The following is a 49,902-nucleotide window of genomic DNA, read 5'->3' as shown; positions in this document are numbered from 1 at the left end:
AGCTGCGCTACGGCGTGCCGATGAGCGTGCCGCTGGTCGGACGCATCGCGGTGTGGGTGATGCGCATCGTGGACGGCTGCGCGGCGCCGTCGCGCCGCCGGCTCGGCGCGATCGATCTCGGCACGCCCGCACCGATCGGCGCGCCGCGCAGCTGGGCCTGCGCGATCTACCTGGCACCCGATGCCGCAGGCAACCCGGTGCCGCGCTGGCCGGTGCGCGCGAGCGCGACGATCCGCATGCAAAGCCCGGCGCGGCAAAGTGCGATGACGCCATCGCGCGCCCGGGCGTTGCCCGGCACGGTATCGGGCAGCGGTGGCGGGCAGTGGGCAGACACCCCGAGCATGGCTGCCAGCAGTGAACGCGGCGAAGCTTTCCCCGGGGAACTGCGTGGCTCAACTGGCACCGCGTTGGTGCCCGGCATCGGTGCCGTCGCGGCGATGTCGTCGATCGACGGTTCCCTCGATCGCGCGACGACCGGGTGGCTGCGCATCGGTGGCGAGCGGGTCTTTTCGGCTCCAGGCGCGTGCACGCAGGAGTGACCGGAATCGAATTGAGCCGGCGTCGGTCTGCGACGGAGGTGTCCGCGCAAGAGGTTGTCATCCGATGGGGCGAGCATTCGCTGATTCGATGTGACTGCGAGATGTCGCCGCCTCTGGCATCAGTCGGCCAGTCGCCTGGCCAGCCATTCGATGAGCGGTCGCCAGTGCTCGGCTTGCGTGAAGCCGGGCTCGGCGCCGTGGATCTGGAGCCATCCGCGCGACTTGCGCAGTGCCTTGCGCCATCGTCGATCACCTTGTGCGAAGGCCACCACCGCATCGCTCGAGGAATCGTCACCTCGCGCAACGACGAGCATTCTCGCGCGTGCGGCGCGCACGGCATCCGGCAGCGCATGCCAGGATTGGCCCTCCCCGGGGAGGTCGATGCGCTCGCCTCCATCCAGGACAGGCTCCGACCGCTCGACGGCTTGCGCATGCTTTCCGAGCATTCTGCGCCACCAGGCCGGCCGAGCGGTCACTGCCTGCGGTGTGATCGAGGGATCGATCAGGCACAGAGCCGACAGCGGCACGCCGGCATCGACCAGTGCCTGCCACTCGCGAACGATCACTCCGGCGGCGCGTCCGACGGCCAGGACGGCAACGAAGGAGTCGGGATGAAGCCTGAGCAGCTGTCGTGCCGCCGCGATCAGGTCTTCCCTATAGGCGCTGCCGTCGCGCAACGTGGGCCGCGAGTCCCCGCCATCGGCCGGGTCGAAGCGCAGCGAGGGCAGGCCGGCGCGGGCAAGCTCGCGCGCAAGGCGGACGTAGAGCCGATCGGGTCCCGTGCGCGTCTCGCCCGGGGCCGGCACGATCAATACCGCCTTGTCGGCAATCCGGGTGGCGTTGGTCGCGATGCCGATCCGCATGCCGTCAGCGCCGACGATCGTGACTGGCGTTTCGATCACCGACATGGGGGCGTTCACTGTGCGTCCTCGAGAAACTCCTCGGTCGCGATACAGGCACCCATCAGCGATTCGCTGCGCAACAGCCACCGCTCTCCGTCCGTCGTGGCGTGCGCTGCCTGAAATGTCGGTTGTGCGGACGATCGCGGCACGGCCAGATAGCCTGCCTCGAGCCAGGCTTCCGCGAGATTGCAGGTCGGCACGGAAACCTCCTCGGTCATGGAGGACAGGCCAGACACTTCGAGAAAGAGCGCGGCCGGCGGCCTGCCGTGCTCGGCGATGGCGGGAGGTTCCATGCGAAGCTCGCGCAAGTCGGCCAGAAGGGATGGCGCCAGGCTGCCGCCCTCCGGGCGGATCGTCGCAATCGCATCGCCGCTCGCTGGCGCCTGCCAGAAGACGTACAGGTCGATCAACTGATCCAGCGCCATCGCGACATCGGCAACGAGCAACGCGCCGCTGCGCACCCCCCACAACACATTCGATCCCGAGTGCCGCCGGCGTGCCAGCATCGCGGCACGCAACAGGTCACTTCGCCAACCATCGAGTGTGGCTTCGGCGGGTTCGCCCGGCGAGTCGCCAAGGCCAAAGAGATCGATCAACAGGACTGCCCAACCCCGGGCGGCGAGCCGCCACGCCTGCGACGCGATCGCGTGCCGCGCCATCGAACGCTCCACGCCCAGCGGCTGCACGCAAAGTACCGCCCCACGGGGCTCGCCAGCGGGCAGCCACCAGATGCCCATCCGGTGACCAGCGTCGAAGCCTTCGCAGAGGGTCGCTTCGATGCGTACATCGGCATCTGGCCCCGGCAGCGCATCCAGTGTCATCGAGAGTCCGCCTGCCATTCAAGGGTCCAGTCCGCTGTCGATTCTATCGACGGCACACAGGTGCGAGGAGCGCCGCCGGTCGGCTTGCATGTCAGGTTGACGGCAGGAGGTCGGTCGACACGTTGTGCTAGCCTGCGCGGCGAGTTGTTTCCTGCATCGATTCCTGCATCGATTCTTCTGCATCGGATCCTGACATCTGATTGACATGATGACGCGGCAAGTGCCTGCTTTCGTTGCTGTTGCCACATCGGTTTCTGCGGCTCTGCACAAGTGCGCAGACCGCTGGTGACGCCTCAGGCTCCGTCCGTCATTGCGCATGCTTTCTGATGGCTTGACCCGGAAGAATTCCTTGACAATGGAGATGCCGGATCGGACTTCCCTTCAATCGACCGACCGCAAGGTGTTTCTCATTATGCAGCGCGCTACGTTCCGTCTGGTTTCCGCTGTCGGGTCCGGGTCGCCTCCCCGCCGAGGCCTGTTCGTCGCCGCTCTGGCGATTGTCCTTGGTGCCTGCGGAGGCGGCAACGGCAGTGTGGATTCCGCCAGTGGACCAGGCGTCGCGTCGGTCGGTTCGTCCAGTGCCAACCTGTGCGAGGGTCTGGTGACGGACAAGTTGGCGCATGCGATGACGGATGTTGCCAAGCCTGCGGTGGGTGGTTCGTTCGTGGATCCGCAGTTTGGCACGACGATTCGGCGCATCAGCGACGCTGCGGCGAAGGGGTTCGAGTTCATCAAGCCGATGTACTCGACGATCCAGGCCTGGAACGCCGACGAGACCCGGCTGATTCTGCTTCGACCGGGGGGTTGGCACGAGCTGTACGACGGCAAGACCTACCAGTACCTTCGCACGCTCGATGACATCAGTCCGGCCGATGACGAGCAGGTTTACTGGGACACGACCGACCCGCAGGTTCTTTATTACGCGAACATCGTCGAGCGTCGGCTGTACCGATACAACGTGGAGACGCGCGCGAAGACGATGCTGCGCGATTTTTCGACGCCTCCGACCTCATGCGGCAGCGGTGTCGACCTGACCGGCGGGACCGATCCGATGTACATGTCGTGGCAGGGTCGCAAGATCGGCCTGACGTGCGGAGGCAAGATCTTCAGCTACGACATCGATGCCGGCGTCGTGGGCACCGTGCTCACGAAGACGACGGGCGAGGGCGGGGCGCAGAACGCACCGCAGGCTGCGCCCAGCGGTACGCGCTACTTCCTGAACGACAGCGATCGGATCGGGACTGTTCGCGATGCGAACATGAACGAGTTGCTGACGCTGGACGTGATCAACTCGGGCGAGCACGGGTCGCTTGGCCGCCTTGCGAGCGGGCACGACATCTTCTACAGCGTGCAGTTCGATTCCGGTCCGGTTGCCGCGCGGGCTGGAAAGGACAACTCCGGGACGCTGGTGGCGCACGACATGTGGGACGGATCGTGGCGCGTGATCATTGGCCAGAGCCAGGGGTATCCGTATCCGCCGTCCGGGACGCACATTTCGGCGGTGGCGCACAAGAATCCGGGTTGGGTGGCCGTGTCGGTGATCGGTGATCTCTCCGGAGGGAAGCTGGGTCAGGGCGTTCTCGAGAGCGAGATCATCCTGGCCGATACGAACCCGGGCGGGGCGGTGTGTCGCGTGGCGCATCACCGTTCCTGCGGCGGCAATTGTGGAACGATCGGTTACTTCGCCGAGCCGCACGTGGTCATCAGCCCGAGCGGGACGCGGATGATCTTCGGGAGTGACTGGGGTGGCGGGAAGACCGCGGACACCTATGTGGTGGAGCTTCCAGCCTATCGGCCATAGGCAGTGAGACAGGCCATTGCCTGCATGCCGACGGGGCGACGCGGATATTCGGACGAACTTCATGAGCAGGGCTGCAATGAAATCCATGCTTCTTGTCTTGCAGGACAAACCCCGGTCTGGACGATTCGCCTGGGCGGTGTCGGCCTGCGTGAGTCTCGCGTTGCTGAGCGGGTGCGGGAATGCCGCCGACAACGGCGCCGATTCGAGCGCTGCGCCGAGCCTGGCGTCCGTGGATGCGCCAGCCACGAATGTGACCCCAAAACCCACGCCGACACCCGCGCCTGAGCCGACGCCCGCACCCACACCCGCACCCACACCCGTACCCACACCCGTACCCACACCCACACCCACACCCACACCCACACCCACACCCGCACCCACACCGGCACCCACACCCGCGCCGACCGCAAGCTACACGCTGTCGGTCGGGGTGACGGGTTCGGGCACGGTGACGTCGTCGCCGCTCGGGATCAGTTGCGGGGCGGACTGCAGCGAGAACTATGCGTCGGGCACCAGTGTGAGCCTGATGGCTGCGGCGGCGAGCGGTTACAGCTTTGCCGGATGGAGCGGCGCGTGCTCGGGCACCGCGGGCTGCACGGTGAGCATGACGGCGGCGCGCTCGGTGAGTGCGCGCTTCACCGCGAACCAGGCAAGTGCCAGTGCCAACCTGTGCGAGGGTCTGGTGACGGACAAGGTCAGCCACGCCATGGGCTCGCTGGCCAGGCCGGGCGTGGGCCAGGCGGTGACCGATCCGGCGTTCGGGACGACGGTTCGCCGCCTCACCGATGCCGGCGGCACCAACGTGATCAAGCCGGCCTACTCGACGATTCCGGCCTGGAATGCGGACGAGAGCTATCTGATCCTGTACCACACGGGGGGTTCGGTGCGGGGCGGCGCCGGGCACCACCTGTACAACGGCAAGACCTACCAGTACATCCGTGCGCTGGACATCGATCCGCCCGATCTCGAGCAGTTCTACTGGCACGGGACCAACCCGAACCTGCTGCTGTACATCGATTCGGGCACTCGTCTGGTTCAGTACAACGTCGTCACCGGCACAAAGACGACGTTGAAGACCTTTTCGTGCAGCGTCTCCGGCGGCGCCGATCCGATGTACACCTCATGGGACTCGGACCTGATCGGCTTGCGCTGCGGGAGCCAGATGTTCACCTACCGGGTGAGCACCAACACCGAGTACCGGCGCGTGAGCGAATCCAATGGGCTGGCGCCGATCGCTGCTCCGAGCGGCACCCTCGCGTTCTACGCGGCCGCCAATGCCCAGGTGAGGGATCTGGACCTGAACATCCTGCGCACGCTGGCGGTCGTGGGCGAGGAGCACGCATCGCTTGGCCGGCTGGCGAGCGGCGTCGACACCCACAATACGGTTTCGTTCGACGGGAGCTACGTCGGTTCGCTCGTGACCAGCGACATGACCGGTGCGTCGGCGCCGCGCGTGATCGTGGGGCCGTCGACCGGGTATCCATACCCGCCGGGCAGCACGCACGTGTCGGCCGTTTCGCTGAAGAATCCCGGCTGGGTCGCGGTGTCGATCGTGGGCAACACCGACGGCAAGGCGACGCTGAACCAGGAGATCGTGCTGGCGAACACCAACCCCGGCGGGCAGGTATGCCGGGTTGCGCACCATCGGTCGTATGGCAAGGCAGGGCCGCGCGGCTATTGGGCGGAACCGCACGTCGTGATCAGCCCGAGCGGCACCCGCCTGCTGTTCGGAAGCGACTGGGGCGGCGGCAGTTCGGTCGATGCCTACGTGGTCGAACTGCCGAGCTATCAGCCGTAGCGCGGTACTCCGGGGGCGTGCCGCATTCCGGCCGTTCCCCCGTCCCGGCGGTTTGCGTGAGCCGCCACGGCAGCCCTGACTGGATCACGTCCTCGATCGAGAGTATTTTTCGGGACATCGACCGCTCTCTGACGGCCGCAGGCGCATCGGCCGGTCTCCGCGGAGTTCGACCCATGGGTGCCTTTCCGTGCAGTCTGGTGGCGTCCATTCAGTGCAGACAGTGCGGCGGCGCGCTCGCTATCGCCGTGGGCGCCGAGTTGACCGCCAACGAGCTCGGGGTGCGGCGAGGAAGACTCTGCTGCACGTCGTGCGGGGATTCGACCAACGTGTCGGCAGGCATCGTGCTGTCCGGCGCGGGAGAGGGGGACCTTGCGCTGCACGACGAGAGCAGGCACGAACAGCAACTGCGTGACGCGCGAGCCCGTTCGACGACTGGAGACGCAGACGACCCCCGCTGGAACTCCGAGTACCAGTTGATGGAGATTCTGTCTGCGCTCGCAGCACTCGACATCCATCCCGGCGACGCCATTCTGGAACTCGGGTGCGGCGACGGTCGCTACACGACCCGACTCGCGCCGCGATGCGCATCGCTCCTGGCGATCGACCTGTCGCTGGAATCGCTGGCCGTGCTCGATCGCCGACTCCGCGGAGCGGGCAACGTCGGACTCGTGCATGCCGACGTGACGACACTGCGCGTGCCGAGTCGCCGCTTCGACGTCGTCTACTCGACCCTGACCTCGAACCTGCCCACCAGGGAGCATCGCCAGGCGATGTACCGAGTCGCTGCCGACGCGCTTCGCAGCGATGGTCGCTTCGTGTTCAGCGCTCATCACCAGGGCATCATGCAGTGGCTTTCCGGCGAGTCGAAGTCCGGCCGCTATGCCCAGGGTCACATCTACCGCTACAACTTCGCGCTGCGCGAGTGCGTGAACGAGGTGCGACCGTACTTCGCGTCGGTGCGGGCGTGGCCCATCCAGATCAGGGTACCTTTCGCGAAACGGATCGGCCTGCCGACCGTCGAACTCTCCCGTCGCCTCGAGCGCGTGCCGGTGGTGAACCGCCTCGGAGACCTGATCCTCTGCGTGGCGCAGGCGCCACTCGCCGCCGGATAAGCCGCTGAGAGCGTGCATCCTCGCTGACCGAACCGAGGTCGCGCGAGTCCTCCGTTCGATCGATCCTGCGCCTGCGATACGGCAAGAGGGGCGACGCGCAGGCCTGCGAGGCGACCGGACGAAGGCACGGCGGGTCCCGCTGGATCGTCCCGATCGACCGTCGGTCTGCGGCCAGCAGCCGAAGACAACGGAATGCGGATAAATCGCTTGAAGCGCACGCCGAACCGTGCCTTCGCCTCGCCATGCGACCGCCAGAGCGCGCTCGAGGGTGTCGAGGAACACTAAGTCGACAAGGAAGTCGTTGCTGAAGCCGTCTACAGGAATCGATCCGTGGTCTGCCCGGTATCGACATTACGCTCGGCAACACATGCGGGTGAGCTGCTGGTTCTCTCTGCCCGCCAGGCAGTCGACGCTGGCCGTCAGCGACGCTGCTCATCCGCCACCCTTCGAGGATCGAACATGACACAGCACCGACTCGTCCGGCTCTCATTGGCCGCAGGCTTCTTCGTTTCGTTGGCGCTTGCGCTCCCGGGAGCGCATGCCGCCAGCGATGCGACGACCAAGGGGACGCGATACCGGCTCACGGTGACGAACTCCGGCGGCGGCAAGGTGACCAGCGGGAACAAGATCGATTGCGGGACCGACTGCAAGGCACGCTACCTGGCAGGAAGGACGCTCACCCTCTCGGCGACGGCTGCGCAGGACCACGTCTTCGCCGGCTGGGGCGGCGCCTGCTACGGAACCGCCACGACCTGCAATGTCACGATGAACTCGGACGCGATGGTGAGCGCAACCTTCGTGCCAGCGAAGTCGGCCACCTCGCCCGCACCGGCGCCCGCCCCCGCCCCCGCCCCGGCACCGGTGACCTACCTGTTGCAGGTCAATCGGACGGGTTCCGGGGCCGTCTCATCCTCGCCGGCAGGGATCAGCTGCGGAAGCGACTGCAGCGAGTCGTATGCTTCCGGCACGAGCGTGACGCTGTCGGCGACCCCGGCGGACGGCTATCAGTTCTCGGGCTGGAGCGGTGCCTGCAGCGGCACCAGTACCTGTGCGCTGAGCATGACAGCGGCCCGGACGGTGGGAGCGACGTTCACGCAGACCGTGGCCGCTGCTCCGTCGACGGACCTCTGCGCGGGGCTCGTCACCGACAAGGCGAATCGCCCCAAAGGCGCGCTGGCCAAGCCCGCGGTCGGGCAGGCCGTCGTCGATCCCCAGTTCGGCACGACCATCCGCCGCATTTCGGATGCAGGCAGCACGAACGTGGTCAAGCCGGCGTACTCGACGGTGCCCGCCTGGAACGCCGACGAGAGCTATCTCGTCCTGTATCACACCGGCGGCAGCGTGAAGGGCGGAGCCGGCCACCATCTCTACGACGGCAAGACGTATCAGTACATCCGTGCGCTCGATATCGATCCGCCCGACCTGGAGCAGTTCTACTGGCACGCCACCGACCCGGACTCGCTGCTGTACGTGGACGGGAACGATCGACTGATCCGCTACAAGGTTTCCAGCGGAACCAAGACTGCCCTGAAGACGTTCTCGTGCAGCGGCAGCGTGACGGGTGGCGTCGACCCGATGTACACATCATGGGACTCGGACCTGATCGGCCTGCGCTGCGACGGGCAGATCTTCACCTACCGGATCAGCACCGGCGCCGAGAGCCGGCGCGTGAGCGAAGCAGGAGACCTTGCGCCGATCGCGTCACCGACCGGCAAGCTGGCCTTCCTCGGCGGCGGCGCCGCGGCGGTGCGTGACACCGACCTGAACTTCCTGCGTAACCTGCCGGTCAACGGCGAGGAGCATGCTTCGCTGGGCAGGCTGGCGGGTGGCGCAGACACGCACAACACCGTATCGTTCGACGGCAGCTACGTCGGCTCGCTGGTGACCAGCGACATGACCGGCGCGAGCGCTCCGCGCGTCATTGTCGGACCGGCGACGGGCTATCCGTACCCGCCTGGCGGCACGCACGTGTCCGCGGTGGCTCTGAAGAACCCCGGATGGGTGGCGCTGTCGATCGTCGGCAATACGTCCGGCAGCACGGTGCTGAACCAGGAACTCGTGCTGGCCAACACCAATCCGGGGGGCAAGGCGTGCCGGGTGGGGCACCACCGCTCGTTCGGCAAGTCGGGCCCGCGCGGCTACTGGGCCGAGCCGCACGTGGTGATCAGCCCGCGCGGCACACGCCTGCTCTTCGGCAGCGACTGGGGCGGCGGGAGCTCGGTGGATGCCTACGTGGTCGAGTTGCCTGCCTACCGGCCTTGAACGATGCGGGCTTCGGCGTGCGGAGAAGCGGGCCCGCCGTCGAGGCTCATATCCAGCGCTTGTCGTAGCGATGAATGCCTGAGCTGCTGGCCAGCAACAACGAGCCGATCGCCCACGCGTGACGCCTTCCGAGCTTGCGGTATCCGGCCCGAAGGTGAACGAGCGCCGATCGGCGGTTGTTGATGTCGACCAGCCCATAGATATGCCGGTAACCCTCGGTACGCAACGCCGCGTGCATTTTGACCAGGACTGCGACAGGCAGGTTCTGGCCTCTGTACGAGCGTCCCACGAAGAGGTCGAAGGCCAGAACGTCGCCGGAGCCGAGATCCAGGTCGAAGACGCTGACCTGGGGGTGCGGCATCTCCGCCGTGCAGATCCAGCCGTAGGCGAGGATGTCTTCGTGATTCTGCGCCAGATAGCCGAGGTATCCCCTTGCCCAGGCGTCGTCCAGGCGGTTCAGGGTCGATGCGGCGTCGCTGTTCTCTCTCAGGATCATCTCGCGAAGCCGGGGTCGATCGCTGTCGACGATGCGGCGAACCTGCAGCCCGGCCCAACGTTCCGGTACGTCGCGCGGTAACCCATCGAGGACGAAAAGGTCGTTGTCGATCTTCTCGACGAGCAGGCGCGCTGCCTGCTCGAGGCGCCGTGCAATGCGTGCCGACAGGGAGCGGGCTGCGGAACGGCTCATGGGGTCCCGCTCCATGCCAACGGCGTGCCGCGGATTGCCCGCCGGGCTGCAACGGCGCAGGCAATCGGTGCGACGCGTGATCGTAGATTGAACAGGGTGACCCGACGGGTGATGCGGGTCGTCGTGGACCATTCCTCCACTTGCAGGCGTTTCGGGTGGCCGACCGCAAGGCCCATCAGGTCGAGCGTGGTTCGTCCCGATCCGAAATGCTGCCGAATCACCTCCGCACCGAGTACCGAGCCGACCGAGTCCGCGTCGTACTGCCTGGCGTGGGCAATGTGCCGGTCCAGGACGGTGTCGCGCCAGATCATCTGGATCGAGCCCGCCATGTCGGTCGACCCGCTGGTCAGGATCGATATCCGTGCCTCTCCCCGGGTGGCCAGCAGGCCCAACAGGTCGCGGTAGAACGAGGCATGCCGGGCATCCTTGGCGACGCCGACCGGACTCGACGCCTTCCAGCTCTGTTGCTCGATCGCGATGTAGCGATTCAAGGCGCGTTCGACTGCGGCAGGCTCGGTGGCCGTCTCGATCCGCCATTCGGGGTGCCGTCGGTCGAGTTGGGCCAGCTTTCTCCGGTAGTTCTTTCGCGTGTTGCGCGAGCGCGATGCGAGGTAGTCTGCCCAGGCGCTACGAAGGTCGATACTGGCGACGGAAGTGTCGGCTTCGACGCGCCCGAAGATGCCGCGCCCGAATCCGCCCAGGTTGGTGACCGGCCAGTCGTCCTGGTCGAGTTCGGCCAGTTGCAGCAGGTCCCAATGCGCCCGGTGGGCGAGGAGCGCCTCGAACGCAGCGAGCCAGATCGACGCAGGCTCGCCGGCGCTCACGATTCCGGGGCGGTCGCCTTCCTGCTGCGCGATGAAGCGCATCACGCGCACCTTCATTCCCCACCGTCGAGACGGACAGATCGCGAGGGGCACGACGCCGACCGGCGCGGTGCCGTCGGATACCACGATCACGAACAGGCGGTCGTCGGCTGAGTGCAGATGCCGCCACGCGAGCAAGACGTAGTCGTAGGTCGCGAAAAGGCTGCAATGCGTCGTGTCCGTCCGCGCGAGCGCCTGCCACTGGGGTGCGAACGCCGCGAGCTGGTCGACGGTGGTGAGCACCGTACAGTGCAGCCGGGGACTCGCGCGCGGCCGCGCGATGCGCGCCAGGCCGTTCACGCGTCGGGCCCCTCACGGTCGACTGCGCCAGGCGCCGTTTCGTCGGATCCGGATGCGGCAGCGCGCGAGGAGGCGGTCGGCCGCCGGCGAAATCGCCGCCATAGTCCACGCAAGCGCATCCAGAAGGGGATCAGGATCCTCGCCAACCGGCTCGTGGCGTAGAACCCCGTAGTGATCGGCGTCTTGTCGGCCCAGAGCATCTCGATGAACGAGCCTTCGTCCGTGCCGCTGTCGATGTAGGACAGCGAACCCAGGCGCTCACGGGCGTGTCGAACGAGCAGGTACTCGTTGAGGACTCCGGGAGCGTACTTCGCGAAGTCCGGATCCCAGCCGAGCTTGAACGCGAAGGCGGCCGCGCCCGACAGGAAATTGCTCGTCGATGCGATCGCGCGCCCGTCCACGCGAAGCTCCGTGAACAGTGCCCGGCCATCCTGTGCAAACCCGGTGCACATTTCCGTGAAGAACGCCTCGTGGGCGGGGCGGCAGCGCAGCGAACTGCCATTCTCCTTCTTCCATCCGCTGTTCTCCAGCTCGAGGAAAGTCTCGACTGTTTCGGCGGACACCTCGCGGCCATCGATCACGTGCCAGCTCACTGCCCCGGTTTCCGCCAGCTGCCGGTACGCACGCTGCAGCTTCTTCTGGCGCTTGCGGCTCATGACGCGATCGAGATACTGGTCGTCGATCCGTGCCGGATAGAGGATCGCCTGCGAGAAAGTCTCCAGCCCGACCCATGTGATGCCGCGACGACTTGCAGCGGCGTCGAGTGCTGCGGCAAGCGGTCCTTCCGCATTGCGGTTGTCGAAGACCAGGCCATGCCAGGGTGAACCCGGCTTGTCGACGAAATCGAACAAGGCGTCGACCGCGGATTCGGCGGCCTCGGGATCGATGAGCGGGCCGGTGACGTACGAATGCACGCACCGGTAGCTTCGAAGGTGCGGAAGCGGGAAACGGCGGGTGGGGCCCTCGGCAGTGAAGATCCCGAGACCGAGCAAGCGTGTGCCCGTGCCTGGATTGCCGTAGATCGCGACGAAGATCGGCAAGGTGGCGGGTCGAAGGTGCCTCAGAGCCGGAAGCACGAAGTGCGGCGACATGTAGGCGTTCGGCTCGATCGCCCGGGCTTCCAGTGCAAGCCACTCGCTCACGAAGGGCTGATCGATCTCCGCCATCGAGAGCCTGCGCACTTCGATCCCCGGTCGTTGCGGGTGGTTCATCGAGGCGAGACTCCAAGCGAGTACGCGAGCAATCCAGCGATTTCATGAATCGCACGGGTGCTCTTTTCGAGTGCGCTCACCTGGGGGATGAAGGCCTCGTGGGGTGCCGGACGGACCCATCTGAAGTCGACGGGATGCGCGCACACCTGGATGCCGGCCGCGCGGAATGCGCCCACGGCCCGCGGCATGTGCATGGCGGAGGTGACGAGGAAAGGCTGCCCGCGGATCCAGAGCTCGCTGCGGCGAGCGAGAATTTCCGCGCTCTCGAGGGTTGACGTGGAATTCCGCTCGACCTCGATCCGGGCCGGAGCGATGCCAAGCCGGGTCGCCAGGGCACGCATCAGATCCGCCTCGCGCACGGTGTCTCCGGCGCCTCCGGACATGACGATCGTGGATCCAGGATGCTTCTCGGCGAGCGCGACCGCCTCGAAGGTCCGCCGCGCGCTCGCCTCCTTGAGGCTCCAGAATTCCTGTTCGCTGCGCGGCGCGCCGGTGATTCCACCGGCGAGCACGATGAAGACCGCGTCAGGCCCCGGGGCGAGGCAGTCGGCGGCCGGCGCGGCGCGAGACTCGAGCCAGGCGACGGCCAGATTGGCACCGAACGGTGCGGCTACGAGGAAGTAGCCAACGGTCAGCGCCATCAGCAGCCACCGCGTGCGCCCGGCGGCCTGCAGGCCGACCCAACGCACGCAAAGCAGCAACAGCGCCCAGCCTGTGAGGGCGACCGGAGCCGTCAGGATCTCCAGCCAGGTCGTCACGGCTTCCTGATGGCGGAACTGGTGCCTTGCCCTCGGGATCGCGGAAGCGTCACGAGGAAGCTGCTGGGGTCGATAGCACCATTCCAGTTGCTGGCAAAGATGATTCGTGTGCCCGTCGCATTCGTGACCGCGTGCTGCTCGGAAAAATAGCCGCCTTTCTCGCGACTGCTGTGATGATGCGCCACGCGCCGAACCTGTCCAGACCCGTCCAGCTTGATCCAGAAGATCTCGAAGTCGTGATTCGGGTACTTGCGGTCAGGCCCCTGCGTCGAAATCAGCGCCCACCCGGGCATTGCCAGGTTGCGGCACGACACGTGCGGGGTCGTGCCCCAGCCGATGCGTGTCAGCACGCTGATGCGGCCGGTCTGCAGATCGGCCATGTTGATGTTCCGGTTGTTGTCGAGTTGGTGATCTGCGCCGTCGAACACCATGACCTCGGTGCCGTCGGCCCGCAGGCACAGGTCGGCGTGCCCGAAGGTGCCGAGGGGCAGGTCGCGGAGGTGGTTCATGTCGAGATCGAAGACGCGCGAACGGTCCTTTCCCATCATCACGACATGGCGCCCGCTCGGCGTGACGCTGATCCAGTCGGCGACCATTGCACCGGTCACGGGCAGCCTGCGCCGGATCGTGTCGTTCTGCAGGTCGTAGACGAACGCTTCGAGGTTCGCCCCCTTCTTGCCGACCATCGCGTAATAGCGCCCCTCGCGGTCGAGGTTGCCCTCGAGTTTGCCGCGGACCGTCTCGTACTCGCTGAAATCACGCAACAGCGTCTTTTTTCCGGATTTCGTGTCGTAGCGGTACATGGCCCGCACATTCGGCGAATTGCCCGCGAAGTCGAGGAAATAGAAGACGCCGGGATCCTTCGGATGCCACTGGATTTCCGGGTCGGAACTGACGATGTCGAGTTCCCTGATTGGCTTCCATGTAGCGGCGTCGTACAGGATCAGGCTGCCGTCGCCGCCGAAGAAGATTGCGAGCGAGTCGTTGGCGTTGAGCGGGTTGGCCTTCGAGTAGTAGTGCCGGATGCGCCGCTTGCCGGGCACCTGGGACGGGTCGGTGATCCGCATCACCGTCGTGCCGAACGTCGGATCGACGAACGGTTCGTGCAGTCCCGGAGGCGCACTGGACGGGGCAGGACGTACCGCGTGTCCGTCGAGCAAGCCTTCCAGGACAGGTTGCGCGCCTGCAAGCGTCGCGGCGCTCGACAGCGCGGACACGGCGATGAACCACGCCGACCATGCGAAGAACCTGTGCGTTGTCGTCATCGATGTCCTCCGGTATCAGCGCCCGCTCCGGTTCCGTGCCATTGCAGGTAGATTCTCTCGTCGCCGTCGATCCAGGAACGGCGCGAGAACAAGCTTTCGACGCGCTCGCGCGCGGCACGGCCGAATGCCAGATGGGTGTCGCTCTGGATGATCCGTTCCATCCGCTCCGCCAGCTCCGGAACGTTGGCCGCTTCGAACAACAGCCCGGTAACGCCTTCCTCGACGACCTCGGGGCATCCGCCGATTCGCGGCAGGATGACCGCCTTGCCGGCCGCCATGGCTTCGCGTGCTGCCAGTGGAAACGACTCGCGGACCGACGAGAGAACGAAGACGTCGATGAGGGCCAGGTGAGCGGGAATGTCTCGTTGCAGACCAGTGAAGATGACCCGATCCGCGATGCCGAGCCTGACGGCGTCGGCCTGCGTCGGCGCGAGAAGGGGGCCTTCGCCGACGATCATCAGGCGCGCGTCGGGCATGCGCGCCGCAACGCGAGCGAAAGCCTGCAGCAGGTAGCGGTGCCCCTTTTCCTCGGACAGGCGCGCCACGATTCCAAACACCTTGTGACGCGCCGGATCGATTCCGTATCGGGCCGCGAGCTCGGGATCTCGCTCCCTCGGCACGAAGCGCAGGGTGTCGATGCCGCTGTGGATGACCGTCGACTTCGCCTCGGCAAGGCCGCTGGCGAGAAGCCGGTCGCGTTCGTAGTGCGATTCGAAGATCACGAAATCGGCACATCGTTGCAGGATGCTTCCGCCATAGCGGAAATGTCGCGGATTGTGAATGTTGTGGATCGTCGTGACGATGGGCACGCGCCTGCCGGTCGCGGCGACCCGATAGCCGTACGGAGCCAGACGCAGGCTGGCGTAGGCGACCAGCGTGGAACGCACCGACTGCGGCGCGACGAGTTCGATGTGGTGCTCGCGCACGGCGGCACGCAGGGCTCGGGCGGCGCGCGCGAAGCCGCCGGCGTGCCGGAAGTGGAAGTCGATATCGAGGTGCCGTGCTCCCTTTCCGGTCAGCTCCGGGAGCAGGACCCCCGACGTCGTGGCGACAAAGACGACGTGTCCGCGCGCAGAGAGGTCCTCGGTCAGGGTCAGGATGTCGGACTGCACGCCGCCGACGCCGAAAGGTTCTGTCATGAGGTACAGCAGGCGCATTCACTACCCTCGTTGCATGTTGGGGTCGCGCGCGGCGGCGGCGAAGGCGCGGCGGCGCTTCCAGTGCAGCACCGCGTGGATCGGATCGAAGGCACCGGCAAGCTTCATCGACAACTCGCGCGGCTCGTCGCGATCGGTGATTTCGGTGCGGCGCAAGGCCCAGAGATCGGAACCCGGGCGGTTCGCGCCGGGGGCGACGGTCACCGCTGCCCGGTAGCCGGCTTCGCGCGCCAGGCGACTCTCGCGCGCGGTCACGTCTCCCGACGGATAGCAGAAGAAGTCGGTCGCGATGCCGAGTTCGTCCTGGATCCTGCTGCGGCTGTCGGCGATCTCGTGCCGTGCCTCGTCGTCGCCCAGGCGCTGCAGGAACGGATGCGAGATCGTGTGCGAGCCGATGGTGATGCCCGGCTCGCGAGCGAGGGCCCGCACCTCGCGCCAGTCGAGGTGCAAGCGCTCCGATTGCGCCGGATAGCGCGGGTGGGAGCGCGTCTGGTCGCAAAACTCGGTGGTCACGAAGATCGTCGCCGGGATGCCGTGCCGGCGCAGGACGGGCAGCGCGTAGACGAGGTTGTCGAGGTAGCCGTCGTCGAACGTCACCGCGACCGATTCGGGCTGCACGCTTGCCGCAGTCAGCGCCGCGACCGCGTCGGCCAGGGACACAACCTTCCGCGTGCCGGCGAGGTGAGCGATCTGCCGCTCGAAGCGCTCGGGGCTGACCGAGAGCTGATCGTGCCCCGCGGACGGCCGGACCCGGTGGTACATCAGGATGCGGATGCCGGGGCGCAGTCGTGACGCGAGTCGTGTCGCCGGCAGGCACGACAGCGCAACGGCACGACGAACTGCGGCTCCCATCGGCTCGTCTCCTAGCCTTGGGCGTCCGTTGCCGGGGCCGTGTCGCCATTGCCGACCCCGAGGGCCTGCGCGTACATCGACTCGTAGGCCTGCGTAGTGCGCGAGACGTCGTAGCGGGCCAGCACCGACTGCCTGGCGTGCTGGCCGAGCGAGCGTCGCAGCGTCGGATCATCCATCAGTCGCACCATGCCCCGCGCCAGCGCATCGATGTTGCCCGAATCGACCAGCAGGCCGTCGACCTGGTCGCGCACGACGTCGGGAATCCCGCCGACGCGCGTCGCGATCACGGCCTTCTCGCAGGCCATTGCCTCGAGCAGTGCCATTGGCAGTCCCTCCCAACGCGAGGGCATCACGACGAACTCCAGAGCGGCCAGCAGGCGCGGGACATCGGCCCGCAGGCCCAGCCATCGCAGCTGCTCCCCGATGCCGAGCTCGTGCGCCGCCGCCTCGAGCCCGGCGCGCAACTCACCGTCGCCGACCAGCAGGCACACGAACCTGGTTCGGTCGGCAGCGCGCAGTCGCGCGATGGCCTCGAACAGATCGGCATGACCCTTGGCTGGATGCAGGCGCCCGATCACGCCGCATATGAGGACGTCAGTCGGGATGCCCAGCTCGTCGCGGACTCCGCTGCCCGAAGCGTGCTCGAAACGCCTGAGATCGATGCCGTTGGGCACCACGGTCACGCGCGCCGCGGGCAGGTGATCGCGATGCCGCAGCACCTGGCCTACCTCGTCGGTGCAGGCGATGACCTGCGTCGAGATGCGGGCGAGGAGCGAATCGATGCTGCGGTGAAGGCTGCTTTTCCAGGCGTTGACGCTGTGAACGGTGCTGAACACCGCGCGCACGCCAGCGAGCCGCGCCGCAACACGTCCGTAGGCGTCGGCAGCGAAAAGGTGCGTGTGAACGACCGCGACATGTTCCCGGCGCAGCCAGTGCACGAGCCTGAACAGAAGCGCGAAGTCGAACCCGCCCCGGCTGCCGAGCACGACGACGGGAACGCCGATCTCCTGCAGCTCGCGCTCGAGGAGCCCTCCGCGCACGAGGCACACCACCACGTAGCGAAATCGCGCCGACCGCCGGCGCAGCACGTCGACGATCAGCCGCTCGGCGCCGTCGGGCGGGAGTTCGTCGATGACGTGAGCCACCAGTGGACGCTCGTCGCGGCTGCCGGCGGTCATGCAGTCGGTCCCGTCGGCTGCGTTTTCGGCGCCTGCGCTTCGGCATAGAGATGCGAGACGACCGCGATGTGGAACCACACGTAGGCCATCGTCGCCATGTCGGTCATGCGCGAACCGAACATGTTCACCGCGATCGCTCCGGCGACCATCGCTGCGGCGCCCATGCCGATCGAGCGGCCGAAGACGTCGGGCGCGCTTCGATAGACGTGCGTGCCCATCCGGAACGCTCGATAGAAGACCAGCAGGAACGCGACGAGCGCCGGAATTCCCATCTGCGAGCTGATGTACAGGAACATGTTGTGATTGTCGGACTCCTCGACGTCGTATTCGGTGTACCGGGCCTTGAGAAACGGAAAGGTCTTGAAGCCCTTGCCGAACAGCGGACTCTCCTTGGTCATCTCGATCGCGGCTTGCCACAGGACGAGCCGCGTCTGCGAACTCGTGTCGAGCGATTCCTCCACCGCCAGTTGTTGGGAGGTCGCCAGCCCCAGGCGGTCGCGCATGGAGTCTGGCAGGAGCTCCGGGTACACGAACAGGACGGTGACCGCCATGCCTCCCATGACGGCGAGAAACAGTTTCCCGCGCACGAAGGCGGCGGCCACGCCGGCGACGCCCATGCCGATGTAGGCGCCGCGCGAGAAGGTCGCCAGCAAGATGCGCGCCAGCAGCAGGAAGTACGGGACGAGCAGCCAGGATCTGAGGCGGGTGAGGTTGCCGGCGAACAGGGCAATGGCGGTTCCAGAGGAATAGACGAGGAACGCCCCGAAGTCGTTGGGCTGCATCTGCGGTCCGAGAAGGCGTGCCCGCTCGATGGTTTCCAGGTAGCGCTTCTCGGTCCATTCCTGGAAGCCGAGCGCCAGGACGACGACCGCACCGAGCATCATGTAGACCATCACGCGGCGTGCCATGGCACCGTCGCGGATCAGGTTGAGCACGGCAAAGAACAGGATGAACTGGTCGATCCAGAGCTTGATCTCCTGCAGCCCGTCGACGATCCGGAAGAACCCGAGCGTGAATCCGGCGGTGACGATCGACAGGATGCTGAGGGCGGCCCACCAGCGCACCGGGCCCGCCCCCGGCATTTGCCGGAAATATGGCCTGCGCTCCGCGATCACGCGTGCGGTCCAGGCGATCAGCAGCAGCACGATCAGGATGTTGGTGCCGTTCAGTCCGGGAGCGACCTTGGCGACGTAGACACGGCTCAGAGGAAGATACAGCACGACGATCGCCAGCAGCCACTCCGGATCGCGCAGGCTGTGCACCAGCAGCACCGTGCCGTAGATCGCCGCGAACCCGTGAAGTGCCCATGGCTCGAGCCGCCAGCCGAACAGGTTCATCGCCACGACCAGGAGTGCCGGCACTGCGAGGAAACGGAGCGTCGAGCGCAGTGGTGGGCCACCCCAGGGTGCTGCCACCGCGGCCGGCGCGTCTCCCGAGGCGGCGGGTGCAGGCCCGGCATTCATGGGTTCAGCCGGCGAGCTTTTCATACAATGCGTGATAAATCCGGTTGCCTGCCGTTCGGCGCACGAGCGTCTTCGCATTGGCGGACAGGCGCGCGCGAAACAGCCAGAGCGGTGCTGCAGAGATCATGTCGCGATAGCGACGCTCGTTGGTCGCCTGTCTCACCGCGATCCGCGGCAGTACCGTGCCCGCGGCAACCGGTTCCGGTCGATGAACGCCGACGTTCGAGCCGTGAAAGATGCGAAAACCGGCTTCCTGGCCGAAACGCAGTTGGCGGCGACGGAAACGTCCGCCTGGAAACGACATCTGACGGACTTCCGCCCCGAGTGCATCCTCGATCGCACTGCGCGACGCGGCGAACTCGGCGCGTGACGCCGCGTCGTCGAGATCATCGAAGAAACGGTGCGTGCGGCCGTGCGCGCCGATCGTCATCCCGCATCGATGCATGTCGACCAGTTGCCCCCAGGTGGAGAAACCGGGTCGCCGGCCGACGAAGTCGGTCGTCACGAAGAACGCGCCCCGGTACCCGCGCCGAACAAGTCGGTCGAGTGCATGGATGCGGTTGCTTGCGTGCCCGTCGTCGAAGGTCAGGACGACACCGCCGCTGGTCGGCGCGTCGCGGTCGAGCGTTCGCGGGTCGATGACGGGGATGCCTGCTTCCCCGATCAGTTCGAGTTGACGCTCGAAGTTGGACACCGATACCGCATACGGGCGGTCGGGCGGATCGATGTCGGCGAGCTCGCGTTCGTCCGCGTAGAGCGCGTGGTACATCAGGAGCACCAGCGGTTTCATGTCTTTTCCCATTTCGCATCGGAACGCGACGACACGAAGCCGGCCAGGGCCATCACGGCGGCCCAGTTGAGTTCGACGAACACGGTCACGAAGCTGACGACGCGGTTGCTTCGCAAACCGGGCACCCTGGCGCCGAGCAGCGCCGTGGCGTAGAACGCGAATTGCGCCACCGCGGCGGCTGCATAGAACGCGCCGTCGGCCAGGAGCGAGGCAAGCAGCATGGCGAGCATTGCATAGGGTACGAGCAGGCGAAGTACCTTGTGGGAAACGAATTGCACGAACAGCGGATTGCGCCATGGAACGAACATCCAGGGATTGCGGGCGAACGACTGGAAGTTGCCGGTCAGGGTGCGTATCTTGCGCTTGCGCTCGCCGGCGATGTCCGGCTGGAGTTCGTCGTAGAGCACTGCGCGCGGCTCGAACAGCGTTCGCAGTCCGCGACGCACGACCTGCATCGGAATCTCGAAGTCGTCGAGCAGGGTGTCGTCGCGCAACGGCGTGAAATCACGGCTGCGGATCGCGTATAGCGCACCGGTGGCGCCGACGGTCGATGCGAAGCGGCTCTCGGACCTCCGGATCCATTTCTCATAGCGCCAGTAGAGGCTGATCTGGGCCGCGGTCTGTGTGCCGGGCGCGACGTGAACCAGTGCGCCGCTCACCGCTCCGACCCCTGGCTGCAGGAGCCGGGCGACCAGGTGGCGAATGGCCTGAGGCTCGATCATCTGGCGAACGTCACTGAACACCACGATCGGCGTCTCGACCCGCTGCATCGCAAGGTTGAGCGCATGCGGCTTGCCGCGACGAACCGGGTAGCAGATCGACTCGACGTCGGTGATCGATGCCAGTGCGGTGTCGGTACCGTCGGTGGAACCGTCGGAGACGAAAAGCAGGCGCAGACGACCAGCCGGGTAGTCCAGGTTGCGCAGGTTCGCGACCTTGGCGTCGATCCGGGCCGCCTCGTTGTGCGCTGCCACCACGAGGGTGACCGCTGGCCAATCGGCCACCGCGTCGGGTGCCTGCTCCTTGCGGGTGCGGGCGGCCAGCCAGATGCCGATCGGGTATCCGATGTAGGTATACGCGACGAGGCCGAATGCGAGCCAGAAGGCCAGGGTAGCGCCGTTCATTCCGCTAGCGTCCCGCAACGATGAACGCGAAATCGCCGAGCGTTCGGCTGCCGGTTGGTTGGCGCACGATCGCCAACGGATCCATGCCCCGCCGGTGGATGCCTTCCACCGTGGAAAAGCCCAGCTCGAACCCGTGCTTGCGCAGCAGCGTCTTCGTTTCGTCGTTGAAATCCTGGGCGCGGCCGTTCGGGTAGGCGAAGTAGCGTGGAGCAACGCCGGTTTCCCGCTCGATGCGCTCGCGGCACAGGCGGATCTCGTCCTCCATGCGCTGACTGTCCAGCTGGGACAGAATCGGGTGCGTGTGGGTGTGGCCGCCGTAGCGGGTCAAGTCCGCGGTCTTGCGGACTTCGTTCCAGTCGAGCATCTGCCTGCCCGGCGCGCTGGCTCGCGGTTCCACGCCGAGTGCCGTGTAGAGCTCGCGCTCCCAACGCATGCGCTCGATGTCCGGAACGCCCTTGAGGAAGTGCTTGCAGCGCAACTCCGACCGCTCGAGCGTCGACGCGTCGTCGATCGCGAGGACCACGTCGGGCTCCCAGGGGACGACGAACTCGGTGCAGGCCGTGGTGCGAAATGCCCAGGTGACCGCGTCGGTCCAGATCAGGCCGCCGTCGTCGATGAACGACGTCGCCAGGAACACTACGCTCGGGATATCCAGTTCGCGCAGGATCGGGTAGGCGTTGTCATGATAGTCGCGGTAGCCGTCGTCGAAGGTGACCAGCACGGGCGGCTTCGCCCAGCTCGAGACCAGCAGGGACTCTTCGAAGTGCTCGGGCGCGATCGGCTCGCAGTGCCTGCGTAGCCACTGCATCTGGGCGCGGAACTGCCCGACGGGGGTACCCGGGAATGCGTCGCCGGGCGCCACGATGCGATGGTACATCAGCACCGTGAGGCCTTGCGGCCGCAGTGCGCCCGCGAACAGCCGCCAGAAAGGCGTCGTGGTGCAGAGCTGCTTGATGAACCGCTTGCTCATCGATTGCCGGGGCCTTGCTGCCGATTCGCTCGTCGAGCCCTGATCGCGGCGAGCACGCGCCGCGGCAGCAGCAGCTTGACGAGGATCTTGATCATGGCGAGGTCCGGCGCCTGGTCGCGCAGGCTGCGGACGAGATGGCGCAACGCCCCGGGCTTGTCGGTGTCGACCAGGGCGTCGGCCGCACCCCGGTATGCCGCGCCGACGCGCCGGCGCAGCGCCGCCTCGTTGGTGCGGTAGAACCCGGGGTCGATGCGCGCGATGCTCTGCATGATGTCGACGGTGTCGAGCTTGATCGCAGCGGTGTTGCGGTCGCCGGACATCTGGCCCGGCGAAACCCGGTAGCGAATGAGCGGCCGATCGATGAATCCGATGCGGCTCACCCGGCTGACCCGCAGCAGCCACTCATAGTCGCAAAGATTGCGCAGATCGAGCGAGAAATTGCCGACACGCGCGAGCAGTTCGCTGCGAAACATGATCGTAGGCGGGTGAACGTAGTTTCCCCAGACCAGCCTGTCGTGGATCCAGCCGCTCATCGTGCGAACCTTGGTCGGCATCGGGGTGCCTGCGGGCCCGGGCAGGTCCAGTTCGCCCACCCGGTCGTACATCGCGACGATTCCTCCGTCACGCTCGACTCGCCCGTAGTATTGCGAAAGAAAGGTCGGCGCGATCTCGCCGGATTCGTCGAAAGCCGAGAATTCGCTGCTGCACAAGCCGACGTCGGGGTTCTCGAGCAGGTAGGCAACCTGCGTCGCAAGCCGTTCCGGCATGCATACGTCGTCTGCGTCGAACAGTGCGATGAACGCGCCCGAGGCCACTGCGAGTCCGGCATTGCGCGCGCTGGCCAGTCCTGCGTTCGCCTGGCTGACGCAGCGAATCCGTTCGCCATACCCCCGAATGATCTTCCCGGTCGCGTCGGTCGAACCGTCGTCGACCACCACGAGCTCGACGCGTGGATACGACTGGGCGAGCACGCTCTCGATCGCTTCGGCGAGCCAGGCTTCGGCGTTGAACGCCGGCACCACGACACTGACCAGAGGTTCGCTCAAGTGCATTGAGATCTTCCCGGTTCCTTTGCGAGTCGATTCCGCATGGCCGTCAGCTGCGGACGTTTCGCGCGAGGCGACCGACGCGTTCGACAACGACCAGCGTCGCGTCTCGACCGCGTTGGTCGAAGGCCAGCACCAGGGCCGAATAGACCGCCACGCCGGTCAAGACCTTGACGAACAGGCTGAGCAGGGGTTCGCCCGTGTCCACCGACGATACCGAGACGAACATCACGAGGCCCAGCGCCAGGAATTTCAGCAGCGCGCGCCACGGAAAGGCGATGCGCAGCCTCGACCGGCCGATGACCAGCATTGCCACGGTCAACACGACATAGCTTGCAAGTGTCGCGATCGCCGCACCGAGTATGCCGAAGTGCGGTATCAGGACGACGTTCAGCACCACGTTGAGAACCGCGCAGGAAACGACGATGAACATGAGTATGCGGGTCTGCTTGCGGATGAACAGGCCGGCGCCCAGGAGCGTCGCACCGCCGTCTATGACCGTCGCAGCGATGATCCAGGGGATGACGACCGCGCCGGCGCGGTATTTCTCCGAAGCGAGCAGGACGAGGACGTCCTCTCCGACTGCGGCCAGGCCGAAGACCACGGCGACTCCGATCATGCAATAGAAGTGCAGTGCCCGCTCGATGAAGGAGCGGGTTGCCGCTTCTCCTTTCTCCTCCCAGAGCTTCGTGAACATCGGGACCACGGCCTGTCCGAACGACGCCACGATGATCATCTGGACGTATTCCGCAAGGTTGTAGCTCGCAGAGTAGTGGCCGAGCGCCGTGCCTCCGAGCATTGCCTGGATCACGTACCTGTCCCCGAAATTGAGCAGCAAGGCTCCCAGCTCGTAAGCGACCATCGGAATGCCGAATACCAGCATTCCGCGATACAGTTCGGGCGAAAATTCGCGGCGCGAGATTGGCTGGCGGCGCAGCATCAACCAGCCCAGGACAACGACCGCGAGGGTTTCCGCCAGGATCGTGCCGGCGTAGAAACCGTCGAGACCGGGCAGCACGTAGAAGACGGTTGCAAGAATGATTCCAAGGCCGCCGTACTTCCTCAGGACGTTGTAGAGCGTGAGCCACCCGCTGCGCTCCATCGCGCGCAAGATGTTGCTCATGCCGCTATCGAGGACGCGGACGGGTATGAGCACTGCCGTGAGCAACAGCAGGTGCGGAATACGCTCGTCGCCCCACAAGTGGGCGGGGATCAGCTGGCTGATGCCCGCCCAGCACAGCATCACCAGAGCCCCGGCGGCCCCCATTCCGAGCACCACGGTGGAGAAATACTGGCTGGGCGTGAAGTTCCCCGACGGTGCGCCGGCTTCGGCGTAGAAGCGGATCACCGAATGCTGCAGGCCGAGCTTGGCGACTCCGATCAGGATCAGGAGAGTCGAAGAGACCAGGTTCAGGACGCCATATTCCGCGACGCTGAAGATGCGGGTGAAGATCGGGAACGAGATCAGGCCCGCAAGGGTGACGAGCAGGCTTCCGATCGAGTAGGTCGACGCGTGTACGAGCAGGCGACGCAGCATGTCAATGGCTCGTCATGGCCTGCCGCGCACCGAATCGCGCGGCAAGACCGCGCTTGAGCGCAGGCAGGTGCTCGGTGCGCAGACGATGCGCCAGGCCTCCAAGGGTGTTGCGGTGCGCCTCGAACTGCATGGTCTGGCGGGCGGATTTCGCCCATTGGGTCTTGTACTCGTATTCGCCGCGCAGCATGTCGAAGACTGTGGCCCCCTCGCCGATGGCGTGCTCGATCGCATAGCCCATCAGCACGAGGCCCGGGCGCAGATTCGAGAACGACGGATCGAATCCACCCTGGAAATAGTAGACGGCATCTCGATGGCGATAGCAGTAGTACATCGCGATGATCTGTCCGTCGAGCTCCATGCAGTGCAGCCGCAGCCAGTTGCGCTCGTGGAACGCGTGCATGACCTCGCGGTGGAATGCGACATACTGCTCGGTCGAGAAGGCGTGCGCCTCGCCCCGGTTCTGCCAACGCGCCCGATGCAGGTGAACGAGGCGGTCAACGGCCTCGTCGAGGCGTTCGCGGTCTTCCCACACATAGAAGCGCGCGCCCGGCAGGGCTTCGAAGTTGCGGCGCGTCTTGCGAATGGTGTACCGGCGATCGCCGCCGAGGCTCGTCAGGTACTCGTCCCAGGTGGCCGGAAGCGCGATGTACGAGATACGGGCGGCCGGCGAGCATTGCTGGTGCAGCGCGCGACCCGAGGCCGCCTGCGCCAATGCAGCAAGGAAGTCCGGGGAATCGCCCATGTCCGAGATCCGCACGAGGTCCCAGTCGTTCAGGCCGAGGGCCGCGTTCGCCAGCGCACGCGGCGCCTCGGTGGCATAGTCGGGATCGACCAGCGGGTCGAGGTCGTCTGGCGAGGTATCACCCCCGGTTCCAACGTTGCGCAGCATGCGTACGCGGATCGCACCCAGTACACGACGCGGCTGAACGTACAGGGGCAGGATGCCGATCGTCCTTTCTCCGTCGCGCGCTGCGAGGATGCGCAGGGGGTGGCCGGCTCCATAGTGTTTCCACCAGAGCGATTGCCACTCCCAGGAGTTGAACGGGCTGGCGCGCAGGGCACGCCGGGAGAGCTGTTGCCACGCTTCGCGCAGCGACTCGATTCCCTCGGCGCTCGTGATCACGTCGACGTGCATGCGATCACCCGGAGGTGGACGGGCGCCGTCCGAGAAGAGCCGGAACGTCGCGAGTGCGGGCGAACTCGATCCCCAGCTCGCGGCACCATCGCAACACCTGCATCATGTCGTCGATGAAGCGCCGGACGTCGTCTTCGGACTGGGGGTAGGGGCTGGCCTTGGGGATGACTTCCATTGAATGAAACATCATGTTGAGCACGACCGTGCGCTGCCGTGCATGGCGTCTCAACTGGTATCCGATGATGGATCTCATCTGGTCGGCGCTCGAGAACCATGGGCGCAGCCATCGCGGCGCACGCAGCCACCTCGGTTGCATGGTGACGGGAATCTCCAGCACCGACCCGACTCCGTCCGTGGCGGGACGGGCAAGGTCGCTGGTGCAGGGCACGTAGGGCTGTTCCGGCGCGCGCCGGTAATCGACGGCACCGTCCGGATGCGGCCAGCGGAGGTAGGGCGTGACGCTCGTATCCACGAGATAGCCGAGCCGTGCCAGCGACTCGATGGTCTTCGGCCCGGCGCCGTAGCGTCCGGCCCGGAAGCTTCCTGGCGCGTAGCCGAAACGTTGCTCGAAGAGAGCGGTCAGGTTGGCCAGTTTCGCGTGCTCGATCTCCGGCGGCAGGTGGCACTGGAAATCCGGACTGGCGATGCCTGCGTAGTCGTAGTGCTTCTTCGACGGCTCGACGAACGCTGCGTGCAGGTGGGTTCCGAATTCGTAGCTGCCTTCGAGCGCGCGCAGCGCCGCCACCGACGCCGGGTCCTCCATGACCTCGACCGTCAGCAGGTAGGTCGGTATCGCCCCGACCGACTCGAAGGCCGGTTGCAGCCGGTTCGGCAGTCCGTCCGTGATCGAGTGAAACGTCAGCGGACTGGAGCGACGCCAGTCCGGATCGTGATCGCATTCGGTGTCGATCGTGATCAGGAAGAGTACGCGCTCGGTGCGATCCCGCATCATCGTCTGGCGACCTTTTCGTATGATTCCAGGAGTTCGGCGACCACGGCAGGCACGGAGTAGCGAGCGACGACGAAGTCGCGCGATGCTTCACCCATGCTTCGGGCGAGCTCGCGATTGCCGAGCACACGCTCGATGGCCGCGGCGAGGGCGTCGGGGTCGCCGGCCGGCACGAGCAGGCCGTTGTGCTCGTGCACGACGAGATCCTCGTTGCCGCTGACCCGGCTTGCGACGATCGGCAGCCCGCAGGCCATTGCCTCGAGCACCGAGTTCGGCATGCCTTCCTGATACGAGGGCTGCACGTATACGGAGGCCTCACGCAGCACGCCCGGCACGTCGGAGACCTCGCCGAGGAAGCGGACCCGATCGGCGACGCCCAGGGCCTGCGACTGCGCCTGGAGGCTTGCCCGCTCCGGGCCGTCGCCCGCGATCTCGAGGATGGCGTCGGGAGACAGTCGGGCCCGGGCCCAGGCCTGCAGCAGAATCGGCAGGGCCTTCACGGGTACCAGTCTGCCGACGAAGACCGCCTTGCACTTGCGCTGCCCGATGGGCGTCGGAACGAAGCGCTCGAGGTCGACCGCATTGGGGATCATCCTCAGGCGGTCTTCCGGATATCCGGCATCGAGGAGCCGGCGGCGCGTGTATTCGCTGACGCACTGGATGTTGTCCGCGCGCTTCACGCAAGCGTTGATCAGTCGATACAGCGGTCGGGTGCGCCGCTCGGGGTCGAGGATGCCGCCGTCGAACTCCCAGGCGCCGGAGATCTTCACGGCAAGGGTGGACGGCAGCAGCGGCCGAATGAGCCCGGCCGCAGCAGCGAGGTTCTTCGCCATGTGAACGTGGATGGCGTCGTAGCGCCGCCGGCGCGCGATCAGCCTGGCCATGAACCGGATGTCGAGGACAAGTGCGCCCAGGATGCGGATCCTGGGGTAGGGAATCCGCTCGACCGGCACGTCGTCGACGGTGTCGCGCAACGGGAGAGACTTGTCGAGATGGGGCGCCAGGATCGTGACCTCGTGTCCGTGCGCACGAAATGCACGGGCGAGCAGCCCGACCTGCATCTCGGAGCCTCCGGTGCTCGGATAGAAGCCGTCGACCACCAGGAGGATCCGCTTCGGTGTCACTCCCGCGCGCGGCTGCCGGTCGGCAGCGCCCGCGGTGGACACGCCGGGAGCCCGCCTCGCCTGTGGCGTCAGTCCCGCCGCGTCCTCCATCATCGCAGGCCGGGCTGCCACGGGAAATCGCGAGGCGAGCCATTGTTCGATGTGCGACATCGCCAGCGCCTGGGAACGCGTCTGCTGCAACTCGTGATTGCCCTCTGGAATCACCCTGATGGAATAATCTTCGCACTCCGTTCGCGCGCGCAGGTGGGTCTTGAGTACGTACTCGTCGAACTCGACCCAGCGGTTATCGCTGGCGCCGAAGACCATGAGGTGCGGGATGCCGGCCGCGCGAATCGATTCGAACGATTGCAGGTAGAGGGCGTTGAAATTCGCGGGGACGTCGGCTCCGTCGGTCCGGTTCTTCCTCGGGCTCAGCGCAACGCGCACCGTGGCGGCAATGCCTCTCAGGTCACTCTCCCGGCGTAACAGTCGCGACCACGCTTCCAGGGACACGAGCTTTTTCAGGTAGCTGTGCAGAATTCGCCGGGCGAGTTTCTCGCCGATCGATCGGGATTCCTGGTCGGTGGATGAGGTGGTCACGGGCGAAGCAATGGAGATCACGCCGTTGATGGAATCGGGGGCGGATGCAGCCGCGATCTGTGCCGTGATGGCGCCTCCGCACAGGCCGCAGGCGACGATCGACGAGACGCCGAAGCGTTCGCGCAACACCCGACTGGCCAGCAGAGCGTCGTCTGAAAAAAGTCCGTGCTCGACGCCGGACCAGAGCGCCCGGACTGGCGCCGGACCCAGCGAACCGTCGCTTTCGCCGATGCCCGCAGGGTCGAACCGCAGGACCACGTACCCCATCCCGACCAGTCGTCGTGCCAGAAGGACGTTCAGGCGATGGGGACCGGCATGATACTTCAGCCCCGCCGGCAGCAGTACGACGCCGGTACGCGCAGCGTCGGTCGGCTTCGAGACGATACCGCGGCGCACCAGTCCATCGGGGCCGGCGAAATCGATGCACTGCTCGATCATCGGATGGAACCCGCCTCGTTCGGATGCGATCGAGCGAGCGCCGTGATCAGGTCGAACAGCGCCGCCGGAGCCGCATCGTATTCCCTCGATTCGCCCCAGAAAGGCGGCGCCACGCATTGATGGAGCGACAGCCGCGGGATGCTGGCCAGGTCCGCCGGAAGTGCCGGGGGCGTCACGCCAGACCTGGGAAGGACCTGGATCATGTCGACACCGATACCGGCGCGACCGACGAGGTCCGCCAGTCGCAGCGACGCAATCGAGTCGGCAAGTGCCCGTTCGACTTCGAAGCCTCCGAGGCTGATCGTCCCCCCTTCGCGCAGGCGAGCGAGAAGCTGTTCGCGCGCGTCGATCACCTTTCCGTAGACCGCAAGTTGCGTCGTGACGTTCGCCCGCAGCAGCTCCTGCAGATACCTCTTTCCGTCGACTACGGGTTCCACGAGAACGAGGCGGCTTGCCCGAAGTCCGGGCGCGGCCGCCGCAGCGAGCAGGCAGCCCGCGCGCAGGCCCAGCAACCCGATCCGCTGCGCGCCGGTCTTCGCGAGCAGGTGCTCGGCCATGCAGGCGATGTCGTCGATCCAGTCGCCGGTTGCGAGGGCGCGCAGGTCGCCTTCGCTGTCGCCATCGCCCTCGTAGTCGAAGCGAAGCACGCTGTGCCCGGCGTGCGCAAGCTGGCGCGCGAGCCTGACGTATGCGCTGTGACTGAACACCTTGTCTTCGAACATGGGGTTGCAGAACAGCCACGCCGTCGTGGCGCCCGGTGCCTCGTGCAGGCAATGGAACAGCGCCTGCCGGCGCTTGTTGGGCCGGAAGCCGCGGTGCTCGATCAATGCGCCGGCGGGGCGCCGCTCGACCGGATCAGGTTCGACCGTCGGGGGCGCGAAGTGCATCAGGCGATCCCGAATTCGCCGAGTTCGGCAATGCTCTCGCACAGCACCGGGCGCGCATGCAGGTAGGCGGTCGTGCGGCGCTTGTTGTCGATGTCGCGCAACGCATCGGCTGCTCGTTCCTCGCTCGTTCCGAGTGCGCGTGCGAGTTCGGTGGCGGACACTCCGTGATTGCGGGCCCACAGGGCGAGATCCATCTGCTCGTACGGCAGGCCGAAGTAGAACTCGTCCTGGCCCTGCGGCAGGCTGTAGGTGTCGGTGGTCGGTCGGGCGTCGCAGATCTCGGGCGGCAACCCGAGGTGGCGTGCGAGCGCGTAGACCTGCGTCTTGTAGAGATGCGCGATCGGCTTGACGTCGGCCGACCCGTCCCCGTTCTTGACGAAGAAGCCCTGGTCATATTCGAGCCGGTTGGGCGTGCCGACCACGGCATAGTGCAGTCGATCGGCATGGAAGTACTCGAGCGTCTTGCGGATTCGCTGCTTGTGGTTCGTTGCCGCGACGATCTGCAGGTATGCCTTGGCCGGGAGCCGGATGTCGCGTGTGCTGCCAGCCGGATCCTGGGCGATCAGCCGGAAATGGTTCGGCACCCCCGCAGTGCCACCCGCGATGACGATCTTGTTCTTCCATCCTGGCCCGTATTCCGGGACGACGGAGCGGATTGCGTCGTCGCGCCACTGGTAGCAGCCGATCGCCTCGAGCGTGGGCGCGATGTCCTGGCAGACTGCCTCGATCCCGAGATGATCGGCCAGGCGCCTGCCCAGCTGGCTGCTCAGCGACGACGAGTCACGCTCCGGAAGCAGAAGCCCGAGCACGCGTCCCGGACCGAAGGCACGGACCGCGAGCGCGGCGCACACCGAGCTGTCGATTCCGCCGGACATGGCCACGACGACTCCCCGGCGACGCAGCCGCTTGCCCACCACATCGAGAAACCAGGCCGCGATCCTGCGCACCTCGGCGTCCAGGTCGAGTTCGAGGACATGCGGGCCGAACGGGCGTGGCGTCGGGGCGGTCGTCAGGTCGGTGATTCGCGTCATGGTGGTCTTCCCGGATCCGGTGCGCGCCTTCAGGCGACAACTCCCTTGCGCGAGAGGAACCGGGCGAGGTTGTCGAGGCTGTCCAGGTTTTCGGGTGTCAGTTCGTTGTCGCCGACTTCGACGCCGAACTCCTTTTCGAGGAACGACACCAGTTCGAGGAATCCGGTGGAATCGAGCACGTGCGAACGAGTGAACGAGTCGGAGTCCGAAAGCGAGGCCGGGTCGTCGCCGATCATGAAGTTGTCGACCACGAAGGTTCTGATTTGCTGTTTGATGTCGCTCAATGTATTTCTCCTGTTGACCGGAATGTGGCTCGTCTCCGTGCTCACGAAAGGTCGATCTTCCTGATCTTGCCGCTGTCGGTCTTGGGCAGATCGGGTACGAATTCCACGTGTTTGGGCACCATGTAGGCTTCCAGTCGCCCGAGGCAGTGCCTGACGACGGACCGCTTCTCGTACGCGCACCCCTGTTTCAGAACGACGAAGGCCTTCACGGCCTGGCCGAGGATGGGATCCGGAACCCCGATCACGGCGGCTTCCAGGACACCGTCGAGCTCGTGAAGGGCGTCCTCGACCTCGCGCGGGCTCACTTTCTCGCCCCGGGTCATGATGATGTCGTCCTTGCGGGCGACGAAGTAGAGATAGCCGTCCGCGTCCTGGCGAAAGAGGTCGCCCGTGTGCAGCACCGACTGGCCCGGGAGCATGCCGGGCCGGAGCCTCTGCGCAGTCTGGAGCGGCTTCTTCCAGTAGCCGAGCATCACATGGCTGCCGCGCACGACCAGTTCTCCGACTGCGGGTCCGGCCAGGCGGCAGCCTTGGTCGTCGACGAGCCAGTGGTCCTGGTTCGGCATCCCCTTTCCGACGCTCGCAGGTCGCACGTCGATGTCCTCCGGCGGAAGGAACGAGATGCGTTTGCATTCTGTCATGCCGTACATCGAGAATATCCTGGCGTTGGGAAACGCGCGCCGCAGTCTCGCAATGGTCTCCACGGGGAGTGCGGCGGCCGCACTGGTCAGGATGCGAACCGTCCCCAGCGCATGATCCTGCAGGGAGTGCAGTCCGGTCAGGATCGCGAAGATGGACGGCACCCCGGGGAAGACGGTTGCGCGCTCGCCAATCATCAGGGCGAGCGCCTGTGCCGGAAATGCGAACGAGCGCTCGAGCACCAGGCGGCAGCCGACCGTGAGGCACAGGATCGCCTGGTAGAGCCCGTAGCTGAACGCCATCGGCAGGACGCTGAAGACGACGTCGGCCTCCTGCAAAGGCAGGTAGCCAAGAACCGAACGGACGGCGGCAACCATGTTGGCGTGCGTGAGCATCACGCCCTTGGGTTCCCCCGTCGATCCGGACGTGTAGATGAGGCTCGCCAGGTCCTGGTCGATCGAGTGCGCCGGCAGCGGAGCCCGACCTTCCGGATCTGTTTCGTCCGGGAACGGGAGATAGAGGGGAGCGGCGGACAGGCCTTCCGACCCGCCAACCACCACGCACAGTCGCAAGGCTGCGCTGCGGGCGAGCGCCGGCTCGAAGCACTCCGCCAGGGATCGCTGGGTGATCAGCGCCACTGCCTCGGCATCCTGCAGGAGGTAGGCGAGCTTCGCCGGCCGGGTCAGGGGATTGACCGGCATCAGCACTCCACCGGCCTTGAGGATGCCGATCAGGCTGACCACGAACTCGGCCGAGTTCTCCAGCATGACCGCGACTCGATCTCCGCGGCGCAGCCCGTTGCGCTGCAGCAGCACGGCCAGCGCATCGGAGAGACGGTGCAACTGCCTGTAGCTGAGGCGGCGCCCCTCGAAGACCAGCGCGCACTTCTCGGGGGTTCGGGCGAGGGCATCGTCGAACAACTGGTGCACAAGCATGAGACTCGACCCTTCTCAGTGCGCCAGCGTTTCCGCAGTCCGCGCCGGTGCGCTGTCGGGGGTTGGCAGGGTGCGTACCAGCGATTCGTGCAGCAGCATGGTCGACAGGACACCGACGAAAGCCATGTTGTCCGCGAAGCCGATCGCGTTCCCCTTGCGACACTTCTCGAAGAGCTGGGCGACGGCGCGGGGAGCGAAGTAACCCGCTTCCCGGATGCGCGCTTCGCTGAACAGGTCGGCCACGTAGTCGCACGGCTTGCCGTCGCTGAAGAAGCTGGCGCTGTCCGGCGCGCGGTAGGGCTGCTTGGTGCGGCGCCGGATCGCTTCGGGCACCATGTCGCGGAACGCGTCCTTGAGGATCGCCTTCTCGGCCAGGCCCCTGAGCTTGAATCCGGGGGGGAGCGTGCTTGCGAACTCGATCAGGCGATGGTCGAGAAACGGGTAACGAGCCTCGATCGAGTTGGCCATCGCGACTCGGTCGCCCTGGGCGCTCAACAGGTACCCCGACAGCAGAGTGTGGGCCTCGACGTACTGGTCGCGGGCGAGCGGGGCCCATCGCCCGATCGACGAGGGCAGTGTCCGTTCGAATGCGGCTACCGGATCGTAGGCCCCGATGCGGGAGCGCATGTCGGGTGCCAGATAGCGCAGGATGCGCTGGGTCGTCGTCCAGCGCGGGCGGTGGCCAAAGCACGGCTCTCCCGCGCCTTCCATCCCCTGCCCGAAGAAGCTCCGCGTAAAGGCGCCGCCCGCGGAAGGCGAGTGCCGCAGGTAGGGGTAGAGCCGCTCGAACAGCCGGGGACGGATCGACGAGGCAGGTTGCCTGGCCCAGAAACGCCGGATCTTCGCTTCCTTGAAGATGTCGTAGCCTGCGAACACCTCATCGGCGCCTTCGCCGGTCAGGACCACCTTGTAGCCGCTCGCGCGGACCAGCCCGGAAAGCATCATGAGCGGCGCGGGCGCGGTGCGCAGGATGGGCGTCTCGACGTGCCACACGAGCCGCGGGAACATCTCGGCGATGTCCGAGCGCCTGCACATGACCTCCGTATGCGAAGTACCGAGGCGCTGGCTCAGGGCGCGCTGGTAGGGAGCTTCGTCGAACTCCGCATCCTCGAAGGTCACGGAGAACGTCCGCAACGGGGTTTGCGTGCAGTTCCGGATCACCGTCGTGATGATCGACGAGTCCAGGCCCCCGCTCAGGTAGGCGCCGACGGGTACGTCTGCCCGGAGTTGCAGCCGGACGGCGTCGATCAGGATCGCGCGCAGCTCCTCGGCCGCGTCGTCCGGCGTGCGTGCACGACCGGGCGTTTCATCGGGAAACGTCCAGTCCCAGTACCGGCAGAGGCGGGTCCGGCCTGCCTCTGCGGTCAGCGTGTGCCCGGGCGGCAATGAGTGGATGCCCTCGAACGCTGACTGTGATTCGAGCGGTGCCCAGAACGTGAAGGTTTGCGCCAAGGCGACAGGATCGAGGCGCCGGGGGATCTCCGGGTTCAGCAGCAGTGCCTTGACCTCGGAGGCGAAGTACAGTCTATCGCCCGACTGCGCGTAGAAGAGCGGCCGCATCCCGGTGCGATCCCGCGCAAGGATCAGACGCTTCCTCGTGGCGTCCCAGAGCGCGATCGCGAACTGCCCGTTCAGGAAGTCGACGAAGCGGTCCCCATGACGCTCGTAGAGGTGCACGATCACCTCGGTGTCCGACTGCGTGTAGAAGCCGTGTCCTTCGGACATGAGGCTGTCGCGCAACTCGACGTAGTTGAATATCTCGCCATTGAGAACCACCCAGACGGTGCGATCTTCGTTGTGGATCGGCTGGTCGCCGCTCTCCATGTCGATGATGCTCAGGCGCGCATGGCCGAGGCCCACGGGGCCATCCAGATGGAACCCCGAGCCGTCCGGACCGCGATGGCCAAGCACTGCAACCATCGAATGCAGCTCGGCGCGATCCGGGCGCGCCCTGTTCATGCTGCTCAGTATTCCGGCGATGCCGCACATCGATCGGACCTTCCTGCGTCAGTCGGAGTGATGGGCCTGGACGACAAGATCTCCGTGACGCAAGCACGAACGCGCCACTGGAGCGGAAGTCTGGCGCAAAGCGCGCTACCGGGACAGGAAGTATTGCCGCACGCTGCCGCCGATATGGTAACGGCACGCCACAGCCGGTAATACCCCGCCATCCCCGGCAAGCGGGAAGCCTTCGACCTTGCCCTGGGCGTCAGGGTCCGGTCGAATCTTCGCCAGGTGTCGCACCCCGGTCTCCGACCAGCCTCTTCAGGGTCTGATAGGCGACCGCGATCGTACTCTCCAGCAGCGAAAGGCGCTCTTCGACGGACTTCAGACGCTCGGTCAACGACGCGTCAGCCAAGGGCATTCTCGCGTCCTCGACCGGCGCCAGGGAAGTGGAAGACGCGTTCGCTCGTTGCTCGTCGCCGGCGTGCCGCATGAACCCGGCGCGTGGGCCGACTTCCAGCGCGAGTTCGTCAGCCACTTCGTCGACCATCTCGACGGTGAGCCGGTGCGATTGGCCGAGAAAGCACAATAGCAGGAGCCGGTCGGCCAGCAGATTGATGCGCCGGGGGATTCCGCTCGTGAGGGCGTGAATTCGCGCAAACACCGCATCGTCGAAGGCCGGGTCGTCGCACCAACCGACATGCGCCAGACGGTGCTCGACGTAGCGGCGGGTTTCCTGCTCATCGAGCGGTCCCAGGTGGTAGGCGGCAACGATACGCTGCTTGAGCTGCCGCATTTCGGGCCGTTGCATCAGGTCGCGCAGCTCTGGCTGCCCGATCAGGAAGGTCTGGAGACCCGAACGTGGCCCGATCTGGAAATTGCTGAGCATGCGTAGCTCCTCCACCGCGCGCGGGCCGAGGTTCTGGGCCTCGTCGACGATGAGAAGCGCCCTGCGGCCTTCGCTGTTGAGCTTCTGCAGGAACTGCTCGAGCCTGATCAGGGTGGCAGACTTGTCCGCATCGGCCTGCAGCCCGAAAGACGCTGCGACCAGCCTGAGCAGATTGTCCTCGTCGAGCTGGGTGGTGACGATCTGGACCGGAACGATCCGGTCTCCCGGCAGGGTGCGAAGCAGCTTCCTGACCAGGGTCGTCTTGCCGGCGCCGATCTCGCCGGTGACCACGATGAAACCCTCTCCCTGGTGGAGCCCGTACTCCAGATAGGCCATCGCCCGACGATGGCCTCGACTGCCGAAGTAGAAATCGGGGTCCGGGCTGAGCTGGAACGGTTTGCCAGTCAGCTTGAAAAAGGATTCATACATGCCTCAGAACCTGAAGTCGAGGCCGCCGTATGCCAGAGCCTGATCGTAGATGACCGTCGCGCCGTCGCCGCGTTGCGCAGTAAACCTGAGGCCTCCTACGACTGCGGAGGTGCGGGTGAGGCTGCTCTGGAACTCCAGCAGCGCGGAGTACAGGTCGGTTCGGTAGCCTCCGCTGTCCGAGCGCGTCTGGCGAGCATCGCCCCCGAGCGTCACGGTGGTGCGTGCACCGAATCTGCGCAGGTAGCGAGCAGCGAAACCATAGATGACCTGGTCGCCCACGAAGGCGCCGGGAATTGCCGCCGCCTGCCCGGTCGAGCTTTCGTCCAGCATGAAGGCAGTCAGGGTGATGGCATGGTGAATGCCCTGCAGTCCGTAGAACAGTGCGGTTCGCTTCCCGAGGACCGCCGCATCGGTCATGAATCCCTGGGCGATTGCGTTCTGCACGCTCGGAGTCAGGCCCTGGGCGGCCAGCGCGTTGACGATCGAATTGGGCAGCGTGAGGCTTGCACCAGTCAGCGACGCGGCGTCCAGCGTGCCCAGCGACAGGCGCGAATCGGTGTTGATGGCCCGATCAAACTCGAATCCGAGTGTGCTGCGGCCGGCAGTATAGGTGATCCGGGCCGCCCCCACCGGGCCGTAATAGCGGTGGCCGTAACTCGCGGTGGCGCGCAACCTGGCACTGGGTGTCCACTCGATGCCTGCGCCGGGCCCGAAGCCTGAGTCCTCGCCTCGGGAATTGAAAAGACCTTCGATGCGTTCCCAGGTGAGCGTTCCGAGAACACGGACGTTCGGCACGACGCGATAGCCGAGGGTCCCGGTGGCGATCTGCCTGTCGAGCGTGATGTCCTGGCTGAATTCGCGTCGTTGCGTCTCGCCCGCGACTCCCCAGTTCCACAGACCGCCCGGGTCCGCAAGAGTACCCGCGCTTGCCGAGACGCGTTGGTCGAGCCTGGCAAGCGCTTCGCTTGCGCTGCCGCCAGTCGTTGCGACGCGGTAGCGCAATTCGTACGTGGTTCGATCGGAGCGCGTCAGAAGGTAGGGAGACAGTTCGAGGCGGCGATACGAGCCGCGATTGACGAACGCTGCCCCGGGATCGATGGCCACGGGGCCCGTTGCGGACGTCGACACACTGCCCGAATAGGCCAACGCATCGAGCCAGATGCGGTCTCCCACGAGGGCGAATCGACCGGCTCCGTTGAGTTCGTGCCTGGCGAGCGAGGACTCTCCCTCGGTGGGCAACCAGAAGTTCCGGAGCTGGTAGTCGAGGCTGTAGGCGCCACGCGGGGAATAGCCGCGTGCCGACAGATAGGGTGAAACCTCGACGAAGGTGCCGCCGTTCTTCGTGGTATCGGGTTCGAGGAAGATGTTGTCCGTCAGCGAGACGAACGTGCGGACGCCGGGGTGGAAGCCCGACGGCAACTGGGGGCGGGCTTCCGCAGCAGCGGCTGGCCCCGGCGGCTGCACTCCCTGGGCGCCCTGCGCGAACGACGCGGCGCCATGAACACCGAAGATGAGGACGAGAGCGCCGGTTACGAACTCTCGCGGACCGGGGCAGGCTTTCATCGGCGGGACTCTACGGACCTTCGCCCTGACTATACCCATATCCGTATCCTGATCGCGCGCTCGACTTGGCATTGGGAATCTTGTTGAGGACAGTGCCAATGATGTCGCATGGCTGCAACAAGTGCAAGGCCTCCGTGACTGCGGACTGCGGTGTCTTGCCGGCTTCCACGACCAGGGCAACCTGCCCCATATGTCTCGCGAGTGCCTGCGCTTCGGTCGTGACGAGCAGGGGCGGCGAGTCGAAGATCAGGATGTGATCCGGAAAGGTCGCGTCGAGCCGGGCGAGCAGCTGGGTCATCGAGGCGCCGACCAGATACTCGGTGGAGTGTGTGTCGAGGCGACCCGATGGCAACAACGACAGGCGCTCGACGTTGGTTGGGCGAACGAGTTCGGCCAGATCGGGCGATCCGTCGATCAGCCAGTCCATGACGCCTGCGATCGGGGGAATCCCGAACTCCTCCAGCAGGGACGGTCGTGCGACGTCGGTGTCGATGAGCAGGACCCTCTGGTCGCGCTCGAGCGCGATGCTCATCGCGAGGTTGATCGCGCAGTAGCTCTTGCCCTCACGGGGATACGCGCTCGTGATCATGAGACGTCGGCCATTCTTCGCGGCCGGGCGCCCGGCCTTGCCGAACGCGTTTTCGAGCAGCGGCCGCTTGATGACCCGGAACTCGTCCCACGTGCGGGTCCGAAGCCCCGATGGCGTGATGAAGCCGCGCTGACTCAGTCTCTCGATGTCGATGATCAAGGGCTCGGGCATCCGCGCCGGTACTGCGGGTGCGGCTCGCAGCGAAGTGTCCGGGTTCGTTGCGTGGTTGGCCAACCCGCCGTCCGGAGAGCCCGCCGTGTGCTCTGCCAGACGTTCGACGAGTCGCTCGATCGTCGGGGGCCGCGGGTCATCGCTGGTGGCACTCCCGGCTCGAGTCTGCGCCTGCGTTCCGGCGATGGAGCGTTCGTCGGGCGTCTTGGGGAGCAGGCTGACGGCACGTTCGATCAGGTTCATTCGGTGCCCCTACTGGACCAGGTGGCGCAATGCGAAGTAGCCGATGGCCGCGCCGAAGACGAGCACGAGACCTGCACCGCTGAATGCGAACATGATGTTCTCGAATCTCGCGCGGGCCATTGCGGCCGCGTCGCGCACCAGCGTGACGCCGCCGAGCAATGGTGCTCCCGTGATGCGACGCAAGGTCCGCCCGTCGATGAACGTCGGGTTGATCTGGTCCCGTGCCACCGCGAGCGCGGCGCCACCGCCCAGCGACAGACACAGAACGAGTGCGAGCATCAACGGGCGATTCGGCGAAACGGGCGTCCGGGTCACCCGCGGCGGATCGACGACCCGGAACTCGGCGACCCGCGCCGTCGACTCCATCTCTCCGGAGATCTGCGCGGTCTCCCGGCGCTTCAGGAGATCCTCGTAGGCCTGCTTGTTCGTGTTGTAGTCACGCGTGAGCTGGGTGTACTCGGCCTCTACCTTGGGAATCTCCTGCATGACCTTGCGCGCCTCGGCGAGACGTCCTTCGAGATCGGACACGCGTGTCCGCAGCGACGCGACCTGTGCGTCGGCATTGGTCAGCGAAAGGCGCAGTTCGCGATAGACGGGATTGGGAACCAGGGTCGACCGGCTGCCGGCCTCCTGGGGATCCTTCCCTTTCGCCCGAAGCTCTTCCTTGCGCTGGGCTTCGAGCTGGGCAAGGACCCGCTGCGTGCCCACGACATCGGGGTGCTGCTCCGTGAAACGGAGCCGCAAGTCGTCCAGGCGCTTGCGCTGCGCCTCGATACGAAGGTCCAGCTCGTTCGGTGTGGGTGGCGACAACGCGATGATCCCGACAGCATCGGCACGCTCGATCATCGGGGGTTCCTGGGCGACCTGCTGCTGGATCGCCGTGCGTGCATTCTCGGCTTGCCGCAATTCGAGCCTGGCCTGGCGCGCTTGATCCTCGAGCTGGTTGAGCCGCGCGACGTACCCCTGTTCGAGGTTGGGCATCATTCCCTGATTGGCGATCTTGAAGCTCTTGAGCGCATCCTCCGAGTCAAGCAGGCGCTTCTCGTATTCGCGCAGCTGCGAATCGATGAACCGGAGAGCCTCCTGGGAGTCGCGGCGCTTGCCGCCGACGCTCGACTGAACGAATATGTCCAGCAGGGTCTGAACGACAGTCTGCGCCTTGGCTGGATCCTCGTGGCGGTAGACGATCGAGTACAGGTTGTTGCCGGCCCCCCCTCCCGCAGCGCGCAACTCGATCCGCTTGAAGAGCGTGTCGATGACCTTCTCGCGCTCGCGATCGTCGCGAGCCAGTTCGTCGAGCGATGCGGCGCGCATGATCTGTTCGAGGTTCGGCCTCGACAGGAGCGTGCGCGCCATCATCTGAACCTGCGTGTTCACGTCAGGCTGCACCGCGAGACCCTGCATGAGGGGCTTGAGGATGGACTCCGTGTCGACATAAACGCGTCCGGAGGCTTCGTAGCGATCAGGAATGAGGGCCGTGAGCGCTGCGCCAGCGACACTGAGGCCGCAGGCGGCGATCAGGGCGCTCCAGCGAAATCTCCAGGCGCCATCGAGCAGGGTCTTGACCTGTGCGATCTGCTCAGGCAGTGCGAGCGACTTCATCTGCTGCATCCGTTGAGTAGAGGACGCCCGGGAAGGCCGTGGGCGCTTGCGGCGCGACGCGGCGGGTCAGAACCAGCTTTCCGGGACGATGATGACGTCCCCGGGCAGGACCTGGATGTTCGCGCCGACGTCGCCGCGCTTGATCAGGTCGTCGAGCCTGACGTTGTACGCCTTGTTGTCTTCGCGTCCCCGAACGAGGACCGCCCGGTTTCCGGCTGCGAAATCGGTCAGGCCGCCGACCGCGATCATGACGTCGAGCAGAGTCATGTTCTGGCGATAGGGGAGGGTCGTCGGGCGGGCCGCCTGGCCTACGACGCGAACCTGTTGCGAGGAACCTCCGCCAGCTGTGGCCACGACGACCGTGACGATTGGATCCTGGATGAACTTGTGCAGCGCGGCCTCGATCTCGCGCGCCAGCGCAGTGGGATCCTTGCCGATGGCCACCATGTCTTCGACGAGCGGGATGGTGATCCGACCGTCGGGTCGAACCGGAACGTTGGCCGTGAGCTCGGGATTGCGCCAGACGTTGATATTCAGAATGTCGCCTGGCCCGATCAGGTACTTGTAGTCGGCCTGGGCAGCCTGCTTGGGGGCCTCGGGCAGGGTCGAGGCGCATGCCGCCAACAGCGAGGCAACCAGGGCGAGGAGACCGATGCGGACTTTCAAGTCTGTTCTCCGGCTATAGACGGGTTTAGGGTCAAGGCCTCGATTCGCGGACAACGGGAACCGCCGCGCGTGGATCGGACCGCATGCGGACAGAGTCTCGAATCGGGTCGTCAATGTACAGGAATTCCGACACCATTTATTGACGATCCGCAGAGATGCTCGATGCTTCGAGCGCACGTCCGCGCCACCCGATCGCATCGGGCGGCGCGTATCCCTGTCGCATGACGCCTGCGGGCGCAAAACCCGCAACTTGTTCCTGAAAGCGAATCCGTTGCAGGGTATTCTTGCATCGACAGCGAACCGTCGATCGGATTCGCGAGACGCATTCGTCGCTGCAATCGAGGAAACATGACAACTGTTGCCGTAATCGGCCTGGGCTACGTCGGACTGCCACTGGCAGTCGAGTTCGGGCGCCACTATCGGACCATCGGCTTCGACCTGTCCGCCGAGAAGATCGAGAATATCAAGAAACACCACGACGCCACAGGCGAGGTATCTGCGGAGCAGTTTCGCGCTGCCCGGCACCTTGTCGTGACCGCCGATCCGGCGGGCATTGCAGAGGCCGACTTCCACGTGATAGCCGTGCCGACGCCGATCGATCGTGCGCACATGCCCGACTTCGGTCCGATGATCGGGGCGAGCGAAACGGTCGGGCGCTACATGAAGAAGGGCGCGATCGTCGTCTTCGAGTCGACGGTCTACCCCGGGGCGACCGAGGAAGTCTGCATCCCGGTTCTGGAAGCGCATTCGGGGATGAAATGGAAGAAAGATTTCCACGTCGGATACTCCCCGGAGCGGATCAATCCCGGTGACAAGGCCCACACGCTCGCCACGATCACGAAGGTGGTGTCGGGCGACGATGCGGAGACGCTCGAAAGCGTCGCAAGGCTCTACGAGACGGTCGTCGCGGCAGGCGTCCATCGCGCCAGTTCCATCAAGGTTGCCGAAGCTGCCAAGGTGATCGAGAACACCCAGCGCGACCTGAACATTGCCCTGATGAACGAACTCTCGATCATTTTCGAGCGGATCGGCATCGACACGCTGGAAGTGCTGGAGGCCGCCGGCACCAAATGGAACTTCCTGCCGTTCCGGCCTGGTCTGGTCGGCGGGCACTGCATCGGCGTCGATCCGTACTACCTCACCTACAAGGCCGACACGCTGGGTTACTCGCCACAGGTGATCCTCGCCGGTCGTCGCATCAACGACGGCATGGGCAAGTTCGTCGCCGAGCAGACGGTCAAGGCCCTCATCCGGAAGGGATTCACGATCAACGGCGCGCCGATCATCGTCCTGGGACTCACGTTCAAGGAGAACGTTCCGGACCTGCGCAATTCACGCGTCATCGACGTGATCCACGAACTGCGTTCGTATGGAGCCGATGTGCGGGTGCACGACCCCGTTGCCGATCCCGACGAGGCGCGGCGCGAATACGGCGTGGAGCTTGCGCAATGGGACGACCTGCCGGTTGCCAACGCCATCGTCGCGGCTGTGGCGCACCAGGTCTACCGCGATTTCCCGCTCGACAGGCTCGTTGGAAAACTGGTTGCTTCGGGAGTGTTCGTCGACGTCAAGGGCTCGTTCGACCGGATGGCGCTCGAGCGACGCGGCTACCGGGTGTGGCGGCTATGAGTGACCCGTCGATGGCGCCGCGCGACATGGGGGCCCGGACGCCCGAAGGAGGCATGCCGGCGATCGGAGGCCGGTATCGCTGGTTGGTGACCGGAGCTGCCGGCTTCATCGGTTCGAACCTGGTCGAGGCGCTGCTGCGCTCGGGCCAGCAGGTCATCGGGCTCGACAACTTCGCGACCGGCCACCGACGCAATGTCGACGATGTCCGGAGCGCGGTCGGCGAGGCGGATTCGGCGCGCTACCGCTTCATCGAAGGCGACATCCGCGACTCGCATTGCTGCCAGGAGGCCTGCGCGGGCGTCGATTTCGTTCTGCATCAGGCGGCACTCGGTTCCGTGCCCCGGTCGATCGCCCAGCCGCTTGCGACCCACGTGTCGAACGTCGATGGCTTCGTGAACATGCTGGACGCAGCGCGAATGTCGGGCGTGAAGCGATTCGTCTATGCGTCGTCGAGCTCGGTCTACGGAGACCACCCGGGATTGCCCAAGATCGAGGCGAGCATAGGCAAGCCGCTTTCGCCTTACGCAGCGACGAAGCTCGTCGACGAGATATACGCCGACGTGTTCGCCAGGACTTACGGCATGAGGTGTGCCGGGCTCCGGTACTTCAACGTGTTCGGACCGCGACAGGATCCGGCGGGTGCCTACGCCGCCGTGATTCCGCGCTGGATTGCTGCGATGCTGCGCGGCGACCCGGTCTACATCAACGGTGACGGAGAGACGAGCCGGGACTTCTGCTACGTGGCGAATGCGGTGCAGGCGAACCTGCGGGCCGCGCTATTTCCGGAATCTTCGGGGGATTCGACGCCCAGCCACGAGGTCTTCAACGTTGCCTGCGGCGAACGCCTGTCGCTGAACGAATTGTTCATTGCGATCCGGGATCGGCTTGCGGCTTCGACGCCGCGCGTGCGTGACGTCAGTCCGAACTACCGGGATTTCCGTGAAGGCGACGTCCGCCATTCGCTCGCCGATGTGAGCAAGGCGCGGGCTCTGCTGGGGTACGTGCCCACGCATCGGGTCGCTGCAGGACTCGACGAAGCGCTGGACTGGTATGTGAAGAGCCTCGCCTGAGCTCGTTGCCACGACGACACGCGAACGACGATCACCGGTGCCGGTGCCGCGACTTGCGGGTGCGACCTGCTATCTGGCGCCCTTGCCGAGCAGCACGACCTGGATCGTGTCGAGAAGGATGAGGAGATCCAGGAACAACGAGTGGTTCTTGACGTAGTAGAGGTCGTACTGCAACTTGGCGCGTGCATCCTCGACCGACGCGCCATACGGATAGCGCACTTGCGACCAGCCGGTGACACCCGGCTTCACGCTGTGGCGTACGTCGTAGTAGGGAATGTCCTCGATCAGGTGGCGCACGAAGAACGGGCGCTCGGGGCGCGGGCCGACGAAACTCATGTCGCCGCGCAAGACGTTGATGAGTTGAGGCAGCTCGTCGATTCGCGTGCGCCGCAGGAACCGGCCTACCGGGGTGATGCGCGCGTCGTTCTGGCCCGCCCAGCGCGGCTGCCCGTCCTTTTCGGCGTCCTGCACCATTGTGCGGAGCTTCAGGATCATGAATGGCACGCCGCCCTGTCCGGCACGCTCCTGGCGATAGAAGATCGGCCGGCCGCTTTCGAGCAGGATCGCCAGCATCGCGAGTGCGAGGATCGGAAAGGTCAGCAGAAACAGCACGAGGCTGGCCAGGAGGTCGAACGAGCGCTTGATGATGTCTCGCAACAGACCCTGGTCGAAGCCCTGGCTGAAGATCAGCCAACTCGCCCGCAGGTTGTCGACCTTCAGCACCCCCAGCTCGCGTTCGTAGAACGAGGTGAGATCCATCACCTTCACGCCCTTGAGCTTGCAGTCGAGCAATTGACGCAGCGGTAGTACCCCGCCGCGACGTTCGCGAACCGCGAGCACGATTTCGGAGACGCGAAGGTCTTTCACGGTCCGCAGCAGGTGTTCATGGTTGATATGCTGCCCGCTCTCGGGTGCCTCTCGCCCCTGGACCACCGGATACAGGCCCGCGTACTGGATTGAGCGTCCCATCCCCGCTGCGTGCATGAAGCGAATCGCTTCTTCGGCCTCGTCTCCATTGCCCAGCACCAGCACCCGGCGCTTGGGCAACCCGATATCGGTGACGCGGAAGAACATGATCCGGATCACGAGCACGCCGGCCACGGCGAAAACCGAGGTGAACGCGAACACGCCGCGCCCGACATAGGTATCGGGGAACAGATAGAAGACGACGCTCAACAGCATCAGCGTCAGGCCGTATGCGACGACCAATCGCTGGATCGTGACCCGGAATGGCTCGGCCTGCGCCTGGTACAGACCCAGCCCGGCCATCATCAAGAGCATGACGACGGTGAACAGTCCCGCCGGCAGCAACGGCAGCGGGACCGACTGGTTCAGGAAACGGATCTCGAAGCCGAGCACCATCGCCTGGAACAACACCATCGTCTCGAGCAGCGTCAGCAGCAGGAGGCGAAGCGACAGGTAGTGATTGAAGATGCGAATCATGTATTGCTTCGGAGACCGTTGCGCCCGGAGGCGGCAGCTGATGCCTGTCTCGCATGTTGGCACGCCGGCGATTGCGCCGTCGTGACATTCAGCACGATGTGCCTCGCCTGTTGCGGCTGCACTGCGTCCGAACCGCCGGAGCACCAAGGATAGGCGAGTCCGGGAATCCGTGCATCCCCCCGATCGACGCGCCATGATTTCGCGCAAGGTTGCGCTTCAGCGCGACCGCGAGCCGAGGGCGCTTGTCAAGGGGTCCTGGCGGAAATAGTCGCGAAACAGTGCATACAGCGCCGGGTAGGCATGCGCGAGCGCCTGCGGCGCGGTGAAGAAGGTCTCGGCGGTCACTGCGAAGAACTCGCCGGGGTCGGTGGCCGCGTAGGGGTCGAGCGGCAGGCGCTCGTACCAGGCGTCGGCGGCCGCGGATTCGGGGTCGACGTGGCGCGGAATCGCCGCCTCGATGCGGTCGACCCTCATGCAGAAATCTTCATAGGCATCGGTCATCGTGCGTGCCCAACGCTCGCGCATGGCGCCGGGCAGCGGCGGCGCGCCGTCGGGCGAGCCGTCGAGCATGTCGAGCTTGTGGGCGAATTCGTGGATCACCACGTTGTAGCCCACGTGGCCGGCGGTGGGGTCGGCGTCGGGCCAGGACAGCACCACCGGGCCGCCCTGCATCGCCTCGCCGGCCAGTTCGTCGTCGTACTCGTGGACCACGCCGGCGTCGTCGACCTGCTTGCGCGGGGCGACGAAGCGGTCGGGAGGCAGGCAGGCCTGCAGTGCGATCGCGATGCGCACGTCGTCGTCGACCACGAAGCCGGCGGCGCCGCTGAACTGCTTGGCGGCGAGGAAGGCCTCGCACTGCCTCTTCAGCAGCCCGCGCTCGGCCTCGTCGAGATGGTCGAGAAACGGCAGGTCGGTCGCGACGCGCTGCCATTGCGCGGCATCGATCGGCTCGGGTCGGGAAAGGCCCAGCAGTTTTCGCAGCATCGAGGGTCCAGGGAGCTTCGGGGGCGCGGCGCGCCTGCCTATAATCGGCTGCGGGCAGCGAATCGATCAAGCGCGAGGCTGGACGAATGGGCACGCAACCGGCCGTCGTCGGCGGGACGGAAATGCAGGCAGGCGCCGCGCAGGAAGATGCGGCGCAGCGGGCGCTCGCGTGGATGCACGAGCGCGCCGGCGATGCGACCGGGCGCAGCGGCGAGCGTTACGTCGACCATGCCCGGGCGACCATCGAGATCCTGCGCGAACTGGGCGTCGACGGGGCGGTGCTCGAGGCGGCGGCGCTGATCTCCCCGGCCGATCGCCTGCCGCTGCGCGACATCGGCGCGCAGTTCGGCGACGAGGTCGCGCGGCTGGTCGAGGGGATGCGGCAGATCCAGCGACTCCGCGAACTGCATTCGGCGCCGGGCGCGGCGGCCAACGGACAGGCGGAGACGCTGCGCCGGATGCTGCTCGCGATGGCGGTCGATATCCGCGTGGTGCTGCTGCGGCTGGCGTCGCGGCTGCACACGCTGCGCTATCACGCGGCGCAGCGCCGCCCGCCCGATGCGGCGATCGCGCGCGAGACCCTGGAAGTGCTGGCGCCGCTGGCCAACCGCCTCGGCCTCTGGCAGTTCAAGTGGGAACTCGAAGATCTCGCGTTCCGCTTTCTCGACCCGGACACCTATCGCGAGCTCGCGCGCCAGCTCGAGGAGCGCCGCGCCGCGCGCGAGGCCTTCGTCGAGGCGGCGATGCAGCGGCTGCGTGCCGAGCTGGCCGCGGCCGGGCTGCGCGCCGAAGTGAGCGGTCGGCCGAAGCACCTGTACAGCATCTACAACAAGATGCGCAGCAAGCGGCGCGCGCTCGACGAGATCAGCGACCTGCGCGGGCTGCGGGTGATCGTCGACACGGTCGCGCAGTGCTACACCGCGCTGGGCATCGTCCACGCGATCTGGACGCAGGTGCCGCAGGAATTCGACGACTACATCGCGCGGCCCAAGCCCAATGGCTACCGCTCGCTGCACACGGTGGTGCTGGCCGACGACGGGCGGCCTCTGGAGGTTCAGATCCGCACCCGCGAGATGCACCGCTTCGCCGAGTACGGGGTCGCATCGCACTGGCGCTACAAGGAGGGCGCCGGGGGCACGCCGGCGCGCGGCGGGCGTGCGGCCGCCGGGGCGGGGCACGACGAGCAGATCGCCTGGATGCGCCAGCTGCTCGCCTGGCAGCGCGAGGTCGGGCAGGCGCTGGGCAGCGCGCAGGCGGGCCAGCCGACGGCGCAGCCCGCAGTCGAGGAGCGCATCTACGTACTCACGCCGCAGGCGAGGGTGATCGAACTGCCGGCGGGCGCCACGCCGATCGACTTCGCCTATCACGTGCACACCAGCCTCGGGCATCGCTGCCGCGGCGCGCGGGTCGACGGCCACATGGTGCCGCTGAACACCGCGCTGCAGAGCGGCCAGACGGTGGAGATCGTCGCCGCGAAGGAGACCGGGCACGAGGGGCCGTCGCGCGACTGGCTCAACCCGCAGCTCGGCTACGTGCGCAGCCCGCGCACCCGCAACAAGGTGCGCCAGTGGTTCAACGCGCTCGAGCTCGAGCGTGACACTGCGGCGGGCCGCGAGCGGGTCGAGCGGGTGCTGCAGCGCGAGGGGCGCACCGCGCTGGCGTTCGAGGAACTGGCGCGCCGACTGGGGTTCGAAGCGGCAGGGCCGATGTTCGTCGCGGTGGCGCGAGACGAGGTCGGCGTGCGCCAGCTCGAGGAGGCGGTGCGCGGCCCCGCGGCCGCGGCGGCCGGGACCGCGCCCGCCGCCGTGCCCGAGCAGCCCGCGATCGTCGCGCCGCGCCGGCGAGCGCGCGAGGCGGGCGGCCGCGGCGACGGCGTGCTGGTGGTCGGCATCGACTCGCTGATGACGCAGCTGGCGCGATGCTGCAGGCCGGTGCCGCCGGATGCGATCGTGGGTTTCGTCACCAAGGGTCACGGCGTATCGGTGCACCGCGAGCACTGCGCGACCTTCGCGCGGATGGCCGATCGTGCTCCCGAGCGGGTGATCGAGACCGCGTGGGGCGAGGAGGCGCTGCGCGGCGGCACCGACGGGCGCCCGCGGCGGTTCCCGGCCGACGTCGAGGTGCGGGCCAACGATCGGCCGGGGCTGCTGCGCGACATCACCGAGGTGTTCGCGCGGGATCGGCTGAACGTGACGGCGGTGCAGACCTTGTCGCGGCAGCAGGTGGCCAGCATGCGCTTCACCGTCGAAGTGCCCGACGCCGGCCAACTGGCCCGCACGCTCTCTGCCGTCCGCGAAGTGAACGGCGTCATCCAGGCGCGGCGGCGCTGAGCGCGGTTTCAGGCGGGGGAGGGGCGCTGGGCGGACTTGGGGCGGAACGCCTTGCAGACGGCTTCGTTGGTCTCGAGGTACGGGGCGCCGATCAGGTCGAGGCAGTAGGGAATGGCGGCGAAGATGCCGTGCACTTTCTGGCGGCCGTCGGCGTCCTTCAGGCCTTCGAGGGTTTCGCGGATCGACTTGGGCTGGCCGGGCAGGTTGACGATCAGCGCACGGCTGCGCACGACGGCGACCTGGCGCGAGAGGATCGCGGTGGGCACGAAGTTCAGGCTGATCTGCCGCATCTGCTCGCCGAAGCCGGGCATCTCGCGATCGCCCACCGCAAGCGTCGCGTCGGGGGTCACGTCGCGCGGGGCGGGGCCGGTGCCGCCGGTGGTGAGCACGAGGCTGCAGCCTTCCTGGTCGACCAGTTCGACGAGGGTGCGCTCGATCTGTGCGCGCTCGTCGGGGATCAGCCGCACCACCGGTTCCCAGGGGCTCGTGAGGGCGCTGGCCAGCCACTCCTGCAGGCTCGGAACGCCCTGGTCCTGGTAGACGCCTTGCGAGGCCCGGTCGCTGATCGACACGAGTCCGATGCGGGTCGGGCGGGTGGAGTCGGTCATTGCGGTGGTTCTCCTCGTGAGGGCGGACTCAGGCGAGCCGGTCGCGGATCTTGCGAAAGATCTCGCGAAACGCGCGCCCGGGGCCGCCGGTGGCCAGTTCGCCGCGCGCGCGCGGCACCAGCGGCTCGAGACTCTCGCGGGTGTCGGGGTATTTCGCAAGCCAGTCGTCGAACGCTTGATCGTCGGCGAGAATGCGCTCGCGCCATCGTTCGGCGGCGTGCATCACCGCGGTGGCCACCCGGTGCTCGCGTGTTTCGTCGGACAGTGCATCGCGCAATGCGTCGGCGTCGATCTCGCGCATCAGCCGGCCGATGTATTGCAGCTGGCGTCGCCGTCCTTCGTGGGCGCGGATCGCGCGCGCGGTGCGCACCGCGTCGATCAGCTCGGGAGTGACCGGCAGGCGCTCCAGGCGCTCGTCCTCCAGCGCCAGCAGGCTCTCGCCGAGCGCCTGCAGCGCGAGCATCTCACGCTTGCGCTGCGACTTGCTGGGCTCTTCGGTGCGCTGGGGATCTCGGGCTCGGGCGCGCATGGCAGGGGAGGCGGAACGGCGCTGCTATGATACCCGGCTCCCCATGGCCGGCGCGGCTTGCTGCCGGTTTCGCCGACACACGCACCGCATGTCCACGAAAGCCCGCGAAACGATGTTCGAGTACGACCAGGCGCGATTGCGCGAGATCGCCGAGGCGGCGCTCGCCTTCGCGCGCGAGTTCGGCGCCAGCGGCGCCGCCGTCGACGTGTCCGAGAACAGCGGCCTGTCGGTGAACGTGCGCAAGGGGCGCATCGAGACGATCGAGCAGAACCGCGACAAGGGGCTCGGCATCACCGTGTATTCGGGCCAGCGGATGGGGCATGCCAGTTCCACCGATTTCTCGCCGGCGGCGCTGCGCGAGACGGTGAACGCGGCCTGGCAGATCGCGCGCTTCACCGCCGAGGATCCGTGCGCCGGGCTGCCCGACGTCGATACGCTGGCCACCTCGCAGCCCGACCTGAAGGTGTTCCACCAGTGGCCGGTCACGGTCGACGAGGCGGTGGAGATCGCACGGCGCGCCGAGCGCGCGGCGTTCGACACCTCGCCGGCGATCGTCAATTCGGAGGGCGCGTCGGTCACGGTGAGCCACGGGCACTTCGTCGCGGCCAACACGCTGGGTTTCGCGGGCGGCTATCGCTACAGCCGCCATTCGATCGCCTGCGCGCCCATCGCACGGCGACGCGGCGAGATGCAGCGCGACGACTGGTACTCGTCGCACTGCAATCCGGCGCGGCTGGCCGACCCCGAGGCGCTCGGGCGCTATGCGGCCGAGCGG

General features: G+C 66.4%; 41 protein-coding genes and 1 pseudogene. 9 read left to right on the top strand and 33 right to left on the bottom strand.

Going from position 1 to position 49,902, the window contains the following annotated elements:
* Positions 1 to 539, top strand: a pseudogene (locus ABS45_RS10160) (hypothetical protein); the annotation flags it as partial.
* Between the two features lie 119 nt (positions 540 to 658).
* On the opposite strand, the gene ABS45_RS10155 reads toward ABS45_RS10160, so the two are convergent.
* Positions 659 to 1,447, bottom strand: a complete 789-nt coding sequence (locus ABS45_RS10155; RefSeq protein ID WP_291555398.1) for a hypothetical protein — start codon at positions 1,445 to 1,447, stop codon at positions 659 to 661.
* Between the two features lie 8 nt (positions 1,448 to 1,455).
* Positions 1,456 to 2,262: a hypothetical protein gene (locus ABS45_RS10150; RefSeq protein ID WP_291555396.1), complete on the bottom strand. Its 807-nt coding sequence runs from the start codon at positions 2,260 to 2,262 to the stop codon at positions 1,456 to 1,458.
* A 355-nt stretch (positions 2,263 to 2,617) separates the two neighbouring features.
* Here ABS45_RS10150 and ABS45_RS10145 point away from each other — a divergent pair, with 355 nt between their 5' ends.
* The 4 genes from ABS45_RS10145 (at position 2,618) to ABS45_RS10130 (ending at position 9,235) form a co-directional block, all read left to right on the top strand.
* Positions 2,618 to 4,063: a hypothetical protein gene (locus ABS45_RS10145; RefSeq protein ID WP_291555394.1), complete on the top strand. Its 1,446-nt coding sequence runs from the start codon at positions 2,618 to 2,620 to the stop codon at positions 4,061 to 4,063.
* Between the two features lie 85 nt (positions 4,064 to 4,148).
* On the top strand, positions 4,149 to 5,861 hold the full coding sequence (locus ABS45_RS10140; protein ID WP_291555392.1) for a hypothetical protein: 1,713 nt from the start codon (positions 4,149 to 4,151) through the stop codon (positions 5,859 to 5,861).
* Between the two features lie 173 nt (positions 5,862 to 6,034).
* Positions 6,035 to 6,973, top strand: a complete 939-nt coding sequence (locus ABS45_RS10135) for a class I SAM-dependent methyltransferase (RefSeq protein ID WP_291555390.1) — start codon at positions 6,035 to 6,037, stop codon at positions 6,971 to 6,973.
* Positions 6,974 to 7,432: 459 nt separating this feature from the next.
* Positions 7,433 to 9,235 carry a hypothetical protein gene (locus ABS45_RS10130; RefSeq protein ID WP_291555388.1) on the top strand — a complete coding sequence of 601 codons (1,803 nt, stop codon included), beginning with the start codon at positions 7,433 to 7,435 and terminating at the stop codon, positions 9,233 to 9,235.
* A gap of 46 nt (positions 9,236 to 9,281) precedes the next feature.
* Here ABS45_RS10130 and ABS45_RS10125 read toward each other — a convergent pair whose 3' ends face one another.
* The 27 genes from ABS45_RS10125 to ABS45_RS09995 form a co-directional block, all read right to left on the bottom strand.
* Positions 9,282 to 9,923 carry a hypothetical protein gene (locus ABS45_RS10125; RefSeq protein ID WP_291555386.1) on the bottom strand — a complete coding sequence of 214 codons (642 nt, stop codon included), beginning with the start codon at positions 9,921 to 9,923 and terminating at the stop codon, positions 9,282 to 9,284.
* A complete protein-coding gene (locus ABS45_RS10120) occupies positions 9,920 to 11,086 on the bottom strand; it encodes a GNAT family N-acetyltransferase (protein ID WP_291555384.1) in 1,167 nt (388 codons plus the stop codon). The genes ABS45_RS10125 and ABS45_RS10120 overlap by 4 nt, the downstream gene beginning before the upstream one ends.
* Positions 11,083 to 12,297, bottom strand: coding sequence for a GNAT family N-acetyltransferase (locus ABS45_RS10115; protein ID WP_291555382.1), 1,215 nt, complete (start codon positions 12,295 to 12,297; stop codon positions 11,083 to 11,085). Before ABS45_RS10115 ends, ABS45_RS10120 begins: the two co-directional genes overlap by 4 nt.
* Positions 12,294 to 13,055, bottom strand: coding sequence for a YdcF family protein (locus ABS45_RS10110; RefSeq protein WP_291555380.1), 762 nt, complete (start codon positions 13,053 to 13,055; stop codon positions 12,294 to 12,296). Before ABS45_RS10110 ends, ABS45_RS10115 begins: the two co-directional genes overlap by 4 nt.
* Positions 13,052 to 14,320, bottom strand: coding sequence for a hypothetical protein (locus ABS45_RS10105; protein ID WP_291555378.1), 1,269 nt, complete (start codon positions 14,318 to 14,320; stop codon positions 13,052 to 13,054). The genes ABS45_RS10110 and ABS45_RS10105 overlap by 4 nt, the downstream gene beginning before the upstream one ends.
* Positions 14,317 to 15,477, bottom strand: a complete 1,161-nt coding sequence (locus ABS45_RS10100) for a glycosyltransferase (protein WP_291555376.1) — start codon at positions 15,475 to 15,477, stop codon at positions 14,317 to 14,319. Before ABS45_RS10100 ends, ABS45_RS10105 begins: the two co-directional genes overlap by 4 nt.
* A 3-nt stretch (positions 15,478 to 15,480) precedes the next feature.
* Positions 15,481 to 16,329, bottom strand: coding sequence for a polysaccharide deacetylase family protein (locus ABS45_RS10095; protein ID WP_291555375.1), 849 nt, complete (start codon positions 16,327 to 16,329; stop codon positions 15,481 to 15,483).
* 11 nt (positions 16,330 to 16,340) lie between these two features.
* On the bottom strand, positions 16,341 to 17,507 hold the full coding sequence (locus tag ABS45_RS10090; RefSeq protein ID WP_291555374.1) for a glycosyltransferase: 1,167 nt from the start codon (positions 17,505 to 17,507) through the stop codon (positions 16,341 to 16,343).
* On the bottom strand, positions 17,504 to 18,994 hold the full coding sequence (locus ABS45_RS10085) for an O-antigen ligase family protein (protein ID WP_291555373.1): 1,491 nt from the start codon (positions 18,992 to 18,994) through the stop codon (positions 17,504 to 17,506). The genes ABS45_RS10090 and ABS45_RS10085 overlap by 4 nt, the downstream gene beginning before the upstream one ends.
* Positions 18,975 to 19,760 carry a polysaccharide deacetylase family protein gene (locus ABS45_RS10080; protein ID WP_291555372.1) on the bottom strand — a complete coding sequence of 262 codons (786 nt, stop codon included), beginning with the start codon at positions 19,758 to 19,760 and terminating at the stop codon, positions 18,975 to 18,977. Before ABS45_RS10080 ends, ABS45_RS10085 begins: the two co-directional genes overlap by 20 nt.
* Positions 19,757 to 20,884: a glycosyltransferase family 2 protein gene (locus ABS45_RS10075; RefSeq protein WP_291555371.1), complete on the bottom strand. Its 1,128-nt coding sequence runs from the start codon at positions 20,882 to 20,884 to the stop codon at positions 19,757 to 19,759. Before ABS45_RS10075 ends, ABS45_RS10080 begins: the two co-directional genes overlap by 4 nt.
* 4 nt (positions 20,885 to 20,888) lie before the next feature.
* Entirely contained in the window at positions 20,889 to 21,854 is a 966-nt protein-coding gene (locus tag ABS45_RS10070) for a polysaccharide deacetylase family protein (protein ID WP_291555370.1), read from the bottom strand.
* Positions 21,851 to 22,900, bottom strand: coding sequence for a glycosyltransferase (locus ABS45_RS10065; protein WP_291555369.1), 1,050 nt, complete (start codon positions 22,898 to 22,900; stop codon positions 21,851 to 21,853). The genes ABS45_RS10070 and ABS45_RS10065 overlap by 4 nt, the downstream gene beginning before the upstream one ends.
* A 49-nt stretch (positions 22,901 to 22,949) precedes the next feature.
* Complete coding sequence (locus ABS45_RS10060; RefSeq protein WP_291555368.1) at positions 22,950 to 24,437, bottom strand: oligosaccharide flippase family protein; 1,488 nt, start codon at positions 24,435 to 24,437, stop codon at positions 22,950 to 22,952.
* A 1-nt stretch (position 24,438) separates the two neighbouring features.
* Complete coding sequence (locus ABS45_RS10055; protein WP_291555367.1) at positions 24,439 to 25,572, bottom strand: GNAT family N-acetyltransferase; 1,134 nt, start codon at positions 25,570 to 25,572, stop codon at positions 24,439 to 24,441.
* A gap of 4 nt (positions 25,573 to 25,576) precedes the next feature.
* Complete coding sequence (locus ABS45_RS10050) at positions 25,577 to 26,524, bottom strand: hypothetical protein (RefSeq protein ID WP_291555366.1); 948 nt, start codon at positions 26,522 to 26,524, stop codon at positions 25,577 to 25,579.
* Complete coding sequence (locus ABS45_RS10045; RefSeq protein WP_291555365.1) at positions 26,521 to 28,662, bottom strand: alpha/beta fold hydrolase; 2,142 nt, start codon at positions 28,660 to 28,662, stop codon at positions 26,521 to 26,523. The genes ABS45_RS10050 and ABS45_RS10045 overlap by 4 nt, the downstream gene beginning before the upstream one ends.
* Positions 28,659 to 29,549, bottom strand: a complete 891-nt coding sequence (locus tag ABS45_RS10040) for an alpha/beta hydrolase (RefSeq protein WP_291555364.1) — start codon at positions 29,547 to 29,549, stop codon at positions 28,659 to 28,661. The genes ABS45_RS10045 and ABS45_RS10040 overlap by 4 nt, the downstream gene beginning before the upstream one ends.
* Positions 29,549 to 30,580: an NAD(+) synthase gene (gene nadE / locus ABS45_RS10035; protein ID WP_291555363.1), complete on the bottom strand. Its 1,032-nt coding sequence runs from the start codon at positions 30,578 to 30,580 to the stop codon at positions 29,549 to 29,551. Before nadE ends, ABS45_RS10040 begins: the two co-directional genes overlap by 1 nt.
* Positions 30,581 to 30,609: 29 nt before the next feature.
* On the bottom strand, positions 30,610 to 30,864 hold the full coding sequence (locus ABS45_RS10030) for an acyl carrier protein (protein WP_291555362.1): 255 nt from the start codon (positions 30,862 to 30,864) through the stop codon (positions 30,610 to 30,612).
* A 41-nt stretch (positions 30,865 to 30,905) separates the two neighbouring features.
* Positions 30,906 to 32,438: a class I adenylate-forming enzyme family protein gene (locus tag ABS45_RS10025; protein ID WP_291555361.1), complete on the bottom strand. Its 1,533-nt coding sequence runs from the start codon at positions 32,436 to 32,438 to the stop codon at positions 30,906 to 30,908.
* A 15-nt stretch (positions 32,439 to 32,453) separates the two neighbouring features.
* The gene (gene asnB / locus ABS45_RS10020; protein WP_291555360.1) at positions 32,454 to 34,427 is read right to left on the bottom strand and encodes an asparagine synthase (glutamine-hydrolyzing); all 1,974 of its coding nucleotides are present in this window, start codon (positions 34,425 to 34,427) and stop codon (positions 32,454 to 32,456) included.
* Between the two features lie 220 nt (positions 34,428 to 34,647).
* Entirely contained in the window at positions 34,648 to 35,700 is a 1,053-nt protein-coding gene (locus ABS45_RS10015) for an XrtA/PEP-CTERM system-associated ATPase (protein ID WP_291555358.1), read from the bottom strand.
* Positions 35,701 to 35,703: 3 nt separating this feature from the next.
* Positions 35,704 to 37,263, bottom strand: coding sequence for a TIGR03016 family PEP-CTERM system-associated outer membrane protein (locus ABS45_RS10010; protein ID WP_291555357.1), 1,560 nt, complete (start codon positions 37,261 to 37,263; stop codon positions 35,704 to 35,706).
* A gap of 10 nt (positions 37,264 to 37,273) precedes the next feature.
* Positions 37,274 to 38,266 carry a chromosome partitioning ATPase gene (locus ABS45_RS10005; protein ID WP_291555356.1) on the bottom strand — a complete coding sequence of 331 codons (993 nt, stop codon included), beginning with the start codon at positions 38,264 to 38,266 and terminating at the stop codon, positions 37,274 to 37,276.
* A gap of 9 nt (positions 38,267 to 38,275) precedes the next feature.
* Positions 38,276 to 39,868 carry an XrtA system polysaccharide chain length determinant gene (locus ABS45_RS10000; protein WP_291555355.1) on the bottom strand — a complete coding sequence of 531 codons (1,593 nt, stop codon included), beginning with the start codon at positions 39,866 to 39,868 and terminating at the stop codon, positions 38,276 to 38,278.
* Positions 39,869 to 39,934: 66 nt separating this feature from the next.
* Positions 39,935 to 40,534 (bottom strand): XrtA/PEP-CTERM system exopolysaccharide export protein, encoded by a 600-nt coding sequence (locus tag ABS45_RS09995; RefSeq protein WP_291555353.1) that lies wholly within the window; start codon positions 40,532 to 40,534, stop codon positions 39,935 to 39,937.
* 348 nt (positions 40,535 to 40,882) lie between these two features.
* On the opposite strand from ABS45_RS09995, the gene ABS45_RS09990 reads away from it, so the two are divergent.
* Positions 40,883 to 42,163, top strand: coding sequence for a nucleotide sugar dehydrogenase (locus tag ABS45_RS09990; RefSeq protein WP_291555350.1), 1,281 nt, complete (start codon positions 40,883 to 40,885; stop codon positions 42,161 to 42,163).
* A gap of 26 nt (positions 42,164 to 42,189) precedes the next feature.
* Entirely contained in the window at positions 42,190 to 43,233 is a 1,044-nt protein-coding gene (locus tag ABS45_RS09985) for an SDR family oxidoreductase (RefSeq protein ID WP_291555402.1), read from the top strand.
* 69 nt (positions 43,234 to 43,302) lie between these two features.
* Here the strand turns inward: ABS45_RS09985 and ABS45_RS09980 are convergent, their stop codons facing one another.
* On the bottom strand, positions 43,303 to 44,676 hold the full coding sequence (locus ABS45_RS09980; protein WP_291555349.1) for a TIGR03013 family XrtA/PEP-CTERM system glycosyltransferase: 1,374 nt from the start codon (positions 44,674 to 44,676) through the stop codon (positions 43,303 to 43,305).
* A gap of 216 nt (positions 44,677 to 44,892) precedes the next feature.
* Positions 44,893 to 45,660: a M90 family metallopeptidase gene (locus ABS45_RS09975; protein WP_291555347.1), complete on the bottom strand. Its 768-nt coding sequence runs from the start codon at positions 45,658 to 45,660 to the stop codon at positions 44,893 to 44,895.
* A 122-nt stretch (positions 45,661 to 45,782) separates the two neighbouring features.
* Between ABS45_RS09975 and ABS45_RS09970 the strand changes: the two genes are divergently transcribed.
* On the top strand, positions 45,783 to 47,990 hold the full coding sequence (locus tag ABS45_RS09970) for a bifunctional (p)ppGpp synthetase/guanosine-3',5'-bis(diphosphate) 3'-pyrophosphohydrolase (RefSeq protein ID WP_291555400.1): 2,208 nt from the start codon (positions 45,783 to 45,785) through the stop codon (positions 47,988 to 47,990).
* A gap of 8 nt (positions 47,991 to 47,998) precedes the next feature.
* On the opposite strand, the gene mog is transcribed toward ABS45_RS09970, so the two are convergent.
* A complete protein-coding gene (gene mog / locus ABS45_RS09965) occupies positions 47,999 to 48,598 on the bottom strand; it encodes a molybdopterin adenylyltransferase (RefSeq protein ID WP_291555345.1) in 600 nt (199 codons plus the stop codon).
* Positions 48,599 to 48,626: 28 nt separating this feature from the next.
* A complete protein-coding gene (gene yjgA, locus ABS45_RS09960; RefSeq protein ID WP_291555343.1) occupies positions 48,627 to 49,127 on the bottom strand; it encodes a ribosome biogenesis factor YjgA in 501 nt (166 codons plus the stop codon).
* A gap of 88 nt (positions 49,128 to 49,215) precedes the next feature.
* On the opposite strand from yjgA, the gene ABS45_RS09955 reads away from it, so the two are divergent.
* Positions 49,216 to 49,902: DNA gyrase modulator (locus ABS45_RS09955; RefSeq protein ID WP_291555341.1), on the top strand; the 687-nt coding region annotated here is incomplete at its 3' end.

Origin of the sequence: Comamonas sp. SCN 65-56 (assembly GCF_001724135.1) — a bacterium.
Lineage (GTDB): Bacteria > Pseudomonadota > Gammaproteobacteria > Burkholderiales > Burkholderiaceae_C > Comamonas_C.
This window is presented reverse-complemented; position numbering and strand designations above follow the sequence as displayed.

Bases quoted from the DNA above. Each gene is read 5' to 3' on its own strand.
- ABS45_RS10005 (WP_291555356.1), bottom strand. From the start codon at position 38,266: ATGAACCTGATCGAACGTGCCGTCAGCCTGCTCCCCAAGACGCCCGAC.
- ABS45_RS10115 (WP_291555382.1), bottom strand. From the start codon at position 12,297: ATGAACCACCCGCAACGACCGGGGATCGAAGTGCGCAGGCTCTCGATG.
- ABS45_RS10010 (WP_291555357.1), bottom strand. From the start codon at position 37,263: ATGAAAGCCTGCCCCGGTCCGCGAGAGTTCGTAACCGGCGCTCTCGTC.
- ABS45_RS10090 (WP_291555374.1), bottom strand. From the start codon at position 17,507: ATGACCGCCGGCAGCCGCGACGAGCGTCCACTGGTGGCTCACGTCATC.
- ABS45_RS10070 (WP_291555370.1), bottom strand. From the start codon at position 21,854: ATGAGCAAGCGGTTCATCAAGCAGCTCTGCACCACGACGCCTTTCTGG.
- ABS45_RS10125 (WP_291555386.1), bottom strand. From the start codon at position 9,923: ATGAGCCGTTCCGCAGCCCGCTCCCTGTCGGCACGCATTGCACGGCGC.
- mog (WP_291555345.1), bottom strand. From the start codon at position 48,598: ATGACCGACTCCACCCGCCCGACCCGCATCGGACTCGTGTCGATCAGC.
- asnB (WP_291555360.1), bottom strand. From the start codon at position 34,427: ATGTGCGGCATCGCCGGAATACTGAGCAGCATGAACAGGGCGCGCCCG.
- ABS45_RS10135 (WP_291555390.1), top strand. From the start codon at position 6,035: ATGGGTGCCTTTCCGTGCAGTCTGGTGGCGTCCATTCAGTGCAGACAG.
- ABS45_RS10130 (WP_291555388.1), top strand. From the start codon at position 7,433: ATGACACAGCACCGACTCGTCCGGCTCTCATTGGCCGCAGGCTTCTTC.
- ABS45_RS10145 (WP_291555394.1), top strand. From the start codon at position 2,618: ATGGAGATGCCGGATCGGACTTCCCTTCAATCGACCGACCGCAAGGTG.
- ABS45_RS10080 (WP_291555372.1), bottom strand. From the start codon at position 19,760: ATGAAACCGCTGGTGCTCCTGATGTACCACGCGCTCTACGCGGACGAA.
- ABS45_RS10085 (WP_291555373.1), bottom strand. From the start codon at position 18,994: ATGAAAAGCTCGCCGGCTGAACCCATGAATGCCGGGCCTGCACCCGCC.
- ABS45_RS10015 (WP_291555358.1), bottom strand. From the start codon at position 35,700: ATGTATGAATCCTTTTTCAAGCTGACTGGCAAACCGTTCCAGCTCAGC.
- ABS45_RS10075 (WP_291555371.1), bottom strand. From the start codon at position 20,884: ATGAACGGCGCTACCCTGGCCTTCTGGCTCGCATTCGGCCTCGTCGCG.
- ABS45_RS10150 (WP_291555396.1), bottom strand. From the start codon at position 2,262: ATGACACTGGATGCGCTGCCGGGGCCAGATGCCGATGTACGCATCGAA.
- ABS45_RS10155 (WP_291555398.1), bottom strand. From the start codon at position 1,447: ATGTCGGTGATCGAAACGCCAGTCACGATCGTCGGCGCTGACGGCATG.
- ABS45_RS09970 (WP_291555400.1), top strand. From the start codon at position 45,783: ATGCAGGCAGGCGCCGCGCAGGAAGATGCGGCGCAGCGGGCGCTCGCG.
- ABS45_RS10040 (WP_291555364.1), bottom strand. From the start codon at position 29,549: ATGCACTTCGCGCCCCCGACGGTCGAACCTGATCCGGTCGAGCGGCGC.
- ABS45_RS10060 (WP_291555368.1), bottom strand. From the start codon at position 24,437: ATGCTGCGTCGCCTGCTCGTACACGCGTCGACCTACTCGATCGGAAGC.
- ABS45_RS09990 (WP_291555350.1), top strand. From the start codon at position 40,883: ATGACAACTGTTGCCGTAATCGGCCTGGGCTACGTCGGACTGCCACTG.
- ABS45_RS10095 (WP_291555375.1), bottom strand. From the start codon at position 16,329: ATGGGAGCCGCAGTTCGTCGTGCCGTTGCGCTGTCGTGCCTGCCGGCG.
- nadE (WP_291555363.1), bottom strand. From the start codon at position 30,580: ATGACGCGAATCACCGACCTGACGACCGCCCCGACGCCACGCCCGTTC.
- ABS45_RS10025 (WP_291555361.1), bottom strand. From the start codon at position 32,438: ATGCTTGTGCACCAGTTGTTCGACGATGCCCTCGCCCGAACCCCCGAG.
- ABS45_RS09985 (WP_291555402.1), top strand. From the start codon at position 42,190: ATGGGGGCCCGGACGCCCGAAGGAGGCATGCCGGCGATCGGAGGCCGG.
- ABS45_RS10000 (WP_291555355.1), bottom strand. From the start codon at position 39,868: ATGAAGTCGCTCGCACTGCCTGAGCAGATCGCACAGGTCAAGACCCTG.
- yjgA (WP_291555343.1), bottom strand. From the start codon at position 49,127: ATGCGCGCCCGAGCCCGAGATCCCCAGCGCACCGAAGAGCCCAGCAAG.
- ABS45_RS10140 (WP_291555392.1), top strand. From the start codon at position 4,149: ATGCTTCTTGTCTTGCAGGACAAACCCCGGTCTGGACGATTCGCCTGG.
- ABS45_RS10050 (WP_291555366.1), bottom strand. From the start codon at position 26,524: ATGATGCGGGATCGCACCGAGCGCGTACTCTTCCTGATCACGATCGAC.
- ABS45_RS10055 (WP_291555367.1), bottom strand. From the start codon at position 25,572: ATGCACGTCGACGTGATCACGAGCGCCGAGGGAATCGAGTCGCTGCGC.
- ABS45_RS10045 (WP_291555365.1), bottom strand. From the start codon at position 28,662: ATGATCGAGCAGTGCATCGATTTCGCCGGCCCCGATGGACTGGTGCGC.
- ABS45_RS09975 (WP_291555347.1), bottom strand. From the start codon at position 45,660: ATGCTGCGAAAACTGCTGGGCCTTTCCCGACCCGAGCCGATCGATGCC.
- ABS45_RS09980 (WP_291555349.1), bottom strand. From the start codon at position 44,676: ATGATTCGCATCTTCAATCACTACCTGTCGCTTCGCCTCCTGCTGCTG.
- ABS45_RS10105 (WP_291555378.1), bottom strand. From the start codon at position 14,320: ATGACGACAACGCACAGGTTCTTCGCATGGTCGGCGTGGTTCATCGCC.
- ABS45_RS10100 (WP_291555376.1), bottom strand. From the start codon at position 15,477: ATGCGCCTGCTGTACCTCATGACAGAACCTTTCGGCGTCGGCGGCGTG.